Below are 57671 nucleotides of genomic sequence, written 5' to 3'. Positions count from 1 at the left end.
GAGGAAGGTGTGGCAGTGACCTTGTCCAGCGGCACTTGTGGCGATGAACCGGTTACACTGCTTTATGCCAGCTTAACAATTACCAATAACACCGTAACCGAACAGGCGGTACTGCCATACGGCAAGAAGATTGTGCGCAGCGCAAACGTTAATGTACGCTTCTTCCAGGACGCAGACCTCACACAACCCGCTACCGCCAGCGTACTGCTCAACTATCGTATCATTACCACCGACGCGGTAACAGCCGATACACAGGTACTGGATACCTATACGCAGGTCACTAATACCGATACTATGCTGCTGACAAGAGACAGGGGAGAGGCCATTTTTGACCTCAGCCTGGACCCGGCGGAGCAATTACTCAGTGATACTGATATATCCTATGAACTCTTGCCGGGTGTAGGTTATAAAGTGATAAGTTAATAACAGATTGTTAAATTATTATAAGCTCGTAAATGTCAAAATTTAAATTTTGCCCTGACTTATTTTTAGAAGCTATTGAACTCAACAGGTTTGCTGATTTTATGGATCAGCAGGGATTCCGAAAGAATATCCTGGAGAATTCAATGACTTTCGGCCTTATCAAAAACGAACGGCAGGATCCGGATTTCCTGAATGCAAAAGTAGAAAGAGATCTCGATACAACAGTTGGTCAGAAAACAATTAAAATCAGGGAAGCAAAAGGTATTGATGCCGATGGTAATTTTATCTTCCTGCCGGAAACCAATGGTATTCCCGTGCCGGCTGATGGTAACTGGTATTGGGTAAAGCTCCGCTATCAGCCGGTGTATGAAGAACAGGGTAGCGTAAGCCTTGCCATTAACGGCGACCTGGTAGGGGTGGGGACCCAATTTACCAACACCCTGCGTGGCTTGCCGAACTTCCCTTCAAGGATCTCCTTCCCTGGCTCCCGGTATAACAAACAGGAGTACGATGTGCTGGAAGTAATCGACGACCTGCATGCCCGCGTGGCACATCCTGCCACTACCACCACCGGTATTGCTGAGTTTGTAGTGGAAGAACACCTGAAATACCGTGTAGTAGGTACCTTTACGCCTGGTGCAGCCATTCCGAATGCCAATAAATATCCCTTTGAATACGACGGTGGCACTTATTCCCTCGAAAAGGAACTGCAACAGAATCAGACCCCGGGGGCCCCAAACGTTGGCCGCGATTTTTACGTGGCCCGCATAAAGGCAGAAGGTGGAAACGTCATTATCCAGGACAAACGCGTTGAATACTGGAGGACGAAGGCCGACTTTAATGACATCGTACTCGATCCGAATGATAATCCGTTGATAGGCATAGAGTCAGTTAAATGGCAGCATCCTACATCGCCGGCCAATAAAAACCAAATCCAGGTTGCCTGGGGTATGCGCTCACAAAACTGGTCGGTAGATGCTTCTTTCAATATCCTCACATTATTAGGAGGCGCGACCGGCGGTATTTATAAATCTACCGAAGACTTTACCAACGGCGATTTCAACGGCTGGCGGGTGTATTTCCCGAATGGGATCTATCGCCGGGTAATATCTTCCGTAAAACAAGGCCTTGCCATCAATCTGCAACTGGATGTACTCAATATTGACGATGTATCTGTTGATGGTGGTGAAAGTTTTATGACAGGAGAATACATGCTGGTGGTGCCAGACTGTGACCATGTGATTATAAAATGTACTCCCGATCCTACAGACAACATGGGCAACGTGGAAGTTGAATACACCTTTCCTGTAAATACCCTGTATGGTATTTGCGAGGTAGATGCCTATAAAGATCCTGTATGTAATTACCTGATCACTTACCGTTACCAGTCGCAGAAAAGCTATACTCCCTATAAAGCACTGCCTTCTGATGATGTGCACGGATTTCTTTCAGAAGCCTCATTTTCAACTGGAGGACTGCTGAAGCCAGTAGATAGCAGAATTTATCAGCCGTATACTTCCAGCGAAACAAAAGGTTACATTCCTGTAAGAGCCGCCGCTTATTCCTATAGTCATTTTGTAGGTAAAATGGATAAGGGAGATGTGAATGGCGTCAATGTCATCAGTGCATTTACCAATACACAAATCATGCAGTTGCAGGTAGGGAAGGAAAAAATCTACCAGTACGTAACAGGTAATGTTACACTGAATGATGACCTGTACATCAGTCTGAGCAATGATGGTGCGGTCGAAGGTAACCGGTTTACCATTCATTTTGACTGTACCGCGCTTGGATTAAGTGGTAAAAATATCTATATCGTTAGTAACTATGCAGGTGGAAACCCTGATATCCTGAAGAAAATTACTACTGCCGATGTATGGCATATGCTCAATCATGATGGAGGTATCGTGTTCAACTGTGTGTTTTCAGGTAATGACTGGTGCCTGTCAGCCAACTATGAATTACAGCAACCCTTCCTCATTGCAGCTACTGATGGCGTTATTGGCAACCTCTTTGATGCAAATGGCTGGGGTAAGGTAAAAGGTTATTTTGGATATCACCTTTGCGATGGCAGGGAAGGCACGCCAGACTTGAGAGATCGGTTCGTGTTGGGTGCAGGACTAAGTTATCAGTTGGGTAAAACCGGTGGCGCTGCTACTGTAACACTAACCGTAGGCCAGATGCCACAGCACCGCCACGGTTTGAACGCCTCCGGCAGCCAGAGTACGAGCGGTACAGGAACAATGGTACAAAACGGTAAAGCAACCACTCCACCATGGGATGGGGATCAAAATGGTGCCGTAGCTAACGCAATGGCAAAAGTAGGTGAGAACCAGCCTCACGAAAATATGCCGCCTTATTACGCACTCTACTATTTCAAAAAAATGTTTTAGCAAATAAAAGAGTCATTTAATCTCCTCCTGATTAAGTGACTCTTTTCCCCGACATTATCCCCTGGATCCCCATTTGATTTTTAACCCCTCATTTAAACCCTATATCCTAATTATGGAAACATTAACGCTTAAGTGTGAGAAGACCCGTGAATTGTCTATCTACGATTTTTTTGTGGTGCTCCAGGTAGAATGGTTACAAGCGGATATCCGACAGAAAATCTACCAGAGCGAAAAAGACAAGAAGTACTGGGGGCGCGTAAAAGAAGGTAAAGAAAATACCATCCTCAAAATAGCAGAAAGAAATAATCTGCCCAACCTCTTCAACGATTCATATATTAAAACGGAAATCAGTAACCGCGTTTTTCAAAAAAACTCCTATCCGCTGTTTACCTACAAAAACGCGGATATGAAAGCAGAGCTGGAATACCTGGACCTCCTTTTTTATTACTACAAAGGATCGGAAGTCTGGTTTGAACTGGAAGACGGGCTTACCCAAACAGGTACCGTAGCCGCTTATCAGCCTTTTGATGCCTTTGTTACCGTAAACGTAGCGGGGGTGCATACCCGTGTACCGGTTGCTAAAACCCGCCGGACAGCCCTGTAAAAAACTAAAGCGGGGAAACACACGCAGTGCGCTTCCCCGCTTCGTCTTCTTTGAGTACCTCACTTTTTCGCTACAAATGTCCAATCGCTATGCACACTCCGCCGTGCTGCACCGCTATCCTCCGGCGCATATACCAGCACTCCCCTGCAGATTCCGTCCTTACCCGCCTCGAAGCTGATACCGGATTTTAAATCTTCATACAAGTCCAGACTATCTTTATCTTTCACAAAGGTGCCGGTATGTTGTAACGTATATAAGTTTTGTATGGTGGACATCTGTGTACCAGGCCCTAAACCGTTCGTAGTACGGAACGCATGGGAGGTAACGTATACGGACTTTACATGTGTGATAGCCTCATCCGGCCCACCCATATTACGCTGGCTAAAAATACTGGTCTGATAAATCCCGTCTGTATGCCTGGCGTACCAGGTGTTTAAATAAGTCCCCATCGCCGCATCTGAAAAATCAGGTTTCCCGATTATCTTTATAAGAGAGTCGGCATTCGCCTGTATAACAGTAATGCCTATGCGCTTTCCCGGTTGGATCAGTGTTGTGGAGTCCGTAACAGGTGCGGTTTCTACGGCAGCAGGATGTATGGTGTCGGCCTCGTGGCCTGATTGTTGAGTGGGTTGATTACAGGCAGTGGCCATGCCTGCCATGATCAGTATCCAGTACCTTTTCATAAAAAAATGTTTATATCTCTTAAAGTTCATAAACTTTTTTAATAAAACTTCATTTTATATAAGTGTACTTCACAAATTGATCCTATATGCAAAAACAACAGCTTCATACGGACGTGTTATTGATTGGCGCAGGTATTATGAGTGCTACACTGGGAACATTATTGAAACAACTCGCCCCCGACTGGTCGATACACATCTATGAGCGGCTCGACAGAGTAGCGGCTGAAAGTTCTGATGCCTGGAATAATGCTGGCACCGGCCACTCCGCGCTCTGTGAATTAAACTACACGCCGGAAAAAGAAGATGGCAGTATTGACACGCATAAGGCCCTGCATATTATTGAGCAGTTTGAAGTAACCAAGCAATTCTGGGCTTCGCTGGTAGATGCCACCTACATCAGGGACCCGGCAGTATTCATCCGCAGCGTACCCCATATGAGCTTTGTGCATGGCGAAAAAGATGTGACCTACCTGCGTAAACGCTTTGAAGCTTTACAGCAATACCAGCTGTACCAGGGAATGGAATATTCCGAAGACCCACAGCAACTCAAAGAATGGATACCGCTGGTAATGGAAGGTCGCAGCCTCTCAGAAAAAGCGGCAGCTACCTACATGGAGTTAGGTACAGACGTGAATTATGGCACCCTCACCCGTACGCTTATTCATCAACTCGAAAAACAGCCGGGCGTAAAATTACATCTCGACCACGAAATAAAAGACCTGAAACAACTGACCGATGGCCGCTGGGAGCTGAGGATCAAAAACCGTCGCAGCAAATCCACCGTTACTGTAACGGCGGATTTCGTATTCGTTGGCGCCGGCGGTGGCGCGCTGGAACTACTGCAGGACAGCGCCATTCCCGAATCCCGCCTCTACGGCGGTTTTCCCGTAGGCGGTGAATGGCTCGTATGCCGCAACCCTGAGGTGGTAAACCGCCACCACGCAAAGGTATATGGACAAGCCTCCGTGGGCGCACCTCCCATGAGCGTGCCCCACCTGGATACCCGCATCATCGATGGCGAAAAAGCCATCCTGTTCGGACCTTTCGCCACTTTCTCCACTAAATTCCTCAAAGAAGGCTCCTTCTGGGACTTGTTTGAATCCATCAAATACTGGAATATCCTGCCGCTGATGCGAGTGGGGCTGGAAAATTTTGACCTGGAAAAATATCTGCTGCAACAACTCACACTTTCCTTCGATGACCGCATCGACGCATTGAGGGTATTTTACCCCGAAGCAAAGGCGGAAGACTGGACCCTGCAGGAAGCAGGGCAACGCGTGCAGGTGATTTATAACAACCCCAAAGGGGGGGCAGAACTGCGTTTCGGAACAGAAACGGTTACCAGTAAGGACGGTACCATCGCCGCATTGCTGGGTGCCTCCCCCGGCGCTTCCACCGCGGTGCCTATCATGCTGGAACTGCTCGAAACCTGCTTCCCCGATAAGGTAACAGATGAATGGAGGGATACCTTACAACAACTCATACCTACCTATGGTACCCAACTGGAAGGTAATCCCGCACTCATCACTAAAATCAGGAACTGGACCAGTAAAAGTCTTAAATTGGACTGGCACCAGCCTGAAATCAAAAACAAATAGATGAAGTTACTACGATGGGGTAATCCCGGTGAAGAAAAGCCAGGGATACTATTGAACAACAAGCGATACGATGTATCCGCTCTCGGTGAAGACTATACGAACGAATTTTTAGGCAGCGGTGGCCTGGATCGCCTGGCCCTCTTCCTGGAAAAAGAAGGCACAAGGTTGCCGGAAGTTCCGGCGCTGGCGCGTACAGGTATCCCGCTGGCCAATCCAGGCAAAATTGTATGTGTAGGGCTTAACTACAAGGATCATATCCGCGAAACCGGTTTTGTGGGCGAATCAGAGCCCATCCTTTTCCTGAAAGCCATGAGTGCACTTAACGGACCTTACGATGGCGTTACCATCCCGAAGAACAGTGTGGAAACAGATTGGGAAACGGAACTGGGCATCGTGATCGGTAAAACCGGTACCAATATCGAAAAACCGCAGGCCATGGACTACGTGGCAGGTTATATTCTCCACAATGATATCAGCGAACGTGCCTACATGAAAAAGCGGGGAGGTACCTGGGATAAAGGCAAAGGGTGTAATACGTTTGCGCCGCTGGGTCCTTATTTTGTTACGAAAGATGAAATACCGGATCCGGGAAATCTAAAGGTATGGCTGAAATTAAACGGTGAATATATGCAGAACGGTACCACCGCTGACCTGATCTGGAAAGTACCCGAACTCACGGCCTATACCAGCGAATTTTTCGGGCTCTTTCCCGGTGATATCATTTCCACAGGTTCTCCCGCCGGCAGTGGCATCGGGCAAATGCCGCCCCGCTTTCTCCGCCCCGGTGATATTATTGAATATGGCATCGACGGACTCGGCTCAGGGAAACAATTAATGCGTGCGTATGGCATTTAAAATATTCACAAAAAAACAGCTAGCCCACGGCCAGCGGCCGTGGGCTAGCTGTTTAACGGTCTGCCGAAGGCAGACCGTTAAACAGCTAAAAAAATCTAATCCAGGTGCCCTAATATCTCCCTGATATTAGCCAATTTTATATAATTCGGATGCTGCGGCTCCTCATCATGCAGCTCGTGCGCCCAGGTGATATGATACGGAATATGCGACGCATAACCATCCAGCTCCAACACCGGCAGCACATCTGATTTCATACTGTTTCCCAGCATCAGAAACGAAGAAGGTGTGCAACTCAGCTTCTTCAGCATACTGGAATAGTCCGCCGCTTTCTTGTCACTCATTACCTCCACATGATGGAAGTAATCCTGTAAACCGGAACTTTTTACCTTTCGCTGCTGGTCCAGCAAATCCCCTTTGGTAGCTACTACCAGCTTGTATTTTCCCTGCAGATGCTGCAACACCTCTTCAACACCATCCAGTAATTCCACCGGTTTTTGCAACTGATCCTGTCCGAGTGCGATGATTTTATTGATGATGGCGGCATCTGCTTTTCCTCCTGTAATCAGGTTTGCCGCTTCTATCATACTAAGCATAAACCCCTTCACGCCATATCCGTATAGTTTCAGGTTCTTCATTTCCGTCTGAAACATTATTTGCAGAATCTCGTCCTGTGACATATACCCGGCCATCAATTCAGCAAATTTCAATTCGTTTTCGCGGAAGTACGGTTCATTTACCCAAAGCGTGTCGTCGGCATCAAAGGCTATGATCTTTAACTTATCTTTCATGTTTTCTGATTCGTCTTACACAAAGGTAAACGAAACGGCCGACTTCCTACAGCAGCCGAAGATTATTCCATTTTGTCCGGCAGTAATAACAGCTCCAGTAATTCATTGGCGCTGCGGTTTTCCAGGTGTTCAATACACTGGTATAGCCGTTGCCGGTAGGCCGCCCCGGTATTATCCGCATTTATTTTCTCAAATTTCATTTTAATTTCATCCTCCGTTAACGGACGGGTAAAAAATCCTTTGTAGTCTTCTTTTTCCAACACGTAATGACTGCTATCGGTCAGGGTGATTTTTACTTTGCTGCATACCTTGTCAGGATAGGCCACCGTATATGGATCGAGTATGCCCACCACTTTCACCGGTTTGTGAATAGGCAGACCGGTATGACAATGTACTTTTTTGAGCAACTCCTGTACATCCAGTTGTTTGATGCGTGCCGGTGTAAGCTGCGGTGGATATAACTGCTGGTCAATTAAAGTAGCCGCTGCAACATAAGGCAGGCTATGGTCGCCCTGCTCCTTCGAATACACATGCATACGATCCCCGTATTCACCATTTCCAACAATATGCAGGGCCGTCAGAAAAACTGTGATGTCAATTTCCGAGACTTTTTCTGCCGTTAAATTATGTGCAATGGTTAGTTCCTGTATGGCTTCCAGTGCCGATTGCGTATGTACTTCCGCGTTAAATGTTTTTAGGATACATTTCGGAATCAGCTCAAAATTTTCCTTCTCCCAGTCGTATTCCAGTTTCAATCCATAAATGGCGTTGTATCCTTTTTCAGGCAGCTCAAATAATTTGCGCGGGCCCGTTACCTGTTGCTGCGCCATCACGGCAATATTCACTGCACCATTTGTTACTAAGGAAGATGCCAGCCCCTTCCATTCAGTAGTATACGAGGCCCGGGAAGTAACCAGCGGGTTATAGCTGACTCCGGCAATAGCCAGTGCATTGGCCATTTCATCAGGTGTGAGTCCGAGCAGCCGGCCAATGCCGGCAGTGGCAGAAAAGGCCAGTAAAGCAGTATGGTCATATCCGTTGATCATAACCGGTAACTGCTCTGTCAGCCTGCATTCCATTTGATATGCAATCGCCATCGCCAGCAGAAAATCCTTCCCGCTCACTTCTTTTAGCTGGCAGGCGGCCAGCAGCGCACCTATGTTGTCGGAAGGGTGGCAGGTAGCCTCCTTGGCTAGGAAGTTGTCCATAAAGTCAGGATACCTGATCAGCGTGGTATAATATTGAGCGGCATGATCGGCGGGCAGTTGCAGGCTGTTACTGATTTTTTGGAGAGATGCAGCCACCTTTTGGGGCGTTTCCTGCGTTTGGGAAAAAACAAACGAGGCTGCGCTGTCTAACAAATGATTTTTAAGCTGGGACAGTATTTCGGGCGACAGATCTTCCCATTTTTTGCGGGTAACATAGTCTGCCATTTGATCTATCTGTGTTTTCATATCCAAAACTGTTGTTTAAAAAGGCATGCTAATTTCTATGCCATTCATGGCACAGTGTTAGAATAAAAAAGATATATGAAAATGATAGATGAGATAACAGTTAACCAGATACGGGACAGGCTGGTAGCCGCAGCACAAACGCTGGCAGTAGCAGAAAGCGTTACTGCCGGTATGTTACAGGTGGCATTTTCGTCCGCATTTAATGCAACTGCATTTTTCCAGGGTGGTATTACTACCTATAACCTGGGGCAGAAGTCGAGGCATCTGCACCTGGATCCTATACACGGAGAGCGTTGTAATTGTGTGTCCGCATACACAGCTACTACCATGGCCGAAAAGTGTTGTACCCTCTTTTCATCAAATTGGGGAATTGGGATCACCGGTTACGCCTCGCCCGTACCGGAAGCAGGGATAACACAACTTTATGCTTTCTATTCCATTGCAAAAGATAAAAAAGAAATAGCCGCAGGGAAAATTCTGGCAGCACCGGATGATCCGCTGGCGGTACGTTATTACTTCTCCAACGAAATACTGGGGCATTTCCTGGCAGCCTTGCAGGCAGGAAGTATTGTTTCATCATAAAAACTGCTGGTTATGATTAACAGAGATGGATACACGATCAGTTTATGGCAGCAACATATATCTGCATTTCCACTGAGCAGTACCCGCCATGAACAGGTATACGACATAATAATAGTGGGAGGTGGCATCACAGGCGTTACCACCGCCTTACTGCTACAGGAAGCAGGGTTTAAATGCCTCCTCCTCGAAGCCGCCAACCTGGGCTACGGCACCACCGGCGGCACCACCGCACACCTTAACACGCTGCTGGACGTTTCTTACGAAACAATCGAGAAAAATTTCGGTCTGCCTGCAGCCCGCAGCATCGCGAAGGCCAGCGCTAATGCTATTGCATTCATCGAAAAAATGACACAGGAATATAGCATCGACTGCGGCTTTAACACAGCCGATGCCTACCAGTATGCGCAAAACAAAGAGCAGGACGAAGCACTGGATCGCGAAGCTACTGCTGCTACGAACGCCGGCCTCGATGTAAGCCGCGTTGCTACGCTACCACTGCCTATATCCTGCATCTCCGCCATACAGGTAAAAGGACAGGCCAAGTTTTCACCACTGCCATACCTATACGAGCTGGCAAAGGCCTTTGAAAATATCGGCGGTGTAATTTTGGAAAATACACGAGTCACCAAAATTGAACATAAGGGAAAGGTTGAAATTACCGCCGGTGAACAAACGTTTACCGGGCGAAAACTGGTGCTGGCCACTCATATCCCCCCAGGCATCAATCTGCTGCACCTGCGTTGTATACCTTACAGGAGCTATGCATTAGCGGCGCGACTCGCACAAAACGATTACCCGCAGGACCTGTACTACGACATGGAAGAGCCCTTCCACTACATACGCAGTCAGGAAGTAGACGGGCAGCAGTACCTGATCGTGGGCGGGGAAGATCATAAAACAGGACACCATGAAAATACCACCCTCTGCTTCCGGCAGCTGGAAGCCTGGGTGCATAAGCATTTCAAGGTGGAAGAAATCACCCAGCGATGGTCATCACAATTCTACGAACCGGTGGATGGGCTGCCGTACATAGGTCAGCTGCCGGGCGAAGAAGAAGATGTTTACGTAGCCACCGGCTTTAGTGGTAACGGCATGATATACGGAACCATAGCGGCTTTGCTGCTGCGCGATATGCTGTTGGGTGTGCCCAATGAGCTGGAAATGATACTGGACCCCAACCGACTAAAACCCATCGCGGGATTCAGTAATTTCATTTCGCACAATGCAGATGTAGCCATGCAGTTTGTAGGTAAGCTGATACCTGCCGCCTCCCTTCACCTGCTGGCCGATCTGGCGCCGGGAGAAGGCCGGGTGATTACCTACGAATCGGAAAAAATGGCCGTTTATAAAGATGAAACCGGGGAGCTGCACTCCGTAAGCCCGGTATGTACCCACCTCAAATGTGATGTGAACTGGAACAGCGGAGAAAGGTCATGGGACTGCCCCTGCCACGGCGCACGCTATAGCCCGGACGGACAGGTGCTGAATTGCCCGGCTACCATGGCCCTGCAGGCATTGCATGTGGCCGCTACGGTGAAATGAACTATTATGCCCTTAATTGTTTTATAAGAGTAAACGCCTACGTATGAGTTTAGCGAAGTACAGGCAAAAGCGAACATTCAACACAACACCGGAACCTACAGGTGGTAAAAGTGGAGGTAAAACGTTGCATTTTGTAGTGCAAAAGCATGATGCGTCACACCTTCACTACGACTTCCGCCTGGAAATGGAAGGCGTGCTCAAAAGCTGGGCCGTACCTAAAGGCCCGTCTATGGACCCGGAAGTAAAACGCCTGGCTATGATGGTGGAGGATCACCCCTTCGATTATAAGGACTTTGAAGGCATTATTCCCAAAGGGAACTATGGTGCCGGCACCGTTATCGTTTGGGATGAAGGTGAATACCTGCCGGCGGAAGCCGACAAAAAGCTAAAGACATCACCTGAAAAGCAGCTCCTCCACCAGTTGTACAGCGGTAAAATAAAATTTATACTGAAAGGGAAGAAGCTAAAAGGTGAGTTTGCACTGGTAAAAGCCTCCGGCCGCGGGGAGAATGCCTGGCTGCTCATGAAGCTAAACGATAAGTATGCTACCACGGCCGATGTCACTAAAAAAAATAAGTCGGTCATATCTTCCAAAACAATAGAACAGGTAGCCGCTGCACCTGAAAAAGAATGGAAAAGCAACCGTGCTGCGAAGGTAACGGAAAAGCCTGTACGAAAAAAAGCTGCACCTGAACCGGTAAAACCTGCCGGCAAAAAAGCGCCCATGCCTAAAGAAGTGCAGCCCATGCTGGCCACGCTTACCAAAGGGCCGTTCGACAAACCCGACTGGATATACGAAATTAAGTGGGACGGCTACCGGGCCATCGGGTATCTCAATAAAGCGAAAGTAGAACTGTTATCGCGCAACCAGATTAGCTTTAACACCAAGTTCAATACCGTAGTGGATGCCTTGAAGGAATGGAACACCAAAGCCGTGGTGGATGGAGAAATTGTAGCCCTTAACGACAATGGCGATCCGGATTTTCAGGCGCTGCAAAACTTCCTGAAAACAGGCAGGAGTGCCCACATTGTATACTATATTTTCGATTTGTTATGGTACGATGGCCGTGACCTGCGGCAGCTGCCATTACTGGAACGCAAGCAGCTGCTGGAAAGCATTTTGCCGCAGGATAACCCGGTATTATTGTACAGCAATCACATTACAGGTGAGGGTACCGCTTTTTTTGAAGCGGCTGTAAAGCGGGGACTGGAGGGCATCATGGCGAAAGCGGCGGACAGTGTTTATTCTACCGGCCGCCGAGCAGAGAGCTGGCTGAAGATTAAAAATAACCAGCAAATGGAAGCAATCATCTGCGGTTATACGGAAGGGCGTAACAGTCGTAAATACTTTGGAGCCGTGGTATTAGGGAAGTACGTTGGAAAAAAGTTGCATTATATCGGGCATACCGGCGGTGGCTTCAATGAACAACTACTGAAGGAACTTTATGCAAAGTTTCAGCCGCTCAAAACGGATAAAAGCCCATTTAGCCCCGTGCCTAAAACCAATATGCCGGTTACCTGGCTCAAGCCGGAACTGGTGTGTATGGTGAAGTACGCAGAAGTGACGCAGGAAGGCATCCTTCGCCAGCCTATATTTCTTGGACTGAGAGAAGATAAGAAAGGCGCCAATGAAAAAAATGAAAAGGTAGTAGCAACACCTCCATCTGAAAAAATTACAAAAATGGCAACCACCGCAAAACCACCAAAGAAAGCAGCCGCTAAAAAGGCTGCACCCAAAAAAGCAGCTGCAAAAAAGGCTACACCGAAAAAGGCAGCCACCGCAAAGGCCACACCTAAAAAAGCTGCCGCCGCTCCTGCAAAAGGCGCTACAGCAAAGAAAGCCACTACATCTCCCCGAAATAAAAAAGGCAATACCGCCAATGGATTTTTACCGCCAGATGAAAAGGACGTGGAAGTGAAAATGGATGGACATTTGCTGAAATTTACCAACCTGGATAAATATTACTGGCCGCTGGAAAAGATTACCAAAAGGGATATGATCAATTATTATGCAGCGGTGGCGGATTATATTTTTCCGTATCTGAAAGACCGGCCACAGTCGCTCAACCGATTCCCGGAGGGCATTAACGGCTTTAATTTTTACCAGAAAAATGTGGAAGATAAGGTGGCTGACTGGATCTCCACCTTTCCGTACACGAGTGAGTCGGACGGGGAAACGAAGTCCTTCCTGGTGTGTAAGGACAAGGCTACCTTGCTTTACATGGCCAACCTGGGATGTATTGAATTGAATCCCTGGCATAGCACTATTAAGAAACCGGATAATCCCGATTATTGCCTGATCGACCTGGATCCGGATAAAAACCCTTTTAGCCAGGTAGTAGAAACTGCGCTGGTAGTGAAAGATGTGCTGGATGCCATTGGGGCCGATTCTTATGTAAAAACTTCCGGCTCTACGGGCATGCATATCCTGATTCCGCTGGGCGCGAAATATACTTTTGATCAGTCGCGGATGCTGGCGGATCTGGTAGTAGGTATCGTCAACAAACGACTGCCGGAAACCACCAGTGTAGTACGCACGCCTGCCAAGCGCAAAGGGCTTATTTACCTGGATTTTTTACAGAATCGTCAGATACAAACGATGGCTTGCGCCTATTCTCTCCGGCCAAAACCAGGGGCCACCGTGTCTGCACCACTTAGCTGGAGTGAGGTAAAGAAAGGATTGAATATGAAGGATTTTAACATCTATACAATGCCGGAGCGGCTGGCGAAAAAGGGAGATCTGCTGAAAGGACTACTGGGCAAGGGGATCAACCTGAATCAGGTGTTGAATAAGCTACAGTCGTTGTTATAACGTCCGCAAGGTATACAGGTGATTGAGCACAAAGGTGGCCCTGGCCGTAGGTACGTCATGGGGTACTTCTATTAGCGTATAGCCGTTAGCGGTATAGGTTTCCACCATTTGCCTGTAGGTAGCTACTGCGGTTTCAAAATCCTGCTTTCTTTCTGTGTCCTGCTGGTAGATGTCTTTCCAGGGCGGCAGGATGAATACATCCGTATTGTAGCGGAATTCGGCTACTGCACTTTCATACAACGCGGTGTCAGGCCCGTTAATCAGTTGTACATACCCGAGAACATCCGGTATGCCTCTGTCGAAAAAACAGGTATTGGTGGTGGTCAGGAATTCCTGGTAATCTGCAATTGATTTTTCCAGCATCCTTTGCGAATAGGCGGCGGTATCTGCCCATGGCAGCGCGTTTCCTTTTAGTTTTACCTGTTCCTGGATAATGATTCGTCCGGCTTCGGGTACGGTGTCGTACCCACGCTGTCCGAGTGCCTCCAGGAGAGTACTTTTACCGGCGCCGGGGCCGCCGGTAAGGATGAAAAAGTTTTCTTTACTATGCATGCATACAATTTACTGCATTTCCTGCATGTGAAGTCGCGTTAATTTTCCTGCCCCCGGATGCAGACGTGCACCTTAACGTATTAAATGTATGCCTTCGTTTTTATCAAACCTTGCTATCAGTCCCCATCCATAAAAGTTGCTGGCCAGGGCGATCATGATCTCATTGCGTCCGGTCTGCAGCGGTAATTCCAGAAATCCGTTATCCAGGCTGATACGGCCTTCCGGCGATTTGGCCATGGGGCTGCCGTAGATATTCTTATCTACATAGGTCAGTTGTTTATTAACGAACACCCAGATGTCATCACTGAAGCCTAATCGCAATGTCCTGGTGCAGGCTGCATCAGCGGTGATGGTAGTTTTAAGCCACGTGATTTTACGGGTGTGGTTAATGCCCACTTTTCGTGTGAGGTTAATCATGCCTTTTCTTTCGGTGGTGATGGGTTCCCAGGTGGCACTGCTGTCGGGGTACCAGGAGGCGTCAAAGTCGGTGCTGCCGGGTAGTTTATACTCCTTCAGCGTTTCCCATTTACGTATATACCGGGCGTCATTATCAGTAATATCAAAACCAGGTTCATTTGGGAGATGTTCAATGGCGCCGGGTAATATGGTTAAGTTAGTGAGCAATGCCTGTCCTTCAAAGCTGATCCCGCCGTGTGTGGTATTGCCTTCGAGGTGTGGTACCACGAGCGCTGGTGCGTGCATATCGTTAATGAATACACGCATTTGTTTTTCGGAAATGACCATTTTAACATGGTTCCATTGGTTTTTGCTAAAGGTGGCTCCGGTCTGGTATTCCGGCAGAAGGTCCCATAGGTTAACGCCATTAAGGAATGGTGCATATTGAATACCCTGGTAGCCATCCGGATTGCCGGCGAAGCTGGTGCGGAAATAGAAACATTCCCTTTCGTCAATGGATTGTTCCCGGAAGTAGCAGGAAACAAAGTCGGGATCGCCAGGCCATATATCGAAGGAAAGGGTGCCGGTAGCAAAATCCACTCCTTTCCAGGTGGCCCTGGATTTTAGTAATTTCATTACTGGTTTACCCTGTTCTTTCAGGAACTCCACCTGCCCAGGTTCGAACTGCCAGTTTTCAGCGGTCATAACCGCTTTGATTTCTTTTTGCTGTGCGGATGCATTCGCGAAGGTGGCAGATAATATCCATGCCGTTAATAATACTTTGCCGCAGGAAATTTTCATGTGATTCAGCTTTTTTAATTGTTAACTGCAGCAAAACTGAATATTACTTACCTTAACGGGATAACATACACGAAGCAAGTTGGTGCAAGCCTGTTCAAGTTGGTATTTTATTGTTATACAATGAGTAATGTAGATAATTCATATTACATAAATAAATGTCTGGCGGCAGTAGTAGCTACGTTGGGGCGCGGGGACCATACTGCCTGGAGTAATTACGACTATGAAAAACTGAGTGTGGCCATAGAAGAAAAGACGGGTGTGTTGCTAAGCGTGACCACCCTGAAGCGGGTATTTGGCCGGGTGAAATATAACAGTGCACCGGCAGTAACCACCCTGAATGCATTGGCGCAATATGCCGGCTTTACGGACTGGCAGGCTTTTCGTTTATCGCTTGCGCCTGAGGAATCCATTGCTACTATACAACCTGTGAAAGTTGCTCCGGGGTCTTTTCATTGGCGCTGGTGGGCGCTGCTATTGCTGGTGGTTATATTAGGGTTGCTGGCCTGGGTGGCAAGGCCTGGTAGGGGTAAGGCTGGTACTCGTGATAGCAGCGCCTACCAGTTTAGCAGTACGAAAGTGTTGACTGCCGGGGTGCCTAACTCGGTGGTGTTTAATTATAATGCCCAAGCTGCCAGTGACGATTCCGTATTTATAGCCCAGTCATGGGATGTGAGTCGCCGTAGGGCGGTAGATAAGCACCGCACTGCTTTTTCGAGTATTTATTATTACCCTGGATTTTTCAGGGCAAGGCTGCTGATCGGCGCGGATGAGGTGCGGCACCACGACCTGATCATTAACTCGGACGGCTGGCTGGCGGTGCAGCCACAGGAAGAGGTACCTGTCTACTTCAAAAAAACAGATTATGAAAGGGATAGTATGATCGTTGTTAGTCGCGCCCTGTTAGAGCAATATAAAATATCCCTGCAGCCTAAATTGCCGGAAGTGCGCATGTACAATGTACAGCAGCTGCCGGGTCTGCGAAACGACAATTTTACTTTTGAAACCAGTGTACGTAGCGATTTTGAAGAGGGGAGCGGGGCTTGTCAGCGTATAGAGGTGCTGTTACTATGTGAAAATGATGTGATCATAGTGCCATTAAGTGCTAAGGGCTGTATCGGTGATTTATCGCTCGTGGCGGGAGGTGCAGCGGTGAACAGTGCTATGGGGGACTTGTCAGGCTTTGGTTGTGATCCACGTAACTGGGTGGATTTGAAAATAACGTCTGCTGATGGCGTATATAAGTTTTATGTAAATGAGAACCCCGTCTATACCCTGAAAGCGCAAAATTCACCCACTGCCATTGTGGGGGTGCAATATAGGTTTGCCGGTCCTGCGGCGGTGCGCAAAGCCCTCTTCACCACGGGCGACAGGCAATACAAGCTACTGTAGCGTTATTTTTTCTGCCCAGTTTATGGAAGATGGCAGGGCCATATTGGAAAATTCGATGTGGATGACACGCCGTTGCTGCTCATTGGTGGTTCTGCCGGAACTATGTAACAACAGCGGTTTCATGAGCATGACTCCGCCGGCAGGAACTTCACAGGTGCTTTCGCTGGTGGTGGACCAGTCGATATTTTCAGGGCGGAAAACGCCTTGTTTATGTGAGCCCGGGATAACGCGGAGTGCGCCGTTGTTGGCGGTGGTAACGTCGAGGTGTATACGGAGTGTGACGATATTTTGCAAATAGGCAAGTGGGGGCTGAACGGCGAACTGATTTGTTTTTACCGTCCAGGGGCCGAAACCAGCTAATTCCTGCCGGTTATCCACGGATATAGTAAGGTCCTGGTGATAGCTTACATACCAATTGGAGCCTGCTGGCTTATCGAAGAAGATACTTTTTACAATAAAGTAATCTGGCCCCATGATTTCGGTGATAAGCTTACGCATGTTTTCATTTAAAAGCAGCGGCAATACTTGCGGGATTTCATGCAGAAACCGGCGTATGGCGAAGAGGTCGGCGGAGCGGCGAAATGTTGGTCTATTAGTATCGGCCTGCTGAATGGCGGCTATAATGGTATCGATAGAAGCAGCGTCGTACACATCTCCTACAATATCAAATCCCTTGTTTTCGAATAATTGTTTATGCTGGGCCAGGTTGTTCATACTGCTAAAATAATATAAAGTTGTGTGCTGATACCAGCTGCAGCACAGGATTTTTGATTTTTATTGCCAGCAAAAGTGGCAGCTGTAGGGATTAGGGCAGTGGGATTCACCGCATTCCTCGCGTACGCCTGATTATACGTTAAAAATATATTTTAAAAAAATGGCTAAAAATTTTTTAAAATCAAATGGTTTTATACTTTTGTGGTCCACTGGAGAGTTGGCAGAGCGGTCGATTGCGGCAGTCTTGAAAACTGTTGACTGTAACAGGTCCCGGGGTTCGAATCCCTGACTCTCCGCAAATTTTAAAAGCCTTCACATTGCGTGAAGGCTTTTTGACTTTATGGAGATTTAGGAGAGTCTTTGCAAAAATGATTTTGACTGTAACAGGTCCCGGGGTTCGAATCCCTGACTCTCCGCAAATTTTAAAAGCCTTCACATTGCGTGAAGGCTTTTTGACTTTATGGAGATTTAGGAGAGTCTTTGCAAAAATGATTTTGACTGTAACAGGTCCCGGGGTTCGAATCCCTGACTCTCCGCAAATTTTAAAAGCCTTCACATTGCGTGAAGGCTTTTTGACTTTATGGAGATTTAGGAGAGTCTTTGCAAAAATGATTTTGACTGTAACAGGTCCCGGGGTTCGAATCCCTGACTCTCCGCAAATTTTAAAAGCCTTCCCATTGCGTGAAGGCTTTTTGACTTTATAGAGATTTAGGAGAGTCTTTGCAAAAATGATTTTGACTGTAACAGGTCCCGGGGTTCGAATCCCTGACTCTCCGCAGATATTTAAAAGCCTTCACATTGCGTGAAGGCTTTTTGACTTTATGGAGATTTAGGAGAGTCTTTGCAAAAATGATTTTGACTGTAACAGGTCCCGGGGTTCGAATCTCTGACTCTCCGCAGATATTTAAAAGCCTTCACATTACGTGAAGGCTTTTTTGCATTTATGGGATGTGTATTTTTCTAAAAATGATTTGTAATACCTGGCTTCCAAATTAGTTGATGACATCCGGATATCATATTATTAGAATTTGGCCTTTGCATCATTCAATAATGACAACAACTGAATAATATCCCCATCTTTCATAAACACATAGGATTTATCATCAAATTGCTCTAGTTTTAAAAAGGAGGACCATTGTTTTCTTGAAATAAAGCAGCCTGCCTGGAAGCCGCCGCGGCTTTTATACGCAATCTCAGTATATAGTTCTGGTGTCGTCGGTATTACCTTGTCTTTTAAGATGTTTAAAGACTTAATTAATGCATCTACCTCATCTATATCAAGTATGCCAATTTTCGTATCAGAAGAATAGGCTCCCGGATAAATGTATTCAAAACGCACCGCCTTGGTGGTTTCACCACCAATCAAGTCTGTTAACTGGACTACTTTAATCTGACAGCCTCTCAGCGAACCAATATCAATAAATTGCTTTTGAATCAGAGAGCCTGATTTGTTGGAAAAAAGTTCTGCTTTGCTTTTTTGCTCTTTAGGGTCTGAATCGGATTTTGTCGATTGGCAGGAAGCTGAATAAAATGAACTAATAATTACCCAAATAATAACAACTGTCTTCCAATAAGGATGTTTTTTTAACAACATAAGAATAATTTGAATTTATTAAGTACCGTAATTTAACTGTGTAGTGACCCCGGATGATATATACCAGAAAATAATAAGTATCGACACCTTTCACTGAGATACAGGCTGGAAGGTTTGGGGCTGCACTTTTTCCGAATCATACCATTCTACCGTTTTACTAAGAATATCTTCGAATTTGAAAATGTCATCGACAGTAAAAATCTCTGTCCTTGTTTCTTTTTTTTGCTCATCAAAAGTACCAATGTACTTTCGTGAACCATTGAAATACAATCTGCATATCGTTTTTCTGTTATTGTCATCCAATAGGATGGCAAAATAAGACTGTGCATCCCTGTATGCGATTCTGGCCGGTTTTACCTTTTGCCGTAGCATTAGTTTTACAACCATATAACCTTCCTTTTCCTCTTCGGTTGTTTCAATTAATGAATCCTTTTCCTCTATGCTGGGTTTTCCTATTTCTTTCTCTTCATCAGCAGGCGAGCTCTCATTCTCTTTTTTAAGTGCGGATTTAAGCCGTTCTGTAATAAGGTCATTTATATATTGCTGTATTGATTTCCTGGTAAGTGCGCCAAACTGTTCAATGATTTTTGAAGTTAACATCCCTTTATAAATCTGTTTGGTAAAGAGCTTTATTAAACCTTCAGAAGGATTTTGAAATTCATTATTTATTAATGTTTTCAGTTCATTCATGTACTTAAGTTCACTTGCGGTGGTTTGAATGCTCTCCAGATTAAAGTAGGATTTGTGAAACTTCTTTAATTCCTCTATTTGGTTGTCCTTTATATCCGTAACATTAAATTCAAAAAAAGGCTTATCATCCATCTTATTTTGTTCAGCAAGATCCGTGTAAAACCGATAAACTATCCCATTAGATAATAAACCGAATTTTGCGGAGGAAGTATGGAAGTATCGAAAGAGTTGTGAATTGTGTGGATCCAGACTTTCTTTCCAATGCTTGCATTCAATGAGTATGGACGGCTTACCGTCTTTCATGATGGCATAGTCCACTTTTTCCCCTTTTTTTATGCCAATGTCTGCGATAAATTCCGGCATTACTTCAAATGGATCAAATACATCATATCCGAGCACTTTAATGAATGGCATAATGAAAGCATTCTTAGTAGCTTCTTCAGTCTGAATCTGGTTTTTGAGCTTTTCGACTTTGTCGCCGAAAAGTTTGATCTCATCTTTAAAATCCATGGGAATTATTTTGTTTTTCTTATGAGAGGTTTTTTATTCAAATTTTTTTCCAAGTGTATCTAGTCGCCGCATCTGCAGGCTCATATGATGCAATACCACCTTTTCGTAATCGTTTGACCTGTCGCCCAGTTTACTAAATAATACCAACATCTCCAGAAACAGGAAAAATAGAATCCAAAGAATCCAGAATCCCAATGCAACGTAAGAGGCGGATAACATTTGTTTCATAATCGTTAACTCATCGAGAAAGCCTGTATTTGCTTTCATTTCTTTCTCCAGTGCGGGTTTGATGTATAGTAATTCATTTTCTTTTTGATTTTTTTGTTGCCGCAGCGCGTCAATGGCCATATCAATGCCTGGAAGGAGCGCTATTTTAGGATTTGGAACCAAAGCAGATGCAACCGTAATATCACTTGTTGTTTTCCAAATGGTAGAATCCTTGCCGGTAGACGTTACTATCCGCTCTGGTATACGTTTTGTAACGCTTTGAGTAGTTTTGGCTGTACTGGTTGGCTGTTTGGCAATATCTTCTATGTACTTGTTTTTTTCCTCTTCTTTCTTGGTAATCGTTGCTTCCAGGGTCGCAACCTGCTTTCTTAACTCTTCCGTTTTTGAGGGAAGTATCCTGTCTACTTTTTCTGAGATGTAGGAGATTTTCTGGATCTCAATATCTTTTTCAAATAATATCTGGTCGATAATTACTGCTCCCAGGATAGACATCATAGCTGCTAAACAACCTCTGAAAATAACCAGTAGCCGGTTAGGATGGATGGATAAGATGATTTGCTTCTCCACCTGAACAATGATTATAATGGAAATTGCGCCTGCCAACACACAGCCTGGTAAGCTGAGCGCTAAATAACGATGCGCAAATGTAAAACCGATAAAAAACCAAAGGATGCACACAATTAGTATGGCGGCAGTGTACTTCTTCACAGCTTTAAAAGCTGCTTCGCTGCAGTTTCGCAGAATGCTGTAATTGTATCCGGTCATGAAGCAGCCGAATCGAATCCATAGATGTTTCATTATCCCGATTTTTAATAGTTTTTATTCAGAATAAGATGACTGGAAATTGCGGCAAGGCCATTTCTGAATCCACGCGTATAGCTGATGATGATGCCGTGGCCGACTCCTTCATTGCGCCTGGACTGCTCTTCAATTTCTATAACCTGACTGATATGGCTCTCTGCAGTTTCCTTCTTGACCGTAAGCTCCTCCACAATATCTATCATGCCACTTCTGCTTCTACTCGCAATGTGGAAGTTGATTTCACGGATGAAGTCTTCGTAGAAAGTTTTCACTTTCCTGATAGACCTTTCCAGGTCATTTTTCAATGCAATCACATTTTGTTCCAGATGGGTGTTGTCTGGATTTACCAAGGCGTCATCGTAACCTTTGATTTCGTAATTCTTGTCTAGAAATTCATATAAAAGCTGAATGCCTTCGTTAAGCGGGGACGCCTGATTTTCCTGTTTGGAGTCAGGTTCTTTCTCAATGAATGTTGATTCGGAGATGACGGGTATGGCGCCTTCAACTGCCGACGTTGGGATTTGACCGTTTCGTCGTGACCGGTTAAAAAAATTGAACAGACTCATACTTTTTTTAGTTAAATAATGATGGTAGGAACTTTATAATGATGATGCCCATTTCGATGGCAAGACTCACACAGCGTGATCAGCAGATTCAATGGGTAGTCCCATGGGGCACGATACGTTTGCGTGTCAGCTTCGAAATGATATTGTCTGTGATGTACCTGTAGGTTATTAGCACTGCGACAGTGTATGCAACGATTTCCATCACGATCCAGTATTTCTTTACGTTTTGCTTTCCACCTGGGGTGGAGTAATAAGGCCCCATAGCTACCATGTGATTTTGCTGATAATAAGCCATCATTGTTGGGTGGTGTAGGTATGGTAGTATCAGTTTTTTTAATGTATCTACTATGAATTTGAGTTCGCTTGAATCTACCGGGTCTATCTTGAAAGATTTTGGGTGTTGTCATATTAGTGATAATGGAGTAAACGAAATATTGCCGGTTATACCAATTTATTGTTCCCACTTACACAGCGTCCTGGTCTTTATCGCTTTTTCCAGTGTGATGCCAACAATTTCGTGCTTGCAGTTGCTCAATCCTCGACAGCTTGGGGTAAAGTGGTAACGCATCGCACTTTTACTGTCACATATATACACTGTTACTGGCTTGCAGTGGATAAAGCTTATGAGCAACCAGGCACATAGTAATTTCATGCAAAATTTATTCAGGAGAATTTTGAGGAACTGAATTGGTATGGCCTTTTTTTCTACCTGTTATGACAGGCTTTAGAACAATTTATACAGCCGTCTGATTTCGGGTATTTTTTCTTCGCTTCCCGAACTGCGTCATGACAGTTTTCAAATTCGCCTAAATAAGTTTTGCTATATATGAATGGATAAAAGATGCAGGTAATGGAGTGAACCTCGTGATCACCGGTGAGTGATTGTGGTGTGTCGTTTACATAGTACTTTTGTCTCATAGCTTTGTATTGATTTATAAAACAAAAGTAGTGTTCAGATGCACTGTGTTTTTACGGGAAACCGTATTTTGATATTTTAACGTAATTAATAAATCTTACATCGCTCCGGTATCTTTGCAATATGCTACTAACTGCTCATTCTTGGTAAATCCAAGTGCCTCTTTCATCTGGTTGAGTCTCTTTTCTATGGTACTCAGGCCGGATGGTTTAATCCCTTTCTGTTGCAGGTATTTTGGGATATCCTTTATAAGCATACCCTGAGCAAGCAGCGTTATAATGTTGATATCATATTCAGAAAATGAGTAAGCATTTTTTTTGTTGGTCGATTGCCTGTAATGGTGTGGGTAATAGTTCCTGTATTGTCCTATTTCATTGATGGCCTCTTTAAGCGCCCGGGCATCGTTCCTGGCTTTGGCGACAAATCCATCTATATGATAGTTCTTGTAAAGGTTATCGATAACGGCAGTTCGGTTTTCCAAAGAAAATATTAGTATCCGTAGGTCAGGCTGTACTTTCCTGGCAGCAGTAATAAGCTCTATACCTCCTGATAACGTCTGCTTATGGCCATCTGCTTCGAAATGTAAATCGGTAATCAGCAGATCATAGGAATTCCCGGCGTTAAAGGCCTGAGTGATTTTATATAATGCGTCATCACAATAATAAGCATACGATATGTCCTGCACAGCAAGATCTTCCAGTGTTTTCTGTACCGAAATATTTACGATTTCGTGATCTTCAGCAACAAGTACCTTTTTAATCATATAGACCGATCTGTTGGGAAAGAAATATGAATTTTTAATCCTTTAGCAGGATGCTCAAATGTATATTGCCCATTAATTCTTTTAATACGGTTTCCCGTATTCCGTAAACCATTTCCATATTTAACTTGCGGGGAAATGCCGATGCCATTATCGGTATAGTGAATCAGGATCTGACCGTTTTGATATTCGAATTTTATCGTTACCGAGTCAGCCTGACTATGTTTTTTCATATTTATCATCAATTCCAGAAGAATATGCTCTACTTCGTGCGCTTTTTGTTGATTGATTCTACTCCAGAGGAGTCGGCCGTTTCCAACGATAATGACCTTGATCCGGTCTGATGCGAAAGACATCAGTAAGTCGTCGAGTTTTTCCTGAAAAGGAATATTTGAGGAAGGAGCTTCGTAAGATATATCACGGGATTGCTCATATAGTACTTCAATTTTATCTACTAATTCCTCTTTATCCATAGAAGTTTTGTAATCCAGCTCGTTCATGATCCGGTATAAGCCATTTGCTACCACATCATGGACTTTTTGGGAAATTTTAAGTTGATTTTCCTTTATCGCCTGCTGAGATTCAAATTGTAGTTGCTGCCGGCGTTTTCTGTTACGGAGAGTTAATATAATCCCCGATGCGAGGAAGACTAGAATGGTAAGTGCTAATATGAATCGTTGAACAATCAGTTGCGTTTTCTTTTGTGTATTGTCCTGCTGGAGCTGAAGATTATCGGCTTTATTTTTTGCGGCCTCGTAACGAATAAGTGCAAATTGGTTCTTAGCAGTATTTTTAGCCGTTTGAATGCTGTCTGTCAGGTGCTGATACCGAATGAAATAGGGTTTCAGCCGGTCGGTAGGACTGAGTGTAATAAGCTTTGAAAGAGCCTCCACTTCATCATCAGGACTATTTAATTCCCTGGTGATTTCGTATCTTTTCATGGCAAAATAAAGTGCCGAATCAGGCAGTATGAGGGTGTAATAGTCGGACAGATGTGCGTAACTGGCATTAAGTCCCCAAATGTCGTTTGAATCGCTACGGATTTTTAATGCTTCCCGCATCTCAGTCCCGGCAGGGTAAGTAGAATCCTTCAGCCATCTGGTCCTGGCATAATTGGAAAGTGCGCGGGCATATTCTTTTTTCGTGCGTTCAGCCTTTGTTAGCATGGATTTGTATAGCTGAATAGCCTGGTCGAAATCTCCCTTCTTTTGGTAGGTAAGCGCTATGCTGTTTATGGCAATAGACGAGTCGATACCCTGGGTTATGAATGTAAGTGCTTTTTGATAATAATTGATAGCTGTCTCATAATTTTTAAGATTTAGGCAGATGTTACCTAATTCATGATAATTTGAGCTTAAGCATTCCTGGTCTCCTTTTTTGCGTTCATCTAGATAGGTAAGGGATTTCAACAGGCTTTCCTGTCCGCCGTAATGGTCTCCCTCGTGCGCTTGGATGATACCCATATAAGTATAGGCCATAGCAATTTCTAAACTATCAGTGGCACTCGTGGCTACCAGATTAAAATAGTAAAAGGCAGAATCGTTGTTTATATTGAAGTAGGATTCACCTTTTTCTAATGTGGGTGAGGAAACAGTATGCAGCGGTTCCCGATTGGATGAACATGCCCATAGACTAAGGAGAAAAATAAACAGGATGAAGGGTGAGGGACGCACTTATAATTGTTTCTATTAAAAATATCAAATTTCTCAGTTTTGAGAAAGATTATTATTGAATACAAAAGTGAGGCAAGCACCTGCTTGCCTCACATTGTACGAATTATGGATTCGTTGGTTTTCTTGGAGGTATTGTTCCGGTTTCACCGCCGGTATCATCCAAGGTGGTGACCTGTTCGCCATTATTATGGTTGTTGTTGTTAGAATGGTCAGGGCACAGGAATGCCAATAAGAAACTAAATATAATAGTGTACATGTTGAAGTATTTTTTAATGTTTTAGCAATGAGCTGCCAGTTGCCGTTCAGCGGCAGCAGCGTTTTGAGTTAGTGAAGAAGCGCTTCTTGCTAGTTTGGGAAGGTTGGGCGCAGAGTACAGAAGCTGATTATCGCTTCCCAAGCCGGTATCCGGCTTCTGCTTTCTTTGCCCGCAGTGCATCGGCTCTGTACAGTGCACCTCTTAGCTAAGGAGGTATTATCCGATTGCAGAACAAAGATAGAGTGAGGTAAGAGGTTGATTTACAGTTGATTCCAATAATTCCGGTAATTCCTTGTATTCCTTATGTAATTCCGGAAATGCGGGTTGAATTCCGATTATTCAGTTTAAAAATCACATTTATGGGGACACAATTTCCTGACTACCAGCAGATGATTATGCAGGCGTATGAGCATAAGAAAGTAAAAAATACGTTACCCTATGGTTTGAAGCATCTAACTCCCGCCAATGTCAAAGAGGAATGCATAAAAAGATGTACCAGAGCTGTATCTAAAAGAGATGAAAAGATTATCAGGGATTTTTGTGCAGATGTAGATGAATCCAGGAATTGTTATGCTGTTATTCAACGATGTGATAGAGATAAATTCAAGCCACTTGTCAATTATTTGAAGGGCAAGTCTGAAAAAACAGATGTGAAGAATATAGAACTGCTTGCATGGTTAATAGATTTTAATGGTAGGCCATGGGAGTATGGAAAGAATATTTCCTATGAGCAGTGTTTAGATGCGGAATTGTCAGTAGAAACGGACGGGGAGGTCGAAGGGAAACACCAGGTACACAATACCACACCAGCGATTGATAAGGAAACGGAAAAACCGGAAATTCCGGAAAATCCACCGGTTCCTCTTACACTTACCAGCTCCGGAGGAAAAGATAGTGGTGTACTTAATTTGTTGGAAACCAGGAAGAAGGGACTGTTTAAGAGGAAATCTGTCAAAACATTTGCCATCACAGTGATGGCTGCGCTGGTATTGGGTACAGGAGGTCTATGGTCGTGGAATATTATCAACCAGGTACCTGCTACAGGCAGTTGCATGTATTGGAAGGAGGATCATTATGAGCCGATAGGATGTGATCAGAAAGTCTCCAATGCAAGGCTAATTGCGTTGGATACTGTTAGGTTGAAAAATCTAAGGAAAATAACCAGACCTGATACTATTACCTACCAGGCAATAGGAAGGGTTTGGTACTCAAAAATTGCAGGTAAATTGGAGTTTTACACCGCCGGAGGAGAACATCCGGTGGTGTATGATAGGGAGCTGAAACCAGTTTCAGCCTATATTATTGATAAATATATCCGCTCCGGTATAATAATGAAGTAGTGGACGCCTGATTCCCAATCCTTACCGCTATCACGATTACCCCCGCTTACTATTCTTTGGCGTAGTGCCAAACTTTTTCTTAAACGCTTTACTAAAATGCTGTACAGATGAATAGCCCGTTTCCAGCGCAATTTCACTAATGCTTTTTCGCTTTTCTTCAATAGCTGCCGCTGCTATTTCCAGTCGTTTATCTGAGAGATAACCGAAAACTGTGTTGCCGAACATTTCCTTAAAGCCGTTTTTCAGCTTGAATGTATTGATACCCACTATCCGGGCAAGGTCAGTAAGAGTAGGTGGCTCCTCCATATGGTTAAGCAGATACTCCCGTGCGTATAAAATACTTTCTTTATCCGCGGCTGATTTCAGGAATCTACTGGGCTGGATTTGTGTTTTATGATGGGCATCTGCCTGCAGCACCAGTAATTCGAGGCACTTAGAGAACAGGTATATTTGTTTGATGCCGTCCGTATAAGGGCAATTGCGCATCTGTTCAATCGTTTGTACTATAGACCCATCTATATACAAATTCCGTGGCGACAATGTGCAAGGCTTGCCAGTTTGAATATAAGTTCCAAACTGCTGCAATACCTCATTCGAATTTTTCGTTAATTCAATGAATTTCTCGGGCCGGTATTGCACCATAAACGTGACCACGCTGGTATCATGACTCCTGATAGTACCACTGCTTGTTGATGAGTAGAATATGTTGTGCTGGTAGTTACCAAGGGCGAAATCATCCCCGTAAACCGACGTTGCCGTACTGGTATTGCCCCTTAGGTTAAAAAATTGCGTCACCAGGTCGAGGTCGGAATTCCACTCAAAATGCATATCCCGCATCAGGCGGCATTCAGAATAGCCGATGCGTATACCGTCAAACCAGCAGCTTTGAATTTGCCCGGTCATATCCGGTGTGGTAAATCGCAGATTCATTTCCGTGAGGCCAGGGGTATTAATACCTTCTTTAACGACGTTGTTGGAAAACAGCTCGTCAGGAGTGTGGTTATAGGTAAAAGTCTTTTCTTGCATATGAACTAAAATAGTCAATTCAACACAATGGTACCAGAGCTACGTAATTAAAATCCCGGAGGTATAAAAAATAATCCCGCTAATACCACGGAAGAATGCTGACTAAACATTACGCTCTGCTGAACTGCTCTTATGGGAGAGCTGCGCTTTTACTCTTGCCCGCTGTTGTGTCCCAAACTTTAGCAAAGCGTTATATACTGCCTGCGCTTCATAAGCATGCGGCGTTAATGAATAAGAAACAGTAACCGGTCTGGTATTGTTAACCGTTCTTGTAATCAGCAGGTTCTGTTCCAATTCCAGGAGTTCTTTCGCCAGTACTTTTGGAGAAATGCCTACCACTTTCTCCTGCAGGTCTTTAAACCGTTTTGTGCCAAACTCCAGGTGCTGCAGGATGCAAATCTTCCATTTGCCACCCAGCAACTCAATGGCATCTCTTAATGCCAGCCTGGCTTCCCTGCAAAGCTTTTCATCGCCGAATTTGATTGAGATCATGTTTGATAAAGTTACTTTCCTAAAGGTAAGCAATAAGGTGAATGAAACTGGTATACTGTAGTTTTACATCCGGTTAAAACACCTATTATGACAATAACATTAGTAGCCAACATATCGGCCAACGGCAAAGTTTTACTTTCCGAAAACAAACATCATCATGCACCGCAGGAAGCAAGTGCCAGCTTTATCCAGGTGGCTATGGAAGCAGGAAATTTGATTCTGGGTAGAAAAACCCTTGAATTCATCGAGCAACTCCCGGAGGCTGCCAGGGGATTCCTCTCAGATTTAGAAATTGTCTTACTGTCCGGTACCGTACAGCATGCGGGCGCTTATAAAGTAGTTAATAGTCCGCAGGAAGCCATTTCCTATCTACAGGCAAAAGGTTTTAATACAATTGCTATCGGTGGCGGTACTAAAACCTACAATGCATTTTTGAACGCAAACCTGGTAACTGACATCTATTTCAACATCATTCCGGTAATTACAGGCAACGGGGGAGAGCTTGGAACCAATGCTAACCTTGAATCGACTTTTAAGTTGAAAGCGCATAAATTGCTGTCTGATCAAATTGTGCAAATTCATCTGGTTAAGGAGTAAAGCCGTATTTTTTCATCCACTGCATGTAAGGTTCGCGAAAAGCGGACCTTATCCTGTTATTTATCACTTGCACTAAGCGTGTGATCAACACTAAATGGAAAAAATGACTGGCATGCCAGGAGGAATGCTCCGGCACTCCCTACCCAAACGGAGTAATCAAGGGCAGATTTGATACCCAGTGACACGCTCATTGATAAAGCAAATATCATTAATAATACCCCGGTAAGATTAGCCACTATTTTAGTTTTAAACCCCACCAACAGCAAAATGCCGAATGCTATTTCCAGGAAGGTAGCCACATAAGCGCTTAATTTGCTAATGGTTACCGGCAGGAAAAAAGTCAACTGACGGGTATATGCTTCAAAATTCTCCCAATTTCCCCAAGCGGCGTGGTTGCTCCAAAATCCAAGCCGGTCTGCGACTGCTGACAATAATGCTGTAGCTAAAGCTATTCTTAGGTATAGTTGTTGAAACTTACCTTGCGTACTTTTTTTTATTCATGATGATTCCGTTGATGGGGTAAAGCTACCTTTCAATTTGTACAGCATTCTTAAACCAGTTTAAGAATGTTGTAGTTTTATTCATTCTTACCTTAACTTTCTTTTTAGATGATAATACTGAAATAGAAGGCTGTCGTACCACAATGCAAAAAGTAAGCAGCCCGCGGGGAGAAAAAGCGTTTTAAGTTGAAAGTGTTGATAGGTGAATCCCCCAACAATACATCCCATAAAGAAACAACCAATGATCATTACCTTTAGAAAGATGCTTTTATTTAATTGTAGCTGCTGGTCTTTTTGACGGTAAAAGAATAGCTGTGACAGCTCAATTCCTAAGTCTGTGAACAATCCGGTAAGATGAGTCGTTCTAACCACGGATTGGGAAACACGTGTAACCAGTGCATTTTGTAGACCCATCGCAAAAAGGAGTGACACAGATATTATCAGAGAGATGGAAGTATTATGAGGAAATAAATTAGTTGAGATACCAATAACAGAAATAATCATTACCTCGATGGATAAGGGCATTATATAGGAGGTGTGTGATTTATGGTTGGAGGTCCATTCAATAATAAGCCCTGATATAAATGCCCCTAGTAAAAAAAACAGGATGTATATTAAGTAGATCAATGCCATTCTGCTATTTTTTAGAAACAACTGTTCAGAGAAATATGCAAAATGCCCGGTGATATTTGTTGTTAAGGTGCCAACTGCCAGTACGCCGGTAATGTTTACCAATCCTGCAACAAGGGACAAGATAGAAGCCAGTTTGAGGTTATGAGTATATGTTCTTCCTTTTCCTTTGTGTCTAAACATAAAAAAACTTTTAGGTCAATTTAATTTAAACATTATTTTTGTAACTAGTAAATGCGGAAAAACGCTATTTAATAATTGTTAACCTGCATTTAGGAATCCCCAAATTGCATATGAACCTGAATCATGCGTAGAGACTTTTTTTGTTAACCAAATTGATAAAAGCAAGGCATGATTATTAATCAAACATTTATTAGCGACATTAAAACGATTATCACTGATTCACGGGAAATGGCCATTCGGGCTGTCGACCATCAGCGGACGCTTATGTATTGGCATATTGGCAAACGCATATTTGAAGAAGAACAGAAGGGGAAGGAAAGAGCTGATTATGGTGTTTACCTTATCAAGTACCTTTCTGAACAACTTCAACCTGAGTATGGTAGCGGTTACTCAGTCCGACAAATAAATCTCTACCGTCAGTTTTATCGTATGTTTCCAATTGTGCATACACTGTGTGCACAATTGAGTTGGAGTCAGTATAAATTGTTGTTAAGTGTTGATAATGAATCTGAAAGGGACTTTTATATTGCTGAAACGGTAAAAAATAATTGGACAGTAAGGCAGTTAGAACGTCAGATATATAGTAGTTTGTACAATCGCCTTTTACTAAGCAACGATAAAGAAAGTGTGCTCGCAGTGGCAAGAAAAGAGAAAGTACCTTCGGAAGCAAAGGAGATAATTAAGGATCCAATGGTGCTTGAATTCCTTGGTATGAAGCGGGAAGCCTCCTATTATGAGCGCGACCTCGAAAGTGCCATTATCACTCACCTCCAGGATTTCCTATTGGAGCTGGGTAATGGTTTTTCTTTTGTGGCGAGACAGAAACGCATTCATCTTGATGGCGACGAGTTCTATGTAGACCTGGTATGCTATAATCGGTTGCTACGGTGTTTTGTAATCATTGAAATAAAAACACATAAGCTCACACATCAGGACATAGGGCAATTACAGATGTATGTGAATTATTTCGACCGGATGGAAAAGTTGACAGATGAAAACGCTACCATAGGTATCTTGCTTTGTGCCAGTAAAAATGATACAGTAGTAAAATTTACTTTGCCGGAAGGTCAAAAGCAAATTATTGCAAGCCAGTATGAGCTTTACCTTCCAACTGAGAAGCAGTTATTAGAAGAGGTGAATAGGGAGCTGGAGATTTTCGAAGAAAGAGGTGAAATGAGTAGTCATCTGGATAATAAATAAATGGCTTTTTAAGGTTTAAGGCATCTGGCAAAGGCTATATGGCTTTAAAGCCTCCTGGCACGGGCTTAGCACCAAATCAGCCCTTTCAGACCAATTTCTTTATTTTCTTGAATAGACTTTGTGGACTTCCCGCAGGTACTTTCGCACTTTTGTTTCAGTTTCGTGCGGATATACAAAATTAAGTCTGTCTGCTACGGCTGTGCCCAACTGATGAATGATGTCAGCATAGGCAAACAGTGCGCGCCAGTTATCAAGGATGTCCGCACCCGAAAAAGTACTTTGTATGGCACGCCATAGCTCGCCGGGAAGGTATTGTGGAAATAAGCGTCCATGTTTGTTGGTGCTTACTTTCCAGTCGTGTAAACAGCCAATGTACCATTCGATGATGGGAACAAGGTAATTGGTGCGCATCATATCTTCCGACATAAACTTTGCATAAAAGATATCTTGTCGTGCGAGGCATTTTGCAACGTAGGTCATGTCCCACCAGGCATCGTTGAGCACTTGGGAAAACCGAGATCCGGTAGGCTGGTGGATAAATGCAGGTGCATAGGAGGGAGGCTGCAGAAGTGCAGTAATGTTGTCTTTGTCGAAGATCACCTGATAGCCAATATCCCAATCTTCCGGCAGCTCATTACCAGAGGCATCTTCCAGGAAATGTGGTACACTATAGAGTTTAAAATCTATTTTCACATGATCCTCGTACAATACCATTTTCATTGCATGGCGGCCTTCAAATACCTCTTCACCCTCTTCTACAGTTGCTATGATAGCGCCGAAACGCTGCAGCCAGGAATTGTTGCTGATATATTTGGCTACGTCCGAACAGATTAGTTCTATATCCAGGTCGCTGAATTCGTCCACGGGGGCATGCGGGTTAACCAAGGAGCTAGTGAGGAGCATGGCCCGGATGTCGGGATTGGCGGAAGCCCAGGCAGTTACTTGTGCCAGTTTTTGGTCTCTGGTATTCATGTGAACAAAACTAAGTAATTCTGTTCAGCTGCAGCTTGCCACAAATCAGCATTTAAACTTTCGCCTTGAAAGTATCAGGCATGCCATGGCCGGTGGTAATAAGTTTAGACAGGCTTTTGCCGGCGAAGTTATTCCAGCCTTGTTCGCAACGGTCGTAGCATTCCAGGTCGGGTGACAATCCCTGATGGATTACTGTCAGTTTATTTCCATTCAGCGTTGGCGTGATATAAAAATGGAGAGTGGTATGGTTCCATTCTGATTGGTTGCTGAGCCATGGCAGATGGCAATCAGTTACCAGCCATGCAATGTGCCAGTCAGGAGCGAAAACGGCTACCCGAAAGGTTACCCAGGTATCGCATGATAAATTTACCGTAAAAGGTTCGTCCAACGCTTGCGTATTGCCGACAACGTTAGTAGCCCACCACCTGTTAACCTGGCATATGGCCTGGAATATGGCATGGGAGGGTTGTTCAACTGTAAAGCTACAGCTGTAGTCATTGGTTTTCATTTTGTTAAGGTTTAAGCGTTATTAGATTTGTTGTTGAGAACAGTTTCTAGTTTCCGGAGCTTATTCTGCCAAAATTTATCAAAATAGGCTATCCATTCCTGCAATTGATTAAATCCATCCTGGTTTAGCAGGCAATACCGTTCCCTGCCGATATCGCGGATAGTGATAAATCCGGATTGTGACAGTATTTTAATATGTTTGGAAACCGCCGGCCTGCTCATCTCAAAATTTTCTGCCAGCTCGTTGATGGTCAGCGTTTCCCGGGATAGCAGATGTAGGATCTCCCTGCGACTGGGATCTGCTATCGTTTGAAATATGTCGGGTGTCATACGGTCTCTTTGTGCAGTAAAGTGGCAATTTCGCCCATGTTTTTCAGCCATCCGCTGTCCATGATGCCGAAAATCAAAGCATTTTTATCCTGGAAGCCAGTATGGCGTAGTTTCAGTTCCGTACCTTTTTCCTTTTCATGAAGTTCCCATTCCACTAATGTGTCTAACGTAATCTCACCGGGGCGGGGACCTCCTTTCCAGCTGTATGTTAATCGTTTGTTAGGCTCTATTTCCAATACCTTACAATATACGATGCCATCAAAATCAAATGCCGGCATTGGACGGGTGCGGAAGGTGAATTCATGCCCGATCTCAGCGCGAAAGTCGTTTGGCATCAACCATTGAGCCAGTAACTCGGATTCTGTAAGGTAAGCCCATACGGCTGCGGGTGCTTGCTGATAAAAGTAAGTATGTTGGATACTATTCATGATATGTAACTTTTAGGTTACTCAAATTTAAGTGTAACTTTTGAGTTACACAAATTTATTTGAATGTTTTGAGTTAAGATGCTGTTTTCGTGGGTAAAACATAATTTGAGGATTCTTAGTAGGAACTAAATTAACTGTAGATAAATGGAGCGAGATACGACCTTAAAGGCTTTTATCAAATAACTCATTGATACGGATATTACTCATGGAGGGTTTTTCTGTAAGTGATCTTGAAGATGAAATTATTTGGACCTGAAAATTGCCGGCATACTACATTTGTTCTTGAAAGGCAGTATAAAATACGGTATCAATAAAAAACAAATTTTGCGTATTAGAGATTACATTTTCATCATGAATATCCTCAAGGATTAAGCCTAATTCCTTGTTGTAATAGTTGTTGGTTGGAGTGCCTCTTCTGTACGTATTTTCAAAACCATTGTATGCTAATAGTTTCTTAACATCTTCGAGATCAACTGGACAGTCGGAAATTATGAAGGGCTGCTTTAATACAGCGGAAAGAGAATCTTCCAATATTAAAAATCCCAAAAACTCATAGGTTGTGCTTGGGAAAAGCAAGTTATGTATTACTACACTGTTAAAAAATTCCAGCCATGTTGCGTAATATATAGCATCGTTAATTTTTATTACGCTTTTAGGGCTATTAATGAAATAAACTTTGGATTCGCCACCCCTTGCTAGATAAATGGCATTTTGGGGAATATGTTCTAATAGGAGGTTGTTTTTTGTGGCATATTTTACTAAGAATTCGGCCTGTTCTTCTTTTGTGATTGCTTTACTTTCGAAATTTCTTTTAACCGTTGTACTTGTGCTAAAGCTTGTGCAAAGGTGATTTCTGGTTGTTGTGCAAGTATCTGTTGTCCCCTCAATGACAATTCCGTCAATGATATTTTTAAGTTTGCTTCTGGTATCATTATCTAACATTTGTGCAAAAATACATAAAATAACCAACATTCAGAATGAGGTAAATGCGAGTGGTAAAATGTTGATTTTTAATTGTTTATTTAAATGTTGATACCGGGTATCGGCGTCGTTCTAACCTAAAAAAAACCTACCTTCGCCACCCATGCGAAAACAATTTCTCTTTAATATCCTCCTTTTCCTGCTCTTCCTTGCAGGCACCTTGCTGGTGATCCATTTTTCCGGTACGCCCGTCAATCCATGGATAGGCCGGTTCTGTCTCCTTGTTTCCTGCCTGCTGCACCTGATCGCTTTCTGGGCTAAGAACTTCGGAAGTGTGAATCACCGGATCATGGTATTCCAATCCTGGTTAGTGATAGGATGCTACGTAACCGCAGGGTTTATCATTTGAGAAATTCATTCTCTCCCTAAAAAATACTTAGTTAAACTTGAAAATACTTAGGATAAAAATCAATATAAAAAGGATTAACTGCACTAGCTGCACCAGGTAAAAACGGGTGGTAATACGGTGCCAACGGCTATTTTCGGGATTAGCTGTGGCAAATAATTGATTAAGTTGTTTCCCGAGTACCCGCCGCAAGCCCAGGCCATTGAATATAACCACCAGTAACAAAATCATCTTAATCCGAAACCATAGCTGCGCCCCCCATACCTGATGCATTTTCGCCATCATGGTTATACCCGACAGCAATATCAATCCCATTCCGATACCCAGGAAACGTTGCAGCCGGTTAAGGAATTTCACCAGTACCTCGCTTTGGTTTAAATCCTCCGGATAAGTTTTGTTGAAAGCTCGAAAAACAATGAAGTCAATGAAGGAAGTGCCGGCCATAAGGGTAATGCCGACTACATGCAACACCAGTGCTGCGTAGTAAATTGACGTACTCATGATGATAGTTTTTTACTCAGCAATTCTTTTTGGGAAACATAGCGTATCGCTATCAGCATTAATAATAAGTCCACACTTACAAACACAATCCGCGATAATGGATCACCACTGCATATATGCGCAATAAGCGCTGAGATCATCGCGATCATAAAGCCGGCATATACCCACTCTTTTACCCGTAAGGGTGTAATAGGTAATAGGAGTACTATTGCACCCAAGACTTTGGCTATCACCAACTCTATCCGGAAATAATCAGGAAACCCAAGCTGCCTTAAATCCTCTGCATGCGTATAAGAAAACCAGGCGCTGAACAATATGAAAAAACTGATAAAAACTTTAGCCAGCCAGTAAAGGGTGCTGTTCGATTTTGTCTGTTCCATAATGAATATATTTACTTCGAAACCGAATTTGTTTCGGTAAATATACTACGTTTTTGAAATAAAATAATGTTTTCGTAGTTTATTTGATAAATTTGTTACGAAACCGAAGTATTATGAATAAGACCGTAGAACTGGTAAACCACTGGGGGAGTTTTGAAGAGAAGCATCCAAATGGAAGCATAGCCGATTTTTGCAGGTATTATCTGGCCCGGCAACAACAAGAGCCTCCGGCCTCCGGGAAACTGGTTGGTGGCGTAGTGCCACCAGTGAAAGCAGGACTACTGATGAAGATAATCGGCAGAATCAGTAAACTGAATATGTCCTACGCCAATATAGCGCTGGAAGGAACAGGACTGCACCAGATTGAGGAGTTTGGAATCCTTCTGACCATCCGCCAGGAGCAATCGCCAAGAAAAACGGAGGTGATATACGCTAACTTATTCGAATTATCCAGTGGTACCGATATGCTTAACAGGCTACAAAAACGTGGCCTGATAAAAGAATATGCCGATAAGGAAGACAAACGCTCAAAAAGAATAGAACTCACCGCCAAAGGAGAAAAAGTAATAAAGGAAAGCAAAGCAAAAATTGAGAAGAACGCAACCATGCTGCTCAATACGCTCACAGACGATGATAAAGACCTTTGTATCCAGTTATTAAAAGAGATAGAAATTAAACTATCTGAACAATGGCAGCGGCATAAAGGAAAATCATTTGATGAAATATATGATGAATTGATGCCGCCACATAAAGGGTAACCCCAGCCTGCACTTTTTTATTTTTTCTTCATCGGACATGTTTTTTATTCGTACTTTTTCAGGAACTTAACGTTAGGAATACCTGCTGGCATCCGGCAACCGTATTAATTACCAATATTTAACCTGAACTTATACTAGCATGCTATCACAAAAAATGAAAGATGCGCTTAACAAACAAATCCTGATGGAAGCGCAGTCATCACAAGCCTACCTGGCCATGGGAAGCTGGGCGGAAATTCAACCAGGCTTAAAAGGTGTAACCAAATTCTTTTACCGCCACAGCGAAGAAGAAAGAATGCATATGCTCAAACTCATCCACTTCGTTAATGAGCGTGGGGGCTTTGCCGTTATTCCGGCCCTGGAACAACCAGTGATGACTTTCGTATCCCTGAAAGCAGCCTTCGAACAATTGTTCAAGCATGAAGTGAAAGTGAGCGAAAGTATCAACGACCTCGTGGAAATCGCCCTGGCCGAAAAGGATTATGCCACCCACAACTTCCTCCAATGGTTTGTAATGGAACAAATGGAAGAAGAACGACTCGCCCGCGACTGTAACGATAAGCTCGAACTTATCGGCGATGATAAGAGCGGATTGTACCTGTTCGATAGAGATATTATGACAATCGACCAGGAATAGTTCAAAAATATTACCAGCGATTAAACAGCTTAATCAATTTTGATTAAGCTGTTTAACCTTTAATAAAACTGTTACCCATGGAAGCAAAAACAAAGAATCCGCAACTTCCAATGTGGATGGAAAAGAAAAGTACCCGAATATTCTTATTAGTTGTCGGCGTATTTTCTTCCATAATGTTCCTGATATCAATATCCTCCCGCTTTTTTGCCGATCCCGGCAGCCATTTGTATAAGATATTCGGAAGTATTGATTGTACAATCCAAAACCTATTGATAGCTTTCAGTACCTTGCTGACCAGCTATCAGATTAATAAACTGCGAAAACAGAAACAAATACAGGAAATAGATCAAATAGGAAGCTGAAGTGCCCAGATGCTTATCTACTGCATTTACCCGATAGTCCGTTACTATCGGGTTTTTTTATGCCCCACAGGACAGAGCAGGATAGTAGAAATCAGGATAGAAGTATATTTCGAGTTGAAAAGTAGTCCGGTCAAATGCACAACGATAAATCGCAGCAGATAGTAAATGTAGAATGAGAGACATTGTCAACACACAACTGAACCCGGGCTATACTTTGCTCCTTATTCACGGAAAACCAAACAGATAGAATTACTGGTCAACTGGTATAATCTCTCCGACAAAACCGGAGCTGGCCATCTTATCGACCAATCACTAAATATAAGTCCAAGTTATGAGAACAAGTGCTTGCCACCATTCCAACACGGGTGCCCGTCTTATTACAGTCTTCAAGTCTTTCCGACGACGGGTAATGCAATCACATACTGTTGTGAAATCAACGTTATCACTGCTGGGTGCCATCTGCCTGATGGCCGTAGTTATGCCAACCAACGCTGTCGCCAGCATCCGTCAGCAACTGACGCCCATCGTTATCCACATCCAGGATACCACCAGCATGCCGCTTCCCGGCGCCTCGGTGATGATCGGTAAATCCGAAAGAAGAGGATTAACCGGCGGTGATGGTACGATCACCCTCAGCGTTGCTGCCGGAGAAACTATCGCAGTAACCTTTATCGGGTACGATACCAAACAGGTCCCCGTTACAGAAGATGTAATCCGTCGCAAATCTATCACTATCCACCTGTCGTCCAAACAATCCCAACTCAACGATATCGTAGTAGTGGGTTATGGTACCCAGAAAAAAAGTGATGTAACCGGTGCACTCTCCCGTATCACCGCAGAAACCATCCAGGAACGTCCTGTTACCAACGTGGCACAGGCCCTCCAGGGTAAGGCCTCGGGTATGAATGTGGCCACCAACATGCGCCCGGGTGAAGTACCGAGTATTCGTATCCGTGGTACCCGTAGCCAGAACGCCTCCAACGAGCCACTCTACGTGATCGACGGGGTCCCTGTAGTCAGCGCCCTCGGCGTCACCTCCTTCTCCATCAATGACCTCAATCCAAATGATATCGCCTCGGTGGAAATCCTCAAAGATGCTTCCGCGACGGCCATCTACGGTTCCAGGGGCGCCAACGGGGTAATCCTCGTGAGCACCAAAAAAGGCTCCAAAGGAAAGGTATCACTTAACCTCGCTACCAACGTATCGCTGGATAGCTATAAAAACCTCACCGACTGGATGACAGGCGGTGAATACATCGATCGTATCCGTTATGGTCTTATCAATGGCCGCCGCTACCAGGCCGGCAGCCCGGCAGACCTCACCGTAGCACCGCAGAAATGGTATGCTGATCCACACCTGGACAGTCTCGCATTTCCTGCTTCCGGCATTACCAACAACTATGCTGAGCTGCTCGCCGCCACCATGAAAGGTTATGAATGGAACAACGACGGTACGGTAAAAATGCGCCAGACCACCGCGGAAGAAAAAGCCCTCGGCTGGCCAGAGATGATCCCCGTATACAACTCCGCTAACATCCCTACCTACAACTGGAGAGATGCAGCTTCCCGTACCGGTGTCACACAAAACTATCAGCTGTCGCTGTCCGCAGGTTCGGAAACGGCTAAACTCTATATGTCTGTAGGCTACAACAAACAAAACGGCGTACAGAAAGACCAGGACTTCGAACGTTTCAACCTCAATCTCAATGGGGATGTAGTAGCAAACAAGTGGTTCACGATGGGCGTGTCTGTTATCGCCAGCATGTCCACCCAAAACTTTGGTATCTCCACAAACAGTGGTAATACAGGAGCGAAAGACCTGTACGGCCGCGCCACCACGCAGTTCCCATGGGCATTCCCGTACGACAGCAACGGCGTTGCTATCCGCAACCCGGGTGGTAACCTCAATACCTGGAACCCGCTGATAGATATTGACCAGTCGATTAATGAAAGACGCTCTTCTTCCATTATGTCCAATGTTTATTCAGAGGTTAAACTGGCCCCTGGGCTAAAATACCGGGTGAACTTCGGCGCACAGATGCGTAACTTCCGCAATGGCGCCTGGACAGGCCCTAACGTAACCGGTCACCTCAGTCAGCGCGCCAACACCGCCTCCTATGCCAGGGAAGAAAACTTCTCCTGGGTGGTGGAAAACCTGCTGACCTACGATAAATCTTTTAATAAAAACCATAACCTGGGAATCACCCTTCTGCAATCCGCACAGAAATCAAGGAAGGAGAATACGAGCACCAGTGTAGGCGGCGTAGTTATACCACTGAGTATGTGGTACGACCTGGGCTCCAACACACAAGGTAATCCCGGCATCGGTACCGGCTTTACCGAAAATACACTCAGCTCATTCATGGGTAGAATCAATTATACCCTCATGAATAAATACCTGCTGACAGCCTCCGGCCGTTACGACGGCTCCTCCGTGCTGGCGCCGGCCAACAAATGGGAGTTCTTCCCCTCTTTTGCGCTCGCCTGGAAAATGCAGGAAGAAAACTGGATCCGCAACATCAGCTGGATCAATGAGCTCAAACCTCGTGTAGGCTATGGCGTTACTGGTAACTCCTCCGTGGCACCATATACTACCAGTGGTCCGCTCGACAGGGCCAGCTACTCCTGGGGCTCCACACCGGCCATAGGCTACCTGCCGCTGACCGCGCAAAACCCGGATATGAGCTGGGAGAAAACCGCGCAAATCAACGCCGGTATCGACTTCGCCGTGCTGAACAGCCGCATCTCCGGTTCTGTTGAATACTACAATCAGCAAACTTCTGACCTCTTGTTTTCCAGAGACCTGAACGCTGTAGGCGGTTACGTTAGTAAACTGATGAACATCGGTAAATCAAGGAATAAAGGATGGGAAGTAACAATCAATACTGATAATATCCGCACCAAAAACTTTACCTGGAGCACCAACCTTACCTGGTCTACCAACCACGAAGAAATTGTGGAGCTGATCAATGGTAAACAGGATATGGTGGCACAACGCCTTTTCATAGGTCAGCCATGGCAGGTATTCTACCAACTGCAGGATGCCGGCATCTGGAGTAACAGTAAAGAAGATCTGGAAGAGATGGCCAAGTTCAAATCTATTGGTGGCCTCGATTTCAAACCAGGTACCGTAAGGGTGGTGGACCAGAACGGTGACCATAAAATCGACGCGGCCGACTACGTAATCCGTGGCACCGCGCGCCCTAAATGGTACGGCGGCATCACCAATACCTTTACTTATAAGGGCTGGTCGCTGAGCTCCTTCATCTATGCCCGTGTAGGACAAACTTACTTCGGCGGTTATCCGGGTGTATTCGGCAGAAACGAAACCAACCTCTGGAGCTGGGATAACCAGGCTGGCCGTTGGCCGCTGCCTATCCTGGGCGCTACCGGCGTTACCAATATCGAATCCGCCATGCAGTACTATAACGGTTCCTTCGCAGCAGTAAGAAATATTTCACTTTCCTACGACCTGCCTGAGCGTGTGATCAACAGACTAAAAATGAAAAATATTCAGGTAAACGTGCAGGTGCTGAACCCATTCATTTTCGGTGGCGATATAGTAAAGATGGGACTCAATCCGGATGATGAAACCAACTGGCAATCAGAATCGCAGGCCAACTCCTTCTTCACCAGCCCGGTGGGCGGACAAAACAACAATACCATCCTGCCACGCAGTATCGTATTTGGGGTACGTGCAGCATTCTAATCCTTAACGATCTTAACAGAAATTATGAAACGATATATTCCGATAGTCCTGGTACTGCTGGCAGGTTCGCTGGATTCCTGCAAGAAGTTTTTAACGGAAAAGCAAGTGTCAAACCTGACACAGGACTACTACAATACAGAAGAGGGGTTGAATTCACTGATCAACGGGTTATACAATATCTCCCGTCTGAAAAATGAATGGGATGCCAGCGGTGCAAGGCTGGTGCAGGCAGAAACAGATGCCTATATGTCTGCCACCAACACCTACGCTACTATGACAGCAGCTATCTATGGCTCTAATGTGGCAACGATAGCCTCCACCAACATGTATAATTTCCTGGGTGCTACCAATGCGGATAATCCGCCAATGGGCGTTTACCCGCATATCAACAACTGTAACATCGCCCTGGATATCATTGATAACCAGAAGCCGGGAAAATTTGGTACGGATGAGAACTACCGTAAAACCAAACGGGGTGAGATCCTGTTTCTTCGCGCCTGGGCCTACTATCTGGTGACCAATCAGCTCGGTGATGTACCATTAACGCTCACGCCTAAACGTGCGGACAACGGCATCTACTATTATCCCAAAGCTAAGCTGGAAGATATATATAAACAGATCATAGGAGATATGCGTGAGGCATACGCCAACCTGCCGGCAACTGTATCTGAGCAAGGCCGTGTCACTAAGCTGGCGGCAGGTCACTTTCTCGCCAAATTATATTTAGCACGCGCACAAGCCGCTACTTTCCAGAACAGTGGCGATAATTCCCTGAAAATGTTGTATAAGGGTAATGTGGCAACGGACCTGGATTCGGTGATCAGCATTACCACGGATGTAATCAACACTGCCGGCGGTGCCGCCGGACTGGCACAGGACTACTGGACTTTATTTGATCCGAAAGTTTCTGAAACAACCCCTAGCAAGGAAGTGTTGTGGGCTGCCCAGTTTGATGTAAATACTTCGCTGAATGGCCGCTTCAATAACCGCTCGGTAAACTATCACACCGGTAACTATACCGATGCAACCGGTGTAACGCGTGCCATGGCTTATGGTCGTCCGTTTGGTACGTTTAAACCTACCGACTTTGGTTACGATGTGTTTACAGATAAGGTAAACGATTCCCGCTACTACAAGACCTTTCAGTACGAATATATCTGTAATGCGGCCGGTTCCTGGACCTGGAACGCAAACGCGGCTGCCTGGTGGAATGCCAACAAGCCAGCCGGTGAACCTGCTGTAGTAGCAGGTGCTCCAAGAGCTACCCTGGGCAAGCGCGCGCTCATTTACCTGGAAAACCAGAAGAGCGAAGCGCTGGATAGCACAATGGTAATGAGCCAGCCTTACCAGTTTGCGGTAAGGTGGATCCGATCTGCTGTAACTGGCCGTACTTACTACCGTGTAAACTACAACCAGAACCCGATTGGATTGAATACCGGTAGTCCTGCGCCATATTTATCTGTGAAGAAATTTGTGGATCCATTGCGTGGTGGAAGCGCTGATGAAAGTAACTTCAACAGTGAAAGCGGTACAAGAGATGCGATCCTGATGCGACTGGGTGAAACCTTTCTGGTGCGCGCAGAAGCGTATGGCCGTAAGGGTATGTACAACGATGCGCTGGCCGATATCAATGTGATTCGTCAGCGTGCGGCATACAAATCAGGGGAGAGCCGCCCGCAGGTGCTGATCCAGTGGGAACCGGCAGCAGCTGCACTCACCGCTGGTGAAAAAACAACTCCTTACCCGGCTAATGGTGCATCTTTCAATGCGATCAGGGCCACGGAAGAATATTTTACGCCCGGTACTCCACAGGCGCTGGCAGAGCGTTATATACCTACTGCCACCAGCAAAGCGGAGCTGTTTGTACAGTTTATTTATAATGAGAAGACAAGGGAGCTGCTCGGTGAAGGTATGTTATGGGAAGATATGCACAATGCAGGTATTCTCTACGACAGAACGGTTTACCTGAACCAGATGGCGTCTCCGTTGGCTGGCCGCTGGCCGGTAGCGGATAACCCGGTGAATGGTGGCGGACAGGATGGTAACGGTAAAGGACAAATGAAAAAGGAATATACTTTTCGTCCCTGGCCTTCCAACTACCTGTTACAGCTAACAGATGCAAATGGTAAACCGCTGGATGCTGCCGCCATGGCCGCTTACCAGAACCCTGGGTATTAATCATATGGAGGATGGATGCCACCAACGCCGGCATCGCTGAATTCCTGGACCATTGATAGCGGCTCGCCAGCCGCTATCATCGAAAAATCGGGAGGGCCGCAGGCCCTCCCGATTTTTCATAAATTCTACAACTTATGAAAATAATTCAACTGGCCTTCCTGTGTACCTTGTTAAGTGTCACCAGCTACGCACAGCGAACCAAATACAATTTCAACAGCGACTGGAAAGTATTCATCGGCGACACCACCGCTTCCGGCGCCGATTTCAACGATGCCGGCTGGAAAAAAGTAACGCTGCCCTACGCCTGGAACGAAAAGGAAGCCTTTCGTAAAGATATTAAAGACCTGAGTACCGGCATCGCCTGGTATCGTAAAACGTTTACCCTGCCTGCGTCTGCGGCTGGTCAGAAAGTTTTTTTGGAATTTGAAGGTATCCGCCAGGCAGGCGATTTTTATGTCAACGGCCAACATATAGGCATACACGAAAATGGTGTTACTGCATTTGGTTTTGATATCACCGGCCTTGTAAAACCGGGCGCTGAAAATACCGTAGCGGTCAGGGTTGATAATAGCTGGGATTACCGCGAAAAGGCCACCAATCAAAAGTTCCAGTGGGAAGATAAAAATTTCAACGCCAATTATGGTGGTATTAATAAAAATGTGTACCTGCATGTAACAGGCAGAGTGTACCAAACTTTGCCACTTAATTCCCACCTGCACACTATTGGCACGTATATTTATGCAACCGATTTCAATGTAAAAGGGCAGTCGGCAACGGTACATGCGGAATCAGAAGTAAAGAATGAAACTGCCGCCCCGCAAGCGGTTTCGCTGGAGGTAACCCTCACGGATATCAACAATAAACCGGTCAGTAATTTCAGCAGCAAGCCTCAAACCATTGCCCCGGGTCAGGCTGTGGTATTGGCCGCGGCGGCCCCTGTGCAAAAATTGAACTTTTGGAGCTGGGGCTATGGCTATCTCTATAATGTAACCACCACACTCAAAATCAATAATAAGCCGGTGGACGCATTGGTTACCCGCACAGGCTTCCGCAAAACGGAGTTTAAGGATGGGATGGTCTACCTGAACGACCGCGTGATCATGGTACATGGTTATGCCCAGCGTACGTCTAACGAATGGCCCTCGGTGGGTTTGTCCGTGCCGGCCTGGCTAAGCGATTACTCCAACGGCCTGATGGTGGAAAGCAATGGTAACCTGGTACGCTGGATGCACATCACGCCATGGAAGCAGGATATTGAAAGTTGCGACAGGGTAGGCCTAATGCAGGCCATGCCAGCCGGCGATGCGGAAGCGGATGTAAATGGTACCCGCTGGGAGCAGCGTAAAGCTGTAATGCGAGATGCCATGATCTATAACCGCAACAACCCCAGTATCATTTTTTATGAGTGCGGCAATGAGAGTATTAGTGAAATACATATGGGAGAGATGAAAGCCATCCGTGATCAGTACGATTCGCATGGCGGCCGTGCAATCGGCTCCCGTGAAATGCTCAACAGCAAGGTAGCGGAATATGGTGGTGAAATGCTCTATACCAATAAAAGTGCACACATTCCCATGTGGGCGATGGAATACTCCCGTGATGAGGGCTCCCGTAAATACTGGGACGACTACACGCCGCCCTATCATAAAGATGGTGAAGGCCCCGACCATAATGGACAGCGTGCATCCGTTTATAACAGGAATATGGAAAGTCACGCGGTGGAAAACGTGAAACGCTGGTACGAGTTCTGGCGCGAACGTCCCGGTACTGGCTCCCGCGTGAGCTCCGGCGGGGTTAATATCGTGTTCTCCGACACCAATACCCATCACCGTGGCGAAGAAAATTACCGCAGGAGTGGAGAGGTAGATGCCTTTCGTATCAAAAAAGAAAACTTCTTTGCGCACCAGGTGATGTGGAACGGCTGGGTGGTGCCGGAGCAGGAAGGCCTTCACATCGTAGGGCACTGGAACTATAAACCCGGCGTAAAGAAACCGGTTTATGTGATCTCCACGGCTGATAAGGTGGAACTGAAAGTCAACGGTAAATCCCAGGGCTTTGGGGAAAAGAGCGATGGTTTTCTGTTCACCTTCCCGGCAGTGGCATGGGAGGCAGGTACCGTTAGTGCAGTGGGCTTCGATAGCAAGGGTAAGCAGGTAATTTCGGGAGAGAAGAAAACCACCGGTGCACCGGTGGCCCTGAAACTCACCAATATCCCTTCGCCACATGGTTTTACGGCCGATGGGCATGATCTGGCACTCTTACAGGTGGAGGTGATAGATGCCGCCGGTAACCGTGTGCCTGATGCGTTAAATACCATCAAATTTTCAGTGGAAGGCCCGGCAGAATGGATCGGCGGCATGGCCATGGGCCCGGATAACTATACCCTTACCCGTGAGTTTCCGGTAGAAGGAGGGGTGAACAGGGCGTTGATCCGCGCTGCCACCACAGCAGGTAAGGTAACGGTGAAAGCCACTACTGACGGACTTACATCAGCCACCCTTACGCTGCATTCCAAACCATTCCTGACCAAAGGAGGGCTTTCGACCTCCTTGCCTGGTGTTGATTTGCCGGTAAGCCTGGTGCGCGGCCCGGCGCCTTTAACACCTTCGTATGTGCCTACCCGTAAAGCCCTGCGTATAAAAGGTGCTATCGCCGGTGCCAACGCAGATTCGGCGTTTATGAGTTATGACGATAACGAACTGTCCGACTGGGTAAACGATGGTAAACTGGAAACCGCCTGGGTAGAGTACGAATTGGAGCGCAAAGGCACTATCCATGAAATCACACTTAAACTGAACAACTTCAAGTCCCGTTCCTACCCGCTTCGTATAACCGTCGACGGTACCGAGGTATACAACGGCAAAACGCCGCTCACCCTGGGCTATTGCACCCTGTCCTGCAAACCCACCAAAGGTAGCAGGGTGCGCATTCAGCTGGCCGCTATTTCCAAAGATCAGGGAGGTAGCCAGCTGGTGGAAGTCACCGGCAAAAAGCTGGACGATGGCGTCGCCAGGGATGACTCCAAAGCCAAAGGCACGCTGAGCATCATTGAAGCGGAAATCTACGAACCTGCAACCAAATAAGCTGGTTACCTCCGATTCATCGTCCAGCCAAAAGCTGGACGATGAATCGAATAAAATTCAATTTTTCTTCAGAATTTCCGTATCCGACAAATACTTTTCCCGATCCGATTTCCCCCTCCCTCGATAACACCCCACCTTTGCCCCCCGAACCTTCGCTCACATACGCTATATGAAATTCAACTATTTTGTCCTGCTGGTAATCACAACCCTCGTTGCCATTACCACAAAGGCACAACAACCAACTGCTGTTTTATCAGGCCAGGTGACTTCCGCCGCAGGCCATCCACTGGCAGATGCCGCCGTTGCACTGAAAGGCACTAACAACGGCGCATATACGAACGCCACGGGTAAGTTCATCATCGAAAAAGTAAAGCCAGGCAAATACACCCTCGTGGTAACCATGATGGGTTATACGAAGCAGGAGAGAAGCGTGACCATCGCCGCCGGTACCAAAGCCACCGAAAACTTTCAAATGGTAGAAGAAAGTGTTACCAAGGAAGGCGTCACCGTCATCTCCAAATCCCAAAACCGCCAGGTAAAAGAAAGCGGCTTTGCGGTAAATGCGATAGAAACCAGGCTGCTGGCAAATACTACTACTGATATGAACCAGCTGCTGAACCGTACTACCGGTGTAAAAGTGCGTGAACAGGGTGGTATGGGGTCCGACTTTAACTTTAGCATCAACGGACTTTCCGGTAAAGCGGTACGCTTCTTCATCGACGGTGTACCCATGGAAGTAATGGGAAGTGCTATGTCGCTCAACAATATCCCGGTAAACCTCGCTGAAAGGGTGGAAGTATATAAAGGCGTGTTGCCGGTAACGTTAGGTGCGGATGCATTGGGCGGCGCTGTAAACCTGGTCACCAACCAGCAAATAAAAAACTACCTCGACGCCAGCTACAGCGTTGGCTCTTTTAATAGTCACCGCGGCGCCATCACCGGGCAAATAACAGGTAAGAAAACCGGCATTATTGCACGCGTAAGTGGTTTCGTTAACTACTCGGATAACGACTATACCATGAAGCGGATGAAAGTATACGACTCCACAGAAAAAACTTATGTCCGCCGCGATGTTCGCCGTTTTCACGACCAGTACCGCTCCGCCATGGTACAGGCAGAAGCAGGCATCGCCAATAAAAAATGGGCAGATGTTTTATTTATAGGTGCAGGTCTGAGCAACACCGGCCGTGATATTCAGTCCGGCACCGACCAGGAACGGGTTTACGGGGCAGCCGTACAAAGTGGCAGCGCCTGGAATACCACCCTGCGGTACAAGAAAAATAATCTTTTTACGGAAGGCCTGGACCTCAATGTATTTGCATCTCATACAGCGGATAAATCAAAAATCACCGACACCACTGAAGTACAGTACAGCTGGGACGGCAGCTACCGGCCATACGACCAGGCGGAGCTGAACCAGATTAAAAGCATTAATCACATTAGCCGTCCGCGCAATTATGCCCGCGTAAACCTGAGCTATAAACTCTCTGCCGCACATTCGTTTAACCTGAACTATACTTTTGATCAGGTAACCAATAATACGTACAACGAATTGCTGGCGGATAAAGACGATAATCCTGCTAAACTCGGCAAAAATCTGGTAGGCCTTGCCTACCGCCAGGATCTGGTGGATGGCCGCCTCCAAAATACCTTCTTCGGTAAATATTATGGGCTCAACCTTCGCCAGCCGAGATCAGTAGCCGGTTCCGGTGAAATCACTTCCGCAGCTGACAACCAGCATTATTTCGGATACGGTGTAGCTACCCGCTACATGGTGCTGCCTGCACTGGGTGTAAAAGCTTCTTATGAAAAAGCCTACCGCCTCCAGGAAGTAGGAGAGATGTTTGGTAACGGTATCGATCAAACGGGAAATCCGGACCTGCGTCCTGAGAATAGTAACAACTTTAACCTCGGTGCATTCTACAACCTGAAAGTTGGTCAGCACCGGATCTACGGCGAGGCAGGTGCCTTCTACCGCGATGCGGTCGACTTCATCTACGCCCGCGCTTATCAGTCCAACTCCAAAGTGAGCAGGTTCGAAAATACTTCCAAAGTACAGGTAAAAGGTTTCGAAGCAGAAGTACAGTACGAGTACGGAGATATCTTCCGGGCCTCTGCCAACGCGAGTTACCAGAGCGCAATCAATAACACGAAGTACGCCTCTGGTAGTAAAACCGGTACGCCGGAAGCAACCTATAAAAACAAGATTCCTAACCAACCCTGGTTCTTTGGTAACGCGGCTGCCAGCATTGGTCAAAACAACCTGTTTACCAAAAAGGACCGCCTGCAGCTGGGTTGGGATTTCCAGTATGTACATTGGTTTTTCCTTACCTGGGAAGAATTTGCCGCCGCCAGTACCAAATCAAAAGTGCCTACGCAGTACATCCAGCATCTCGCTGTTACTTATTCCTTACAGGATGGCAGGTACAATATTTCTGCTGAGTGCAGAAACTTTACAGATCAGCGTGTATACGACAACTTTAGTCTGCAAAAACCTGGTCGTGCCTTCTATGTTAAGCTTCGTTACTTCATTCACTAAAAATTTCAACTCGTTATATCATGTTTAGTTTCTCTAAGAAGTTATTGTACACTGCCCTCTCTGTTGCAATGATTGGCGGCATCAGTTCCTGCACCAGGTATTACGAAAATGACCTGATCGTGAGCAATGATGGGGAACAGTCGGATAAATATGCTATCTGGCTGCAACTTGGCAGCTGGCCTAATACAGCGCAGTATGTGCTGGGCGCGTCCTCGTTGTCATCCGGTGCGGTAAACCTGAAAGGCAATGGTGCAGAAGTAACTTCCAAAGCTGACTACGGGATCATCCCTCATAAAGGATTTTACTACTATCCCAGTACCAGCGCCACTACCGGCCGCTTCACCAAATTTCAACTGAGCAATAATAACCTGGGTATTGTAAAAGAAGTACCGTTTACTTACCAGTCAGGCATCAGTGGCTACGCTTTTGCAAACGACACTACGCTGATCATGGTGGGCACCAATGGTGCAAACAGCAAAGTGTTATGCTCTGTTGTAAATACCAACACCCTCGAAATCAGGAACCAGGAGTTACCTGTAAATCCTATCCCTGTTGGTTTTACCGGTGTAAAAACAAGAAACGCGACCTACGCCAACGGCCGCCTGTATGTTACCATCGCCTACACGGCTACCTGGCCGGCGCCGGAATATCCGGCTGCTATTACCGCCATTTACGACTTCCCATCCCTCACCCCGGTGAAGCAACTGGAAGATAACCGCTCCGCCAGCATGGGACAGTCCAATATGTGGATGCAGGGTACACACGTGGATGAGAAGGGAGATATCTATGAATTGGCCCAGCCGGTAGGGGCGTCCGTTACGCTTCCTTCTGCGATTTATCGTATCAGGAACGGTGCTGCGGAATATGATGCCAGCTACTTCTTCAATCTCAATACAACCCTTGGTGGTGCTGCAGTAGCCTTGTATGGTATTGGTTACGGCAAGGCTATCGTAAAATATAAAGCCCTCCCGGACGATGGTACTGATGCCGGCCACATCTTCGGTTACGCTGTGATCGACCTGCCTTCTGCCAGACTGCTGCGCAAGCTGAATGAATTACCCCTGGATAAGGGGGAGATGCTGGAAACCGTTACCCGCGATGGTAACACGGTGTACATCATGGTAAATGCAGAAAGCGAAAAAGACTATGTATGGATGTATGATATCGCTACAGACCAGGCGACGCCTGGGCTGGAAGTAGTAGGTGGTTATGACTACATGCTGCGTGTGGATAAATTGAAATAGTTCCATTAACCTATAGCTGGGGTAGTACAACGGCTGTTGCACTACCTGGCAAACTCCCCCGCACCTTCGGTGCGGGGGAGTTTGCCGCTTCAAAAGACATACACAATGAAATCAACATTATCCAAAATAAACGCCTGGCTGCATCTATGGCTGGGCCTCATTTCCGGTCTGATCGTAGTCATCGTTTCCATCACGGGCTGCATCCTCGTTTTTGAAGAAGATATCTACAAAATCATTCAGCCGTTCCGGTTATCGCCTCCGGAGGCGAAAGCGGTAATGCTGCCGCCGTCGGCATTGATTAAATCCGCTGAAGCGGCATTCCCGGGCATTGAGTTAAGAAGTCTGACCTATCACGGGGAAGGGGAGTCGGCAGAAGTTTCCTTCCATAGCGATTCTACGCTCTGGATAGATCCATATACCGCGCAGGTAAGAGGGATATCCGACCATGAAGATTTCTTTCATTTGATGGAATCGGGCCATACCACTTTGTGGCTGCCGGTAGCTATTGGGCGGCAGTTTGTCATTTATGGTACCCTGGTGTTCGGGATACTGGTGATCACCGGAATGGTGCTCTGGTGGCCCAAAAAATGGAACAGGCATAATATCCGTAATGCTTTCCGGGTAAACTGGAAAGCGAAGTTAAAGCGGGTGAATTACGACCTCCATAATGTATGGGGGTTTTACCCGCTGATACCTGTGGTATTCATCATTTTCTCCGGACTATTCATGGGACTGGGCTGGGTGATGAAATCTGCCTATTGGGTGGCTTCTGGCGGAAAGTTGGTGCCGATGTATTACGTGCCGTCTTCCGATACCACGCAGGTGGCTGCCACACCACTGATGCAGGTCTTGGATCAGGTTTGGAAGTTTTCTGTAGCGGAGCTGGCGGATCACAATAGTCCTGCGTTGATACTGGGTATTCCCGATGAAAAAGATGAATCCGTCTATGTATATACGAATACAGAAGGCCCGCATTACCAGATTCACTATTTCGATCAGTTTACCGGCAGGCAGCTGAAAGGCACGGGGATGGATGTAGATAAGTTTAATGAAGCCAATGGTGGGGACAGGTTGCGCCGTATAAATTATTCTCTCCATGTAGGGTCGTTATGGGGTATTCCTTCTAAGATTATATATTTCCTGGCGTCGTTGGTTGCTGCCAGCTTGCCGATCACTGGTTTTATTATCTGGTGGGGTAAGAAAAGTAAAAAACTTAAGCCTGCAATACGTACATCAAAAGCGCTGGCTTAGGGGTAATTCAAATCATCCGCCTGGATTGTAAAAACGGTTATTATACTGCCTGGATTGGATAAAATGGTGCCGGCGGCAGTCGGCCAGGAGCAGGTGACACCGAAGGTGTCACCTGCTCTTTTTTCTCTTTGCAGAGAGACTTATTTCCTCATTTCGGTAACCGTATAGTTCCCCGGGTCCCAGATGTAGGTCTTACTACCTTTTTCCGTGATTTCCATCACATATTCCCCGTTTTTATCCACTTTGTCCGTTGCTTCTTCCGTGCTCATTTCCCAGGTAATTAAATCGGGTCTCCCATTTTTTTCATTTGGGAAGATGAAATTTTCGTCATGGTAAAATACACCGGCGTCACCTACCGTCATCTTACCGGGCAGTTTCACCAACTTTTGGTCCGTGGTCCAGGCCAGGTAATAGGTATAGGTAGGTATGCCGCAGGCTTCGCCACTGAAGCTCATGGTTACAATGTTTTGAACATTGGTGAGGCCCATGCCCGACATGATTTTACCATAGCCGAAGTTGGCGCTTTCATCGTCAGGCGTAATAAAGGTGGCGGTGGATTTGATTACACCGTTTTGCACTGCTTTTACTTTTACCAGCAGGCGGCGTATGGTGTCGCGGCGTTTTTCTTCATTGAGGTAGGTGCTGTCGGCGCGGCGTTCCACGGCAGCAATAAACTTCGTATCGCCACGGCGCAGCGGGGAAAGGCTCACCAGTCCTTGCCAGATGTAGCCATTTTTCTGTTCTCCGTTTTTCTTGTACGTAACCTGCAGCCAGGGTCCTCTGAGGCCACGGACGGTGATCGCGCTTTTGGTGGTGCGCAGTACAACCAGGTTGTCACCTGCAAACAGCGTATCAACAGGGGCTTGCCGGGTATCAGGGGATACTCTGATGTAAGCAGTGTCTGCGTATACGTAGCGTTCAATGGAGTCGCCATACATGGCCCAGCTGCGCATATCCGGGTAATCTTCTTCACTTTGTGCGAAAGTACATTTGCTGATAGCTACCAGCAACAGGCATAGAAATGATAGTTTTTTCATAATAATCAGCCTTATCGGCAAAACAAAAGTACAATTTCTGCTTATTCCGGAATATACCCGGAATCAGGGATAATTGCCGTGGGAGTTAAGCCATAACTGTGGTAGCTGGGCGGTCCGGAATCCCACCAATTCAAAACGTCGGGGAGGGCACGTCACCGGCGTGCCCTCCCCGACCTTAAATCCGGTGCCGAAGGCGCCGGATTTAAGGTCGGCCTAAAACAAACATTTTTTCTATTTTTGACCCCGTGAGTGTAACCACTACATACGATGAAGCAAGCGTGCTGCAACAAATAGCAGCAGGGGATGAATCGGCCTTCAGCGCCTTCTTTCACCACTGGCAGCCCTATCTGGCAACGCATATCTACCGGATCACTGAATCAGCCCACCTGGCAGAAGAAGTAGTACAGGATGTATTTATGAAGATATGGATGACGCGGGAAACACTATCTTCCGTTACCTATATAAAAGCATACCTGCTCACCTTATCCCGTAATGAGGCCCTCAACGCACTCAAGTCAATGATGCGCCGCCTCAGTCATGAAGCCACCACCGAAAACCTTCCGCCATTTGAAGCGGAAGAACCGGAACAGCACCGCGCTTTTCAACTGACACTCATCGATGAAGCGATAGACCAGCTGCCGGCCAGGCAAAAGGAAGTATTCCTGCTGCACCGCCACCAGCGACTCACCTATGCCGAAATTGCCGAAAAACTCAATATTGGAAAGGAATCTGTAAAAACACACCTGCAACTGGCTACCAAAGCCATTACCAGCCATGTTAAAGGAAGAATTACTGTACTGATATTACTCCTGGAACTACAGGACAAAAACTTTTTTTAAAATTTTCCCATTGCCATTCCCCCTTTTTTAATGTGGATGTTGTCTATTATAACAGACGGCTCTGATGCGAATTAATTTATGTCTACAACCAATACCAGGGCACTTTTTGAAAAGTATTATTCAAAAACAGCCACCGAACAGGAAAGAAAGGAACTGGCGGCATTGCTCCGGGATACGGATGATCAGTTGATCAGTGAATGGATTACTGAAATGGGGGAGCAGTTGCAGGAAACAACGCACATCATTGCACCGGATCGGGCCGATGCCATTTTAACCAATATACTGCATCCATCAAGAACCAACCATAAACAGCCATTTAGGCTGGTGTACCGCTATGCCGCCGCTGCGGCCGTGGCACTGCTATTGTCGGCCGGTGTTTACCTGCTGACACACCGTACACCTGCGCCCGCGACTTCCATTGCAGAGGTCAGTCCTGGCAGCACCGGCGCGGTACTTACGCTCGCCGATGGCTCCAGTGTACAGCTGGACAGTACCCGGCAGGGAGTACTCCTGTTGGGAAACGGCCTGCAGGTACAGGTAGGAGAAGGTCAGCTCAATTATGAACAGGCCACCACTACCAGTTACAACACACTCACCGTACCCAGAGGCAGGCAATATAAAGTCATGCTGCCGGATGGTACCATCGCATGGCTCAACGCCGACTCCCACCTGCGTTATCCTACCCGGTTCGACGGGCCGGAACGCCGCGTGGAACTCCAGGGCGAAGCCTACTTTGACGTAGCGCAACAAGCCACCCAGCCGTTTATCGTGCATACGTCAACGGTAGAAGTACAGGCACTCGGCACCGCCTTTAATATCAACAGCTACGCCGACGAAGCACAGATCACCACCACACTCGTAAGTGGCGCCGTACAGGTGCAATCCCTTTCCGCTAAAAAGGTATTGCGCCCCGGACAACAGGAAGTTATCAAAGGCAACACCAGCATCACGCTAAATGATGGTAACGTGGCACAGGCCATCGCCTGGAAAGAAGGCAACTTCTATTTCGATGATACCACCCTGCCGGAAATACTGCGGCAATTTTCCCGCTGGTACGATGTAGAAGTGGTATACAACACCACACCGGGTGATAAAACCTATATGGTGATGATCTCCAGAAACACGCCGCTGTCGAAAGTGCTGGACTTATTAACCAATGCTGATGCGGACGTGAAATTTATTATCGAAGGAAAAAAACTAATCGTGACGTCAAACTAATTATCTAAACCTAAAACAGACAGTAACCAACTAACTAAAAACAAAAAGCTCCTGCGGTAACAGGAGCCGGATGTTATTTGACTTTAAACAAGGCCGCTAAACCTTTTTAATCAACCAAACAACGAAGCAAATATATGTATTTATCCCAACTGCTAAGAGCAATGAAGTTAACATCTGTTCTGCTATTGGCCGCTTTGCTGCAGGTATCCGCCCGCACAAGCGGGCAACTTGTAACGCTGAAAATGAAAGACGTGCCGGTGAAGGCCGTGTTCAGGGCCATCCGCCAGCAAACCGGACTCAACATCCTCGTGATCGACGCCGCCAGGCTCGAAAAAACGAAGCATGTTACCCTGGATGTAAAAGCTATGGACGTACGCCAGCTGCTACAGCTGACGCTCCGCGAAACGGACCTGCTATTCCAGGTAGAAAACGAATCGGTGATCATAAAACCAAAACCTGCCATGGTATCGGCTTTCATTACCACACCGATCGATACGGCGCTGCATATCAGCGGGCAGGTGCTCAATGAAGTCGGCCAACCCATCCCAGGCGTAAGCGTGCGGGTGAAAGGCAGTAACACCGGAACAGCCACCAACGAACAGGGGCAGTTCCGCATAGCAGTGCCGCCTGGTAATGTACTAGTGTTTACCTCCCTGGGCTTTCAGACCACGGAAAAACGCGTGACGGACGCCCGTACGCTTCAAATACGACTGCTCAGCGGCAGCGAATCCCTCAAAGATGTGGTGGTAACAGGGATGGTTACACGTAACGCCAAAACTTTCTCCGGTGCCACCGCCACCTACACCGGCGAAATGCTGCGCACCGTCAGCAATACCAACGTGGTACAAAGCCTCCGCTCCCTCGATCCTTCTTTTCTCCTCATGGAAAATAACCTGGCAGGTAGCAACCCTAATGTGTTGCCTACCATTGAACTGCGTGGCCAAACCAGTATCAGTACAGACGCGCTGCGCGACCGCTTCTCTACTGATCCCAATCAGCCACTCTTTATCCTCAATGGTTTTGAAACAGACCTTCGCACGGTAATGGACCTGGATATCAACCGCATCGCCTCCATGACCATCCTCAAAGATGCCGCCTCCACCGCCATGTACGGTAGCCGCGCCTCCAACGGGGTAGTGGTGATTGAAACGGTAATGCCTAAACCCGGACAGCCGCGCTTTTCGTATACCAACGACCTCACGGTGGAAATGCCGGACCTGAGCAGCTATAACCGTATGGACGCCAGGGAAAAGTTAGAGTTTGAAAGGCAATCAGGCGTGTATCAGCCCGACAGTCGCTTTGATACCAAAGAAGACCTCTATGCGTATTACAATGGCCTCTACTCCAGCCGACTGCAGGAAGTGGAAAGAGGCGTGAACACCTACTGGCTCAGTCAACCGTTACAAACAGGTGTTTCCGACCGCCATTCCATTTACGCATCTGCAGGTTCCAATACCCTGATGTTTGACGCCAGCGCCAACTACCGCCGTATAAAAGGTACCATGATCGGCAGCGGAAAAGATGACTACGGTGCAAGACTGAACCTGGTATACCGCCCGGGTAAATTCAATCTCAGCAACAACCTGTACATCAATGGAGTAAAAGGAACAGAATCTCCTTACGGTTCCTTCTCTACGTGGGTAAACGTAAACCCGTATTTCCGTAAACTGCCGGCAAATATACCCTTCCTCGATGTAATACCATCCAGGGGCGAATTCGACTCTATCCGGGTAGCAAACCCTTTTTATAATGCCAGCCTGAATAGTTTTGATCGCACCAAAACTTTTGTGGTGACCAATAACCTTCAGGCTACCTATGACTTCAGCAACTCACTGCGTTGGACTACCAACCTGCAACTGAGGAAAAATAATAAAGTGGCAGAACGTTTCGTATCTCCACTCAACACCGCCTTCAACAAGTTAATTTTTGAAAAGAAAGGTACCCTCGATTACTCCCGCGAAGATGGCTTCTCCTATACCGCCAATACCATGCTTACCTGGTTTAAGGTATGGGATAAAAGTTCGCTTACGGCTAATGCCCGCGCGGAAATAGAGGAGCAAAACAACCAGGCATCCGACTTTGCCATGGAAGGTTTCCCTACCGCCAGCAACGGTAACATGCAGTTTGCTTTCGGGTATAAGGAAGATGGGACACCGGTGTCGCTTAAACGCGTGTCACGCCGCAACGCACTGCTGGCTTCTGTGAACTATTCCTACAACCGCAAGTACAACGCGGATATCACCTTCCGCTACGATGGTTCTACCTCCTTCGGTTCCAATAATCCCTACTCCCCATATTACAGCGTAGGAGGCTCCTGGAACCTGGATCAGGAAGCATTTTTCAAACAATATACCTGGATTAATCAGCTGCGCCTGAGAGGTAATATCGGGTTAACGGGTAATCAGAATTTCAACTCCTATACCTCTGTGAGTACGTATAACTATCTGCCTTCCTATACAGTGTTTGGTCAGGGAGTATTCATCTCTACAAAAGGAAATCCGGATCTGGAATGGCAAAATACCCTGCAAACAAGTGTGGGTATGGATGCAACGTTGATGGATAACCGTTTGACCCTGCAGGTAAACTGGTACAAGAAACTAACAGACCCACTGGTGATTGCCGTATCCCTGCCATCGTCCAGCGGCCTGTCCAACTACCCGTATAACGCCGGCTTTCTCGACGTTAAAGGAACGGAGTTCACCGTGCGTTTTTCACCGGTATTCAAGCCCGAAAAAAATATTGTTTGGACCCTGGGAGCTATGGGGTCTTTCTATAAACAAACATACCAGGGCCTGGGTGGCGCATTGCATGGCATTAATGAAA

At 46.0% G+C, this 57671-nt stretch carries 51 protein-coding genes and 1 tRNA gene (2 of these 52 running past the window's edge); 27 read left to right on the top strand and 25 right to left on the bottom strand.

Annotation, left to right across the window (positions count from 1 at the left end):
• The 3 genes from BUB18_RS05470 to BUB18_RS05460 form a co-directional block, all read left to right on the top strand.
• Positions 1-423: the 3' end of a PKD domain-containing protein gene (locus BUB18_RS05470; RefSeq protein WP_073078868.1), read on the top strand. The gene continues 1149 nt to the left of window position 1, outside the view; only the last 423 of its 1572 coding nucleotides appear in the window; the start codon falls outside the window, past its left edge; the stop codon is at positions 421-423.
• 32 nt (positions 424-455) lie between these two features.
• A complete protein-coding gene (locus BUB18_RS05465; protein WP_073078866.1) occupies positions 456-2816 on the top strand; it encodes a hypothetical protein in 2361 nt (786 codons plus the stop codon).
• Between the two features lie 112 nt (positions 2817-2928).
• Positions 2929-3420 carry a hypothetical protein gene (locus BUB18_RS05460; protein WP_073078865.1) on the top strand — a complete coding sequence of 164 codons (492 nt, stop codon included), beginning with the start codon at positions 2929-2931 and terminating at the stop codon, positions 3418-3420.
• A 59-nt stretch (positions 3421-3479) separates the two neighbouring features.
• Here BUB18_RS05460 and BUB18_RS05455 read toward each other — a convergent pair whose 3' ends face one another.
• The gene (locus tag BUB18_RS05455) at positions 3480-4103 is read right to left on the bottom strand and encodes a hypothetical protein (RefSeq protein WP_143159841.1); all 624 of its coding nucleotides are present in this window, start codon (positions 4101-4103) and stop codon (positions 3480-3482) included.
• Positions 4104-4189: 86 nt separating this feature from the next.
• On the opposite strand from BUB18_RS05455, the gene mqo reads away from it, so the two are divergent.
• Together mqo and BUB18_RS05445 are read left to right on the top strand one after the other, a co-directional pair.
• Positions 4190-5701, top strand: coding sequence for a malate dehydrogenase (quinone) (gene mqo / locus BUB18_RS05450; RefSeq protein ID WP_073078861.1), 1512 nt, complete (start codon positions 4190-4192; stop codon positions 5699-5701).
• Complete coding sequence (locus BUB18_RS05445; protein WP_073078859.1) at positions 5702-6556, top strand: fumarylacetoacetate hydrolase family protein; 855 nt, start codon at positions 5702-5704, stop codon at positions 6554-6556.
• A 95-nt stretch (positions 6557-6651) separates the two neighbouring features.
• Here BUB18_RS05445 and BUB18_RS05440 read toward each other — a convergent pair whose 3' ends face one another.
• Both BUB18_RS05440 and BUB18_RS05435 read right to left on the bottom strand, forming a co-directional pair.
• Positions 6652-7344, bottom strand: coding sequence for an HAD family hydrolase (locus BUB18_RS05440; RefSeq protein WP_073078857.1), 693 nt, complete (start codon positions 7342-7344; stop codon positions 6652-6654).
• Between the two features lie 62 nt (positions 7345-7406).
• Positions 7407-8798: an MmgE/PrpD family protein gene (locus tag BUB18_RS05435; RefSeq protein WP_073078855.1), complete on the bottom strand. Its 1392-nt coding sequence runs from the start codon at positions 8796-8798 to the stop codon at positions 7407-7409.
• A gap of 75 nt (positions 8799-8873) precedes the next feature.
• Here BUB18_RS05435 and BUB18_RS05430 point away from each other — a divergent pair, with 75 nt between their 5' ends.
• The 3 genes from BUB18_RS05430 to ligD are packed head-to-tail and all read left to right on the top strand — an operon-like array spanning position 8874 to position 13734.
• Positions 8874-9380: a CinA family protein gene (locus BUB18_RS05430; RefSeq protein ID WP_073078853.1), complete on the top strand. Its 507-nt coding sequence runs from the start codon at positions 8874-8876 to the stop codon at positions 9378-9380.
• Positions 9381-9392: 12 nt separating this feature from the next.
• Entirely contained in the window at positions 9393-10922 is a 1530-nt protein-coding gene (locus BUB18_RS05425; RefSeq protein ID WP_073078851.1) for an FAD-dependent oxidoreductase, read from the top strand.
• A 43-nt stretch (positions 10923-10965) separates the two neighbouring features.
• Entirely contained in the window at positions 10966-13734 is a 2769-nt protein-coding gene (gene ligD / locus BUB18_RS05420) for a DNA ligase D (protein ID WP_073078849.1), read from the top strand.
• On the opposite strand, the gene BUB18_RS05415 is transcribed toward ligD, so the two are convergent.
• Positions 13729-14286: an AAA family ATPase gene (locus BUB18_RS05415; protein WP_073078847.1), complete on the bottom strand. Its 558-nt coding sequence runs from the start codon at positions 14284-14286 to the stop codon at positions 13729-13731. The two genes, ligD and BUB18_RS05415, sit on opposite strands and share 6 nt — an antisense overlap.
• Before the next feature lie 72 nt (positions 14287-14358).
• Entirely contained in the window at positions 14359-15483 is a 1125-nt protein-coding gene (locus BUB18_RS05410; protein WP_073078845.1) for a hypothetical protein, read from the bottom strand.
• A gap of 120 nt (positions 15484-15603) precedes the next feature.
• Here BUB18_RS05410 and BUB18_RS05405 point away from each other — a divergent pair, with 120 nt between their 5' ends.
• Entirely contained in the window at positions 15604-16872 is a 1269-nt protein-coding gene (locus tag BUB18_RS05405; protein ID WP_073079549.1) for a hypothetical protein, read from the top strand.
• On the opposite strand, the gene BUB18_RS05400 is transcribed toward BUB18_RS05405, so the two are convergent.
• Positions 16864-17586 carry a phytanoyl-CoA dioxygenase family protein gene (locus BUB18_RS05400; protein WP_073078843.1) on the bottom strand — a complete coding sequence of 241 codons (723 nt, stop codon included), beginning with the start codon at positions 17584-17586 and terminating at the stop codon, positions 16864-16866. The genes BUB18_RS05405 and BUB18_RS05400 overlap by 9 nt on opposite strands.
• 211 nt (positions 17587-17797) lie before the next feature.
• On the opposite strand from BUB18_RS05400, the gene BUB18_RS05395 reads away from it, so the two are divergent.
• Both BUB18_RS05395 and BUB18_RS05390 read left to right on the top strand, forming a co-directional pair.
• Positions 17798-17882: transfer RNA gene (locus tag BUB18_RS05395), tRNA-Ser, on the top strand.
• Positions 17841-18290: a hypothetical protein gene (locus tag BUB18_RS05390; RefSeq protein ID WP_178372093.1), complete on the top strand. Its 450-nt coding sequence runs from the start codon at positions 17841-17843 to the stop codon at positions 18288-18290. Before BUB18_RS05395 ends, BUB18_RS05390 begins: the two co-directional genes overlap by 42 nt.
• Before the next feature lie 317 nt (positions 18291-18607).
• Here the strand turns inward: BUB18_RS05390 and BUB18_RS05385 are convergent, their stop codons facing one another.
• The 7 genes from BUB18_RS05385 to BUB18_RS05345 all read right to left on the bottom strand — a co-directional run bounded on the left by BUB18_RS05385 (position 18608) and on the right by BUB18_RS05345 (position 25324).
• Positions 18608-19180: a hypothetical protein gene (locus BUB18_RS05385; RefSeq protein WP_073078840.1), complete on the bottom strand. Its 573-nt coding sequence runs from the start codon at positions 19178-19180 to the stop codon at positions 18608-18610.
• A gap of 90 nt (positions 19181-19270) precedes the next feature.
• Positions 19271-20380, bottom strand: coding sequence for a type I restriction endonuclease (locus BUB18_RS05380; protein ID WP_073078838.1), 1110 nt, complete (start codon positions 20378-20380; stop codon positions 19271-19273).
• A 33-nt stretch (positions 20381-20413) separates the two neighbouring features.
• The gene (locus tag BUB18_RS05375; RefSeq protein WP_073078836.1) at positions 20414-21406 is read right to left on the bottom strand and encodes a DUF4407 domain-containing protein; all 993 of its coding nucleotides are present in this window, start codon (positions 21404-21406) and stop codon (positions 20414-20416) included.
• Between the two features lie 11 nt (positions 21407-21417).
• A complete protein-coding gene (locus tag BUB18_RS05370; RefSeq protein WP_073078834.1) occupies positions 21418-21975 on the bottom strand; it encodes a hypothetical protein in 558 nt (185 codons plus the stop codon).
• 88 nt (positions 21976-22063) lie between these two features.
• Positions 22064-22273 carry a hypothetical protein gene (locus tag BUB18_RS05365; RefSeq protein ID WP_178372092.1) on the bottom strand — a complete coding sequence of 70 codons (210 nt, stop codon included), beginning with the start codon at positions 22271-22273 and terminating at the stop codon, positions 22064-22066.
• A gap of 715 nt (positions 22274-22988) precedes the next feature.
• Complete coding sequence (locus BUB18_RS05350) at positions 22989-23654, bottom strand: response regulator transcription factor (RefSeq protein WP_073078824.1); 666 nt, start codon at positions 23652-23654, stop codon at positions 22989-22991.
• Entirely contained in the window at positions 23651-25324 is a 1674-nt protein-coding gene (locus BUB18_RS05345) for a tetratricopeptide repeat-containing sensor histidine kinase (RefSeq protein WP_073078823.1), read from the bottom strand. The genes BUB18_RS05350 and BUB18_RS05345 overlap by 4 nt, the downstream gene beginning before the upstream one ends.
• Before the next feature lie 615 nt (positions 25325-25939).
• On the opposite strand from BUB18_RS05345, the gene BUB18_RS05340 reads away from it, so the two are divergent.
• The gene (locus tag BUB18_RS05340) at positions 25940-26920 is read left to right on the top strand and encodes a hypothetical protein (RefSeq protein ID WP_073078821.1); all 981 of its coding nucleotides are present in this window, start codon (positions 25940-25942) and stop codon (positions 26918-26920) included.
• Between the two features lie 36 nt (positions 26921-26956).
• Here BUB18_RS05340 and BUB18_RS05335 read toward each other — a convergent pair whose 3' ends face one another.
• Positions 26957-27946: a helix-turn-helix domain-containing protein gene (locus BUB18_RS05335; RefSeq protein WP_073078819.1), complete on the bottom strand. Its 990-nt coding sequence runs from the start codon at positions 27944-27946 to the stop codon at positions 26957-26959.
• A gap of 102 nt (positions 27947-28048) precedes the next feature.
• Entirely contained in the window at positions 28049-28438 is a 390-nt protein-coding gene (locus BUB18_RS05330; protein ID WP_073078817.1) for a winged helix-turn-helix transcriptional regulator, read from the bottom strand.
• An 87-nt stretch (positions 28439-28525) separates the two neighbouring features.
• Between BUB18_RS05330 and BUB18_RS05325 the strand changes: the two genes are divergently transcribed.
• On the top strand, positions 28526-29035 hold the full coding sequence (locus tag BUB18_RS05325) for a dihydrofolate reductase family protein (RefSeq protein ID WP_073078815.1): 510 nt from the start codon (positions 28526-28528) through the stop codon (positions 29033-29035).
• Positions 29036-29091: 56 nt separating this feature from the next.
• On the opposite strand, the gene BUB18_RS05320 is transcribed toward BUB18_RS05325, so the two are convergent.
• Positions 29092-29487, bottom strand: a complete 396-nt coding sequence (locus BUB18_RS05320) for a DoxX family membrane protein (protein ID WP_083549399.1) — start codon at positions 29485-29487, stop codon at positions 29092-29094.
• A gap of 135 nt (positions 29488-29622) precedes the next feature.
• Positions 29623-30348, bottom strand: coding sequence for a YoaK family protein (locus tag BUB18_RS05315; protein ID WP_073078811.1), 726 nt, complete (start codon positions 30346-30348; stop codon positions 29623-29625).
• 168 nt (positions 30349-30516) lie between these two features.
• On the opposite strand from BUB18_RS05315, the gene BUB18_RS05310 reads away from it, so the two are divergent.
• A complete protein-coding gene (locus BUB18_RS05310) occupies positions 30517-31548 on the top strand; it encodes a PDDEXK nuclease domain-containing protein (protein WP_073078809.1) in 1032 nt (343 codons plus the stop codon).
• A 99-nt stretch (positions 31549-31647) separates the two neighbouring features.
• Here the strand turns inward: BUB18_RS05310 and BUB18_RS05305 are convergent, their stop codons facing one another.
• The 5 genes from BUB18_RS05305 to BUB18_RS05285 form a co-directional block, all read right to left on the bottom strand.
• Positions 31648-32520, bottom strand: coding sequence for an AadS family aminoglycoside 6-adenylyltransferase (locus tag BUB18_RS05305; RefSeq protein WP_073078808.1), 873 nt, complete (start codon positions 32518-32520; stop codon positions 31648-31650).
• 52 nt (positions 32521-32572) lie between these two features.
• Entirely contained in the window at positions 32573-33028 is a 456-nt protein-coding gene (locus tag BUB18_RS05300) for an SRPBCC family protein (protein WP_073078806.1), read from the bottom strand.
• 11 nt (positions 33029-33039) lie between these two features.
• On the bottom strand, positions 33040-33357 hold the full coding sequence (locus BUB18_RS05295; RefSeq protein WP_073078803.1) for an ArsR/SmtB family transcription factor: 318 nt from the start codon (positions 33355-33357) through the stop codon (positions 33040-33042).
• Positions 33354-33785, bottom strand: a complete 432-nt coding sequence (locus BUB18_RS05290; protein WP_073078801.1) for an SRPBCC family protein — start codon at positions 33783-33785, stop codon at positions 33354-33356. The genes BUB18_RS05295 and BUB18_RS05290 overlap by 4 nt, the downstream gene beginning before the upstream one ends.
• Positions 33786-34055: 270 nt before the next feature.
• A complete protein-coding gene (locus tag BUB18_RS05285; RefSeq protein WP_073078800.1) occupies positions 34056-34757 on the bottom strand; it encodes a putative polyvalent protein kinase domain-containing protein in 702 nt (233 codons plus the stop codon).
• A gap of 112 nt (positions 34758-34869) precedes the next feature.
• On the opposite strand from BUB18_RS05285, the gene BUB18_RS05280 reads away from it, so the two are divergent.
• Positions 34870-35115: a hypothetical protein gene (locus BUB18_RS05280; protein WP_073078798.1), complete on the top strand. Its 246-nt coding sequence runs from the start codon at positions 34870-34872 to the stop codon at positions 35113-35115.
• 27 nt (positions 35116-35142) lie between these two features.
• Here BUB18_RS05280 and BUB18_RS05275 read toward each other — a convergent pair whose 3' ends face one another.
• On the bottom strand, positions 35143-35613 hold the full coding sequence (locus tag BUB18_RS05275; RefSeq protein ID WP_073078797.1) for a hypothetical protein: 471 nt from the start codon (positions 35611-35613) through the stop codon (positions 35143-35145).
• Positions 35610-35993 (bottom strand): DoxX family protein, encoded by a 384-nt coding sequence (locus tag BUB18_RS05270; RefSeq protein WP_073078796.1) that lies wholly within the window; start codon positions 35991-35993, stop codon positions 35610-35612. The genes BUB18_RS05275 and BUB18_RS05270 overlap by 4 nt, the downstream gene beginning before the upstream one ends.
• 113 nt (positions 35994-36106) lie before the next feature.
• Between BUB18_RS05270 and BUB18_RS05265 the strand changes: the two genes are divergently transcribed.
• The 9 genes from BUB18_RS05265 to BUB18_RS05225 all read left to right on the top strand — a co-directional run bounded on the left by BUB18_RS05265 (position 36107) and on the right by BUB18_RS05225 (position 51754).
• Complete coding sequence (locus BUB18_RS05265; RefSeq protein ID WP_073078795.1) at positions 36107-36751, top strand: MarR family winged helix-turn-helix transcriptional regulator; 645 nt, start codon at positions 36107-36109, stop codon at positions 36749-36751.
• Between the two features lie 139 nt (positions 36752-36890).
• Entirely contained in the window at positions 36891-37388 is a 498-nt protein-coding gene (locus tag BUB18_RS05260) for a ferritin (protein WP_073078794.1), read from the top strand.
• A gap of 77 nt (positions 37389-37465) precedes the next feature.
• Positions 37466-37750, top strand: a complete 285-nt coding sequence (locus BUB18_RS05255) for a hypothetical protein (protein WP_073078793.1) — start codon at positions 37466-37468, stop codon at positions 37748-37750.
• Between the two features lie 427 nt (positions 37751-38177).
• Positions 38178-41459: a SusC/RagA family TonB-linked outer membrane protein gene (locus BUB18_RS05250; RefSeq protein ID WP_178372091.1), complete on the top strand. Its 3282-nt coding sequence runs from the start codon at positions 38178-38180 to the stop codon at positions 41457-41459.
• A 24-nt stretch (positions 41460-41483) separates the two neighbouring features.
• Positions 41484-43637 (top strand): RagB/SusD family nutrient uptake outer membrane protein, encoded by a 2154-nt coding sequence (locus BUB18_RS05245; RefSeq protein WP_073078792.1) that lies wholly within the window; start codon positions 41484-41486, stop codon positions 43635-43637.
• A gap of 134 nt (positions 43638-43771) precedes the next feature.
• The gene (locus tag BUB18_RS05240; protein WP_073078791.1) at positions 43772-46720 is read left to right on the top strand and encodes a glycoside hydrolase family 2 protein; all 2949 of its coding nucleotides are present in this window, start codon (positions 43772-43774) and stop codon (positions 46718-46720) included.
• A 169-nt stretch (positions 46721-46889) separates the two neighbouring features.
• On the top strand, positions 46890-49259 hold the full coding sequence (locus BUB18_RS05235; RefSeq protein WP_073078790.1) for a TonB-dependent receptor: 2370 nt from the start codon (positions 46890-46892) through the stop codon (positions 49257-49259).
• A gap of 20 nt (positions 49260-49279) precedes the next feature.
• Positions 49280-50503: a hypothetical protein gene (locus tag BUB18_RS05230; RefSeq protein WP_073078789.1), complete on the top strand. Its 1224-nt coding sequence runs from the start codon at positions 49280-49282 to the stop codon at positions 50501-50503.
• A gap of 105 nt (positions 50504-50608) precedes the next feature.
• Positions 50609-51754 (top strand): PepSY-associated TM helix domain-containing protein, encoded by a 1146-nt coding sequence (locus BUB18_RS05225; RefSeq protein ID WP_073078788.1) that lies wholly within the window; start codon positions 50609-50611, stop codon positions 51752-51754.
• A gap of 140 nt (positions 51755-51894) precedes the next feature.
• On the opposite strand, the gene BUB18_RS05220 is transcribed toward BUB18_RS05225, so the two are convergent.
• Positions 51895-52791 (bottom strand): hypothetical protein, encoded by an 897-nt coding sequence (locus BUB18_RS05220; RefSeq protein WP_143159839.1) that lies wholly within the window; start codon positions 52789-52791, stop codon positions 51895-51897.
• Positions 52792-53036: 245 nt separating this feature from the next.
• Between BUB18_RS05220 and BUB18_RS05215 the strand changes: the two genes are divergently transcribed.
• The 3 genes from BUB18_RS05215 to BUB18_RS05205 all read left to right on the top strand — a co-directional run.
• Positions 53037-53630: an RNA polymerase sigma factor gene (locus BUB18_RS05215; protein ID WP_073078784.1), complete on the top strand. Its 594-nt coding sequence runs from the start codon at positions 53037-53039 to the stop codon at positions 53628-53630.
• A 78-nt stretch (positions 53631-53708) separates the two neighbouring features.
• Complete coding sequence (locus BUB18_RS05210) at positions 53709-54848, top strand: FecR family protein (RefSeq protein ID WP_073078782.1); 1140 nt, start codon at positions 53709-53711, stop codon at positions 54846-54848.
• A 161-nt stretch (positions 54849-55009) separates the two neighbouring features.
• Positions 55010-57671 carry the 5' portion of a SusC/RagA family TonB-linked outer membrane protein gene (locus BUB18_RS05205; RefSeq protein WP_073078781.1) on the top strand. Its footprint extends 647 nt past the window's final position, so only the first 2662 of its 3309 coding nucleotides appear in the window; its start codon is at positions 55010-55012; its stop codon lies beyond the right edge, outside the window.

Origin of the sequence: Chitinophaga jiangningensis, from assembly GCF_900142605.1 — a bacterium.
GTDB lineage: Bacteria > Bacteroidota > Bacteroidia > Chitinophagales > Chitinophagaceae > Chitinophaga > Chitinophaga jiangningensis.
Note: the sequence above shows the minus strand (reverse complement) of the source record. Positions and strands in the feature narration are given on the sequence as shown.

Excerpts from the sequence above, each read along its gene's own strand:
- BUB18_RS05465 (WP_073078866.1), top strand. The coding sequence starts at position 456 with ATGTCAAAATTTAAATTTTGCCCTGACTTATTTTTAGAAGCTATTGAA.
- BUB18_RS05460 (WP_073078865.1), top strand. The coding sequence starts at position 2,929 with ATGGAAACATTAACGCTTAAGTGTGAGAAGACCCGTGAATTGTCTATC.
- BUB18_RS05455 (WP_143159841.1), bottom strand. The coding sequence starts at position 4,103 with ATGAAAAGGTACTGGATACTGATCATGGCAGGCATGGCCACTGCCTGT.
- mqo (WP_073078861.1), top strand. The coding sequence starts at position 4,190 with ATGCAAAAACAACAGCTTCATACGGACGTGTTATTGATTGGCGCAGGT.
- BUB18_RS05445 (WP_073078859.1), top strand. The coding sequence starts at position 5,702 with ATGAAGTTACTACGATGGGGTAATCCCGGTGAAGAAAAGCCAGGGATA.
- BUB18_RS05440 (WP_073078857.1), bottom strand. The coding sequence starts at position 7,344 with ATGAAAGATAAGTTAAAGATCATAGCCTTTGATGCCGACGACACGCTT.
- BUB18_RS05435 (WP_073078855.1), bottom strand. The coding sequence starts at position 8,798 with ATGAAAACACAGATAGATCAAATGGCAGACTATGTTACCCGCAAAAAA.
- BUB18_RS05430 (WP_073078853.1), top strand. The coding sequence starts at position 8,874 with ATGAAAATGATAGATGAGATAACAGTTAACCAGATACGGGACAGGCTG.
- BUB18_RS05425 (WP_073078851.1), top strand. The coding sequence starts at position 9,393 with ATGATTAACAGAGATGGATACACGATCAGTTTATGGCAGCAACATATA.
- ligD (WP_073078849.1), top strand. The coding sequence starts at position 10,966 with ATGAGTTTAGCGAAGTACAGGCAAAAGCGAACATTCAACACAACACCG.
- BUB18_RS05415 (WP_073078847.1), bottom strand. The coding sequence starts at position 14,286 with ATGCATAGTAAAGAAAACTTTTTCATCCTTACCGGCGGCCCCGGCGCC.
- BUB18_RS05410 (WP_073078845.1), bottom strand. The coding sequence starts at position 15,483 with ATGAAAATTTCCTGCGGCAAAGTATTATTAACGGCATGGATATTATCT.
- BUB18_RS05405 (WP_073079549.1), top strand. The coding sequence starts at position 15,604 with ATGAGTAATGTAGATAATTCATATTACATAAATAAATGTCTGGCGGCA.
- BUB18_RS05400 (WP_073078843.1), bottom strand. The coding sequence starts at position 17,586 with ATGAACAACCTGGCCCAGCATAAACAATTATTCGAAAACAAGGGATTT.
- BUB18_RS05385 (WP_073078840.1), bottom strand. The coding sequence starts at position 19,180 with ATGTTGTTAAAAAAACATCCTTATTGGAAGACAGTTGTTATTATTTGG.
- BUB18_RS05380 (WP_073078838.1), bottom strand. The coding sequence starts at position 20,380 with ATGGATTTTAAAGATGAGATCAAACTTTTCGGCGACAAAGTCGAAAAG.
- BUB18_RS05375 (WP_073078836.1), bottom strand. The coding sequence starts at position 21,406 with ATGAAACATCTATGGATTCGATTCGGCTGCTTCATGACCGGATACAAT.
- BUB18_RS05370 (WP_073078834.1), bottom strand. The coding sequence starts at position 21,975 with ATGAGTCTGTTCAATTTTTTTAACCGGTCACGACGAAACGGTCAAATC.
- BUB18_RS05365 (WP_178372092.1), bottom strand. The coding sequence starts at position 22,273 with ATGATGGCTTATTATCAGCAAAATCACATGGTAGCTATGGGGCCTTAT.
- BUB18_RS05350 (WP_073078824.1), bottom strand. The coding sequence starts at position 23,654 with ATGATTAAAAAGGTACTTGTTGCTGAAGATCACGAAATCGTAAATATT.
- BUB18_RS05340 (WP_073078821.1), top strand. The coding sequence starts at position 25,940 with ATGGGGACACAATTTCCTGACTACCAGCAGATGATTATGCAGGCGTAT.
- BUB18_RS05335 (WP_073078819.1), bottom strand. The coding sequence starts at position 27,946 with ATGCAAGAAAAGACTTTTACCTATAACCACACTCCTGACGAGCTGTTT.
- BUB18_RS05330 (WP_073078817.1), bottom strand. The coding sequence starts at position 28,438 with ATGATCTCAATCAAATTCGGCGATGAAAAGCTTTGCAGGGAAGCCAGG.
- BUB18_RS05325 (WP_073078815.1), top strand. The coding sequence starts at position 28,526 with ATGACAATAACATTAGTAGCCAACATATCGGCCAACGGCAAAGTTTTA.
- BUB18_RS05315 (WP_073078811.1), bottom strand. The coding sequence starts at position 30,348 with ATGTTTAGACACAAAGGAAAAGGAAGAACATATACTCATAACCTCAAA.
- BUB18_RS05310 (WP_073078809.1), top strand. The coding sequence starts at position 30,517 with ATGATTATTAATCAAACATTTATTAGCGACATTAAAACGATTATCACT.
- BUB18_RS05305 (WP_073078808.1), bottom strand. The coding sequence starts at position 32,520 with ATGAATACCAGAGACCAAAAACTGGCACAAGTAACTGCCTGGGCTTCC.
- BUB18_RS05300 (WP_073078806.1), bottom strand. The coding sequence starts at position 33,028 with ATGAAAACCAATGACTACAGCTGTAGCTTTACAGTTGAACAACCCTCC.
- BUB18_RS05295 (WP_073078803.1), bottom strand. The coding sequence starts at position 33,357 with ATGACACCCGACATATTTCAAACGATAGCAGATCCCAGTCGCAGGGAG.
- BUB18_RS05290 (WP_073078801.1), bottom strand. The coding sequence starts at position 33,785 with ATGAATAGTATCCAACATACTTACTTTTATCAGCAAGCACCCGCAGCC.
- BUB18_RS05285 (WP_073078800.1), bottom strand. The coding sequence starts at position 34,757 with ATGTTGGTTATTTTATGTATTTTTGCACAAATGTTAGATAATGATACC.
- BUB18_RS05280 (WP_073078798.1), top strand. The coding sequence starts at position 34,870 with ATGCGAAAACAATTTCTCTTTAATATCCTCCTTTTCCTGCTCTTCCTT.
- BUB18_RS05275 (WP_073078797.1), bottom strand. The coding sequence starts at position 35,613 with ATGAGTACGTCAATTTACTACGCAGCACTGGTGTTGCATGTAGTCGGC.
- BUB18_RS05270 (WP_073078796.1), bottom strand. The coding sequence starts at position 35,993 with ATGGAACAGACAAAATCGAACAGCACCCTTTACTGGCTGGCTAAAGTT.
- BUB18_RS05265 (WP_073078795.1), top strand. The coding sequence starts at position 36,107 with ATGAATAAGACCGTAGAACTGGTAAACCACTGGGGGAGTTTTGAAGAG.
- BUB18_RS05260 (WP_073078794.1), top strand. The coding sequence starts at position 36,891 with ATGCTATCACAAAAAATGAAAGATGCGCTTAACAAACAAATCCTGATG.
- BUB18_RS05255 (WP_073078793.1), top strand. The coding sequence starts at position 37,466 with ATGGAAGCAAAAACAAAGAATCCGCAACTTCCAATGTGGATGGAAAAG.
- BUB18_RS05245 (WP_073078792.1), top strand. The coding sequence starts at position 41,484 with ATGAAACGATATATTCCGATAGTCCTGGTACTGCTGGCAGGTTCGCTG.
- BUB18_RS05240 (WP_073078791.1), top strand. The coding sequence starts at position 43,772 with ATGAAAATAATTCAACTGGCCTTCCTGTGTACCTTGTTAAGTGTCACC.
- BUB18_RS05235 (WP_073078790.1), top strand. The coding sequence starts at position 46,890 with ATGAAATTCAACTATTTTGTCCTGCTGGTAATCACAACCCTCGTTGCC.
- BUB18_RS05230 (WP_073078789.1), top strand. The coding sequence starts at position 49,280 with ATGTTTAGTTTCTCTAAGAAGTTATTGTACACTGCCCTCTCTGTTGCA.
- BUB18_RS05225 (WP_073078788.1), top strand. The coding sequence starts at position 50,609 with ATGAAATCAACATTATCCAAAATAAACGCCTGGCTGCATCTATGGCTG.
- BUB18_RS05220 (WP_143159839.1), bottom strand. The coding sequence starts at position 52,791 with ATGAAAAAACTATCATTTCTATGCCTGTTGCTGGTAGCTATCAGCAAA.
- BUB18_RS05210 (WP_073078782.1), top strand. The coding sequence starts at position 53,709 with ATGTCTACAACCAATACCAGGGCACTTTTTGAAAAGTATTATTCAAAA.